At 73.5% G+C, this 56,365-nt stretch carries 50 protein-coding genes and 1 pseudogene (1 of these 51 cut by a window edge); 26 read left to right on the forward strand and 25 right to left on the reverse strand.

Annotation, left to right across the window (positions count from 1 at the left end; all coding sequences use genetic code 11):
* Positions 1 to 171: 171 nt before the first annotated feature.
* Both ACFZA0_RS23995 and ACFZA0_RS24000 read right to left on the reverse strand, forming a co-directional pair.
* Positions 172 to 1,287 (reverse strand): hypothetical protein, encoded by a 1,116-nt coding sequence (locus ACFZA0_RS23995; RefSeq protein WP_391020487.1) that lies wholly within the window; start codon positions 1,285 to 1,287, stop codon positions 172 to 174.
* Entirely contained in the window at positions 1,284 to 2,087 is an 804-nt protein-coding gene (locus ACFZA0_RS24000; protein ID WP_391020489.1) for a phosphatase PAP2 family protein, read from the reverse strand. The genes ACFZA0_RS23995 and ACFZA0_RS24000 overlap by 4 nt, the downstream gene beginning before the upstream one ends.
* A gap of 190 nt (positions 2,088 to 2,277) precedes the next feature.
* Between ACFZA0_RS24000 and ACFZA0_RS24005 the strand changes: the two genes are divergently transcribed.
* On the forward strand, positions 2,278 to 2,892 hold the full coding sequence (locus tag ACFZA0_RS24005) for a TetR/AcrR family transcriptional regulator C-terminal ligand-binding domain-containing protein (RefSeq protein ID WP_391020491.1): 615 nt from the start codon (positions 2,278 to 2,280) through the stop codon (positions 2,890 to 2,892).
* A gap of 195 nt (positions 2,893 to 3,087) precedes the next feature.
* Here the strand turns inward: ACFZA0_RS24005 and ACFZA0_RS24010 are convergent, their stop codons facing one another.
* Positions 3,088 to 4,125: a DUF2510 domain-containing protein gene (locus ACFZA0_RS24010; RefSeq protein WP_391020493.1), complete on the reverse strand. Its 1,038-nt coding sequence runs from the start codon at positions 4,123 to 4,125 to the stop codon at positions 3,088 to 3,090.
* Positions 4,126 to 4,353: 228 nt separating this feature from the next.
* Here ACFZA0_RS24010 and ACFZA0_RS24015 point away from each other — a divergent pair, with 228 nt between their 5' ends.
* On the forward strand, positions 4,354 to 7,035 hold the full coding sequence (locus ACFZA0_RS24015) for an AAA family ATPase (RefSeq protein ID WP_391020495.1): 2,682 nt from the start codon (positions 4,354 to 4,356) through the stop codon (positions 7,033 to 7,035).
* A gap of 857 nt (positions 7,036 to 7,892) precedes the next feature.
* Here ACFZA0_RS24015 and pcaD read toward each other — a convergent pair.
* From pcaD to ACFZA0_RS24050, 7 genes are all read right to left on the reverse strand, one after another.
* A complete protein-coding gene (gene pcaD / locus ACFZA0_RS24020; protein WP_391020497.1) occupies positions 7,893 to 9,083 on the reverse strand; it encodes a 3-oxoadipate enol-lactonase in 1,191 nt (396 codons plus the stop codon).
* Positions 9,080 to 10,396, reverse strand: coding sequence for a 3-carboxy-cis,cis-muconate cycloisomerase (gene pcaB, locus ACFZA0_RS24025; protein WP_391020835.1), 1,317 nt, complete (start codon positions 10,394 to 10,396; stop codon positions 9,080 to 9,082). The genes pcaD and pcaB overlap by 4 nt, the downstream gene beginning before the upstream one ends.
* 125 nt (positions 10,397 to 10,521) lie before the next feature.
* Positions 10,522 to 11,166 (reverse strand): protocatechuate 3,4-dioxygenase subunit alpha, encoded by a 645-nt coding sequence (gene pcaG, locus ACFZA0_RS24030; RefSeq protein ID WP_391020499.1) that lies wholly within the window; start codon positions 11,164 to 11,166, stop codon positions 10,522 to 10,524.
* A 5-nt stretch (positions 11,167 to 11,171) separates the two neighbouring features.
* A complete protein-coding gene (gene pcaH, locus ACFZA0_RS24035) occupies positions 11,172 to 11,945 on the reverse strand; it encodes a protocatechuate 3,4-dioxygenase subunit beta (protein ID WP_391020501.1) in 774 nt (257 codons plus the stop codon).
* 72 nt (positions 11,946 to 12,017) lie between these two features.
* The gene (locus tag ACFZA0_RS24040) at positions 12,018 to 13,229 is read right to left on the reverse strand and encodes an acetyl-CoA C-acyltransferase (protein ID WP_391020503.1); all 1,212 of its coding nucleotides are present in this window, start codon (positions 13,227 to 13,229) and stop codon (positions 12,018 to 12,020) included.
* The gene (locus ACFZA0_RS24045) at positions 13,226 to 13,873 is read right to left on the reverse strand and encodes a 3-oxoacid CoA-transferase subunit B (protein ID WP_391020505.1); all 648 of its coding nucleotides are present in this window, start codon (positions 13,871 to 13,873) and stop codon (positions 13,226 to 13,228) included. Before ACFZA0_RS24045 ends, ACFZA0_RS24040 begins: the two co-directional genes overlap by 4 nt.
* A gap of 2 nt (positions 13,874 to 13,875) precedes the next feature.
* On the reverse strand, positions 13,876 to 14,628 hold the full coding sequence (locus ACFZA0_RS24050; RefSeq protein ID WP_391020507.1) for a 3-oxoacid CoA-transferase subunit A: 753 nt from the start codon (positions 14,626 to 14,628) through the stop codon (positions 13,876 to 13,878).
* A gap of 188 nt (positions 14,629 to 14,816) precedes the next feature.
* On the opposite strand from ACFZA0_RS24050, the gene ACFZA0_RS24055 reads away from it, so the two are divergent.
* The gene (locus ACFZA0_RS24055) at positions 14,817 to 15,281 is read left to right on the forward strand and encodes a MarR family transcriptional regulator (RefSeq protein ID WP_391020509.1); all 465 of its coding nucleotides are present in this window, start codon (positions 14,817 to 14,819) and stop codon (positions 15,279 to 15,281) included.
* Positions 15,282 to 15,309: 28 nt separating this feature from the next.
* Here ACFZA0_RS24055 and ACFZA0_RS24060 read toward each other — a convergent pair whose 3' ends face one another.
* Both ACFZA0_RS24060 and ACFZA0_RS24065 read right to left on the reverse strand, forming a co-directional pair.
* Complete coding sequence (locus ACFZA0_RS24060) at positions 15,310 to 16,317, reverse strand: DUF3048 domain-containing protein (protein WP_391020510.1); 1,008 nt, start codon at positions 16,315 to 16,317, stop codon at positions 15,310 to 15,312.
* Between the two features lie 195 nt (positions 16,318 to 16,512).
* Positions 16,513 to 17,586 carry an ATP-dependent DNA ligase gene (locus ACFZA0_RS24065; protein WP_391020512.1) on the reverse strand — a complete coding sequence of 358 codons (1,074 nt, stop codon included), beginning with the start codon at positions 17,584 to 17,586 and terminating at the stop codon, positions 16,513 to 16,515.
* A gap of 163 nt (positions 17,587 to 17,749) precedes the next feature.
* Between ACFZA0_RS24065 and ligD the strand changes: the two genes are divergently transcribed.
* The gene (ligD, locus tag ACFZA0_RS24070) at positions 17,750 to 18,790 is read left to right on the forward strand and encodes a non-homologous end-joining DNA ligase (RefSeq protein WP_391020514.1); all 1,041 of its coding nucleotides are present in this window, start codon (positions 17,750 to 17,752) and stop codon (positions 18,788 to 18,790) included.
* Between the two features lie 367 nt (positions 18,791 to 19,157).
* Positions 19,158 to 20,195, forward strand: a complete 1,038-nt coding sequence (locus ACFZA0_RS24075; protein ID WP_391020516.1) for a substrate-binding domain-containing protein — start codon at positions 19,158 to 19,160, stop codon at positions 20,193 to 20,195.
* 70 nt (positions 20,196 to 20,265) lie between these two features.
* Here the strand turns inward: ACFZA0_RS24075 and ACFZA0_RS24080 are convergent, their stop codons facing one another.
* On the reverse strand, positions 20,266 to 21,054 hold the full coding sequence (locus ACFZA0_RS24080; RefSeq protein ID WP_391020517.1) for a VOC family protein: 789 nt from the start codon (positions 21,052 to 21,054) through the stop codon (positions 20,266 to 20,268).
* Between the two features lie 153 nt (positions 21,055 to 21,207).
* Here ACFZA0_RS24080 and ACFZA0_RS24085 point away from each other — a divergent pair, with 153 nt between their 5' ends.
* Positions 21,208 to 21,456, forward strand: a complete 249-nt coding sequence (locus tag ACFZA0_RS24085) for a WhiB family transcriptional regulator (protein ID WP_391020519.1) — start codon at positions 21,208 to 21,210, stop codon at positions 21,454 to 21,456.
* A gap of 48 nt (positions 21,457 to 21,504) precedes the next feature.
* On the opposite strand, the gene ddaH is transcribed toward ACFZA0_RS24085, so the two are convergent.
* Entirely contained in the window at positions 21,505 to 22,281 is a 777-nt protein-coding gene (gene ddaH / locus ACFZA0_RS24090; RefSeq protein WP_391020521.1) for a dimethylargininase, read from the reverse strand.
* A gap of 157 nt (positions 22,282 to 22,438) precedes the next feature.
* Positions 22,439 to 24,094, reverse strand: a complete 1,656-nt coding sequence (locus tag ACFZA0_RS24095; protein ID WP_391020523.1) for an ATP-binding cassette domain-containing protein — start codon at positions 24,092 to 24,094, stop codon at positions 22,439 to 22,441.
* 327 nt (positions 24,095 to 24,421) lie between these two features.
* On the opposite strand from ACFZA0_RS24095, the gene ACFZA0_RS24100 reads away from it, so the two are divergent.
* Positions 24,422 to 25,099: a GPP34 family phosphoprotein gene (locus ACFZA0_RS24100; protein ID WP_391020524.1), complete on the forward strand. Its 678-nt coding sequence runs from the start codon at positions 24,422 to 24,424 to the stop codon at positions 25,097 to 25,099.
* Between the two features lie 152 nt (positions 25,100 to 25,251).
* Here ACFZA0_RS24100 and ACFZA0_RS24105 read toward each other — a convergent pair whose 3' ends face one another.
* Positions 25,252 to 25,662, reverse strand: a complete 411-nt coding sequence (locus tag ACFZA0_RS24105) for an SsgA family sporulation/cell division regulator (RefSeq protein ID WP_391020526.1) — start codon at positions 25,660 to 25,662, stop codon at positions 25,252 to 25,254.
* Between the two features lie 266 nt (positions 25,663 to 25,928).
* Between ACFZA0_RS24105 and ACFZA0_RS24110 the strand changes: the two genes are divergently transcribed.
* On the forward strand, positions 25,929 to 26,639 hold the full coding sequence (locus ACFZA0_RS24110) for an endonuclease V (protein WP_391020528.1): 711 nt from the start codon (positions 25,929 to 25,931) through the stop codon (positions 26,637 to 26,639).
* 63 nt (positions 26,640 to 26,702) lie between these two features.
* Here the strand turns inward: ACFZA0_RS24110 and ACFZA0_RS24115 are convergent, their stop codons facing one another.
* On the reverse strand, positions 26,703 to 27,902 hold the full coding sequence (locus ACFZA0_RS24115) for a saccharopine dehydrogenase NADP-binding domain-containing protein (protein WP_391020530.1): 1,200 nt from the start codon (positions 27,900 to 27,902) through the stop codon (positions 26,703 to 26,705).
* Between the two features lie 238 nt (positions 27,903 to 28,140).
* Between ACFZA0_RS24115 and ACFZA0_RS24120 the strand changes: the two genes are divergently transcribed.
* The 3 genes from ACFZA0_RS24120 (at position 28,141) to ACFZA0_RS24130 (ending at position 32,861) form a co-directional block, all read left to right on the forward strand.
* A complete protein-coding gene (locus tag ACFZA0_RS24120; protein ID WP_391020532.1) occupies positions 28,141 to 29,289 on the forward strand; it encodes a CoA transferase in 1,149 nt (382 codons plus the stop codon).
* A gap of 139 nt (positions 29,290 to 29,428) precedes the next feature.
* Positions 29,429 to 30,643 (forward strand): acetyl-CoA C-acetyltransferase, encoded by a 1,215-nt coding sequence (locus ACFZA0_RS24125; RefSeq protein WP_391020533.1) that lies wholly within the window; start codon positions 29,429 to 29,431, stop codon positions 30,641 to 30,643.
* A 43-nt stretch (positions 30,644 to 30,686) separates the two neighbouring features.
* Positions 30,687 to 32,861 carry a 3-hydroxyacyl-CoA dehydrogenase NAD-binding domain-containing protein gene (locus ACFZA0_RS24130; RefSeq protein WP_391020535.1) on the forward strand — a complete coding sequence of 725 codons (2,175 nt, stop codon included), beginning with the start codon at positions 30,687 to 30,689 and terminating at the stop codon, positions 32,859 to 32,861.
* A gap of 97 nt (positions 32,862 to 32,958) precedes the next feature.
* Here the strand turns inward: ACFZA0_RS24130 and ACFZA0_RS24135 are convergent.
* Positions 32,959 to 33,159: pseudogene (locus ACFZA0_RS24135) on the reverse strand (hypothetical protein); the annotation flags it as partial.
* A gap of 178 nt (positions 33,160 to 33,337) precedes the next feature.
* The gene (locus ACFZA0_RS24140) at positions 33,338 to 34,060 is read right to left on the reverse strand and encodes a MerR family transcriptional regulator (protein WP_391020537.1); all 723 of its coding nucleotides are present in this window, start codon (positions 34,058 to 34,060) and stop codon (positions 33,338 to 33,340) included.
* Between the two features lie 278 nt (positions 34,061 to 34,338).
* Here ACFZA0_RS24140 and ACFZA0_RS24145 point away from each other — a divergent pair, with 278 nt between their 5' ends.
* A complete protein-coding gene (locus tag ACFZA0_RS24145; RefSeq protein WP_391020539.1) occupies positions 34,339 to 35,814 on the forward strand; it encodes an amino acid permease in 1,476 nt (491 codons plus the stop codon).
* Positions 35,815 to 36,064: 250 nt separating this feature from the next.
* Here ACFZA0_RS24145 and ACFZA0_RS24150 read toward each other — a convergent pair whose 3' ends face one another.
* From ACFZA0_RS24150 to ACFZA0_RS24165, 4 genes are all read right to left on the reverse strand, one after another.
* The gene (locus ACFZA0_RS24150; protein WP_391020540.1) at positions 36,065 to 38,482 is read right to left on the reverse strand and encodes a Tex-like N-terminal domain-containing protein; all 2,418 of its coding nucleotides are present in this window, start codon (positions 38,480 to 38,482) and stop codon (positions 36,065 to 36,067) included.
* 108 nt (positions 38,483 to 38,590) lie between these two features.
* Positions 38,591 to 38,719, reverse strand: coding sequence for an LPFR motif small protein (locus tag ACFZA0_RS24155; protein ID WP_391020542.1), 129 nt, complete (start codon positions 38,717 to 38,719; stop codon positions 38,591 to 38,593).
* Between the two features lie 680 nt (positions 38,720 to 39,399).
* Complete coding sequence (locus ACFZA0_RS24160) at positions 39,400 to 40,269, reverse strand: hypothetical protein (RefSeq protein WP_391020544.1); 870 nt, start codon at positions 40,267 to 40,269, stop codon at positions 39,400 to 39,402.
* A 9-nt stretch (positions 40,270 to 40,278) separates the two neighbouring features.
* Positions 40,279 to 41,100 (reverse strand): enoyl-CoA hydratase-related protein, encoded by an 822-nt coding sequence (locus ACFZA0_RS24165; RefSeq protein WP_391020546.1) that lies wholly within the window; start codon positions 41,098 to 41,100, stop codon positions 40,279 to 40,281.
* A 263-nt stretch (positions 41,101 to 41,363) separates the two neighbouring features.
* Between ACFZA0_RS24165 and ACFZA0_RS24170 the strand changes: the two genes are divergently transcribed.
* On the forward strand, positions 41,364 to 41,867 hold the full coding sequence (locus ACFZA0_RS24170; protein WP_391020837.1) for an ATP-binding protein: 504 nt from the start codon (positions 41,364 to 41,366) through the stop codon (positions 41,865 to 41,867).
* Between the two features lie 57 nt (positions 41,868 to 41,924).
* Here ACFZA0_RS24170 and idi read toward each other — a convergent pair whose 3' ends face one another.
* Complete coding sequence (gene idi, locus ACFZA0_RS24175) at positions 41,925 to 42,518, reverse strand: isopentenyl-diphosphate Delta-isomerase (RefSeq protein WP_391020548.1); 594 nt, start codon at positions 42,516 to 42,518, stop codon at positions 41,925 to 41,927.
* A gap of 318 nt (positions 42,519 to 42,836) precedes the next feature.
* Positions 42,837 to 43,793 carry a cation diffusion facilitator family transporter gene (locus tag ACFZA0_RS24180; RefSeq protein WP_391020550.1) on the reverse strand — a complete coding sequence of 319 codons (957 nt, stop codon included), beginning with the start codon at positions 43,791 to 43,793 and terminating at the stop codon, positions 42,837 to 42,839.
* 451 nt (positions 43,794 to 44,244) lie between these two features.
* Between ACFZA0_RS24180 and ACFZA0_RS24185 the strand changes: the two genes are divergently transcribed.
* The 13 genes from ACFZA0_RS24185 to shc all read left to right on the forward strand — a co-directional run.
* Positions 44,245 to 46,074 (forward strand): DUF5941 domain-containing protein, encoded by a 1,830-nt coding sequence (locus tag ACFZA0_RS24185; RefSeq protein WP_391020551.1) that lies wholly within the window; start codon positions 44,245 to 44,247, stop codon positions 46,072 to 46,074.
* The gene (locus tag ACFZA0_RS24190) at positions 46,071 to 46,823 is read left to right on the forward strand and encodes a sugar phosphate nucleotidyltransferase (protein ID WP_391020553.1); all 753 of its coding nucleotides are present in this window, start codon (positions 46,071 to 46,073) and stop codon (positions 46,821 to 46,823) included. Before ACFZA0_RS24185 ends, ACFZA0_RS24190 begins: the two co-directional genes overlap by 4 nt.
* Positions 46,811 to 47,872: an iron-containing alcohol dehydrogenase gene (locus ACFZA0_RS24195; RefSeq protein ID WP_391020555.1), complete on the forward strand. Its 1,062-nt coding sequence runs from the start codon at positions 46,811 to 46,813 to the stop codon at positions 47,870 to 47,872. Before ACFZA0_RS24190 ends, ACFZA0_RS24195 begins: the two co-directional genes overlap by 13 nt.
* Positions 47,850 to 48,632 (forward strand): CDP-alcohol phosphatidyltransferase family protein, encoded by a 783-nt coding sequence (locus ACFZA0_RS24200; protein ID WP_391020557.1) that lies wholly within the window; start codon positions 47,850 to 47,852, stop codon positions 48,630 to 48,632. Before ACFZA0_RS24195 ends, ACFZA0_RS24200 begins: the two co-directional genes overlap by 23 nt.
* A gap of 8 nt (positions 48,633 to 48,640) precedes the next feature.
* Entirely contained in the window at positions 48,641 to 49,513 is an 873-nt protein-coding gene (locus ACFZA0_RS24205) for a glycosyltransferase (protein WP_391020838.1), read from the forward strand.
* 94 nt (positions 49,514 to 49,607) lie between these two features.
* Positions 49,608 to 50,537 (forward strand): ABC transporter permease, encoded by a 930-nt coding sequence (locus ACFZA0_RS24210; protein WP_391020559.1) that lies wholly within the window; start codon positions 49,608 to 49,610, stop codon positions 50,535 to 50,537.
* A complete protein-coding gene (locus ACFZA0_RS24215) occupies positions 50,530 to 51,318 on the forward strand; it encodes an ATP-binding cassette domain-containing protein (RefSeq protein ID WP_391020561.1) in 789 nt (262 codons plus the stop codon). The genes ACFZA0_RS24210 and ACFZA0_RS24215 overlap by 8 nt, the downstream gene beginning before the upstream one ends.
* 375 nt (positions 51,319 to 51,693) lie before the next feature.
* Positions 51,694 to 52,581, forward strand: a complete 888-nt coding sequence (gene hpnC / locus ACFZA0_RS24220) for a squalene synthase HpnC (RefSeq protein ID WP_391020563.1) — start codon at positions 51,694 to 51,696, stop codon at positions 52,579 to 52,581.
* Positions 52,578 to 53,528 (forward strand): presqualene diphosphate synthase HpnD, encoded by a 951-nt coding sequence (hpnD, locus tag ACFZA0_RS24225; protein WP_391020565.1) that lies wholly within the window; start codon positions 52,578 to 52,580, stop codon positions 53,526 to 53,528. Before hpnC ends, hpnD begins: the two co-directional genes overlap by 4 nt.
* A 35-nt stretch (positions 53,529 to 53,563) precedes the next feature.
* Positions 53,564 to 53,668, forward strand: coding sequence for a DUF6380 family protein (locus tag ACFZA0_RS24230; protein WP_391020839.1), 105 nt, complete (start codon positions 53,564 to 53,566; stop codon positions 53,666 to 53,668).
* A complete protein-coding gene (gene hpnE, locus ACFZA0_RS24235; RefSeq protein WP_391020567.1) occupies positions 53,665 to 55,107 on the forward strand; it encodes a hydroxysqualene dehydroxylase HpnE in 1,443 nt (480 codons plus the stop codon). Before ACFZA0_RS24230 ends, hpnE begins: the two co-directional genes overlap by 4 nt.
* Positions 55,107 to 56,234, forward strand: a complete 1,128-nt coding sequence (locus ACFZA0_RS24240) for a polyprenyl synthetase family protein (RefSeq protein WP_391020569.1) — start codon at positions 55,107 to 55,109, stop codon at positions 56,232 to 56,234. Before hpnE ends, ACFZA0_RS24240 begins: the two co-directional genes overlap by 1 nt.
* Before the next feature lie 102 nt (positions 56,235 to 56,336).
* A protein-coding gene (shc, locus tag ACFZA0_RS24245; protein ID WP_391020571.1) for a squalene--hopene cyclase crosses the window boundary here: on the forward strand, positions 56,337 to 56,365 show its 5' end (the start). Its footprint extends 1,960 nt past the window's final position; 29 of the gene's 1,989 nt are visible here — the first part of the coding sequence; it begins with the start codon at positions 56,337 to 56,339; its stop codon lies beyond the right edge, outside the window.

Raw genomic sequence — 56,365 nt, forward strand, 5'->3', positions numbered from 1 at the left:
GGCGGGGGCTGCCCCGCCGGCGCCCGGGCCCGGGGCCCCGGGGCCCGGCCCCCCCCCCCCCCCCCGCGCCGCCCCGGGGGCCGGGGGCCCGGGTTAAACGCGGGGCCCCCCGGCCGCCGTTCGCGTCCCGGGCGGGGCCGGGGCTCCGACTCCCGTGTGCCGGAAGGGGGTTCAGGACGTCGTGACGTGGTCCTGCGACGGCCGGCGCAGCAGCGGGCGCGGCACGGTGGCGCCCGGCACGGCGGCGGTGTTCGCGGCGCGCTCGGTCGGCGCGGCACCAGCCTCGAGCGCCAGCACGGCGGCGACCGGGTGCTCGGCGTCCTCCAGCGGACCGGGGGCCTCCTCGGCCGCGGGGGAGCCGTGGCCGGGGGAGGGCACCGTTGCCGTTGCCGTTGCCGTTGCCGTTGCCGTTGCCGTTGCGGGGAGCGGGGCGGTCACCGGCGCGGTGCCGGACGCCAGTTGGACCGCGGCCGGCGTCACCCGGGTGAGCAGGACCACGCCCCACGACGCGAGCCCCGCGCCCACCAGCGCCAGCAGCACACCGGCCGCCCCGCCCCGCAGCCGCTCGTCCAGCAGGCAGATGCCGATCGCGGCGGCGGCCACCGGGTTGGCCAGCGTCACCACGGCGAGCGGTGCGCCGAGACCGCCCCGGTAGGCGACCTGCGACAGGAGCAGACCGCCCGCCGCGAACAGCGCGACGAGCACCGCGACCCCGACCACCTGCCAGCTCAGCAGGGACTGCGAACGGTCGGTCGCCGCGACCGTCACCGTCTGGGTCAGCGCGGAGGCGACACCCGACGCGAAGCCCGACGCGGACGCGTGCCGCAGTCCCGGGCGTGCGCCCGGCCGGCACAGCAGGCCGATCAACGCGGCCGTCGTCCCCGCGACGGTCAGCGCCTCGGGCACGCCCAGCACCCTGTCCGGCGCCGAACCCGACGCCGAGACCAGCAGCGCGGACAGTCCGGCGAGGGTGAGCGCGGTGCCCCGCCACTCGGCGGCGAGCACCGGCCGGCCCGCCACGCGGGCACCCATCGGCACGGCGGCGACCAGGGTCAGCGCGCCCAGCGGCTGGACGACCGTGAGCGTCCCGTACTTGAGGGCCACGACGTGCAGCAGCGCGGCGGAGGCGTTGAGCGCCACCGACCACCACCAGGCGGCCGCGCCCAGCAGCCGGCCCACGCCCGCGCCCGGCGAGCGGGACGCCAGGCGTTCCTGGGCGACGGCCGCGGCGGCGTAGGCGACGGCGGAGAAGAGCGACAGGACCACGGCGACGAGGGTGGCGTTCACCGGCCGACCCCCACGAGGTCACGGCCGACGGCCTCGGCGGGCAGCCGCTCGTTCCCGGGCGGCCGGGCGGACCCGCTCGGGCGGTGCGGCGGGTGCACCACCGCGAGCGCGATCCCGAGCAGGGCGGTCACCACGATCGTGTCGGCCCAGTAGTGGTTGGCCGTGCCGATTATCACGACGAGCGTGACCAGCGGATGCAGCAGCCACAGCCAGCGCCACCGCGAGCGCGTCGCGGCGATCAGGCCGATCGCCACCATCAGCGCCCACCCGAAGTGCAGCGACGGCATCGCCGCGAACTGGTTGGAGAGGTGGTCGGTCTGCGGCGGCCCGTACACCGACGGCCCGTACACGTGCCCGGTGTCCACCAGGCCCGCGGCGGCCAGCATCCTCGGCGGCGCGAGCGGGAACGTGAGGTGCAGCACCAGCGCGGCCGCGGTCAGCGCCGCCAGCACCCGGCGCGCCCAGACGTAGTGCCCGGGGCGCCGCAGGTAGAGCCACACCAGGAAGGCCAGGGTCGCCGGGAAGTGCACGGTCGCGTAGTAGGTGTCGGCGACGCGTACGAGGGTGTGGCTGTGCAGCAGCAGCGACTGCACCGACCCCTCGCCGGGCAGCCGGAGCGTGCGTTCCAGGTCCCAGACGTGGTGGGCGTTGCGGAAGGCCTCGGTGGTGTGGCCGGCCACCAGCTGGCGGCCGAGCTTGTACACGAGGAGAAGTCCGGTGACGAGCAGAAGCTCCCGGACGAGCGGCGGCCTGGCCGTGGCATCGTGCAGTGCCCCTGCAGGCTCGGATCGGGATGTCATCCCCCGCCCCTTTGCTGACGGTCGTGCGTGGGTGGAACTGGACCGCCGCGGAGCGGACGAACCATCGATACGAGGACGTACCGATACGCCAGTGTACCGATACGATTGTGTACCGGTACACTGGCGTATCGATACAGGCACACTTGAGTTTGGAGCTCGCGGGACGGGCCCCGGACAAGGAGATGAGTCGATGACGTCGCAGGCCGCGGAGGAACCGGAATCGGTTGTCGCCACGCGCCGCTCGAAGCTGACGCGGGAGCGTGAGCAGGAGTTCTTCGACGCCGTTCTCGACCAGATCCGCGAATGCGGCTACGAAGCCGTCACCATGGAGGGCGTCGCGTCCACCACGCGGTGCAGCAAGTCCACGCTCTACCGGCAGTGGCAGACGAAACCGCAGTTCGTGGCGGCCGCCCTGCGGTCGGGACGGCAGGTCCGTTTCGACGGCATCGACACCGGCTCGCTCGCCGACGACCTGCGGCTCGCGGCACGCGCCGCGGGCGACTGGTCGGTGAAGGACACCAAGCTCCTCCAGGCGCTCGGGCACGCGGTCATGCAGGACAAGGAGCTGGCGCTCGCCCTGCGCGAGGCGGTCGTCGAACCGGAGATCGCCGCGCTCCAGGAGATCGTCCGGCGCGGTGTCGCCCGCGGCGAGATCGCGGCGGACCAGCCGGCGCTGGAGTACGTGCCCGCGCAGATGTTCGGCGTGCTGCGCGTGCGGCCCGTGCTGGAAGGGAAGTACGCGGACTCGGAGTACCTGCTCCGGTTCGTGGAGGCCGCCGTGCTGCCGGCACTCGGCCTCACCTAGGACTCAGGCCGCCGAACCCGGGATGACCGGTCGGCGGCCTGCCCGCGCCGCACCGTGGGGACGGGGGCGGCGCGCACCCCCGGCCGGGCCGGGTTCCTCTGGAGCGGAGAGGAACCCGGCCCGGCCGAACGGAAGCGGGGCCCGGCTTGCCGCCGGGCCCCGCTTCTCGTCCGTCCGCTTCCGTGCCGGCGGCCGTCAGACCTTCTGGCCGTCGCCGCCGCCCGTCGACGCCTGCTTGATGCCGTTGGTGATGGTGTCGATCACCGACTGCTCCTCACCGACGTCCACGCCGAAGCGGACGACGACCATCTCGCCGGACACCGAGGGCGACGGGAACGCGAGCGACTCGACGTAGCCGTCCGATCCCTTGCTGGTGACCGCCTTCCAGCGCACGAGGTAGCCCTTCTGCCCCGCGACCGTCACGGCCTTGGAGTCCAGCACCTGGTGCGAGCTGATCCTGCCGTAGGTCGTGCCGCCGTACGACTCCTTCGCGTTGGCCGCGATGTCGGCCTTGGCGACCGCCTCGGCCGTGCTGCCGGACGTGCCGAGAACCTGCGCGGGCGCCGAGTACGCGCCGCCCTTGGTGCAGGACTTCGACGTGTCCCCGGGGCACTTGTACGAGCTGTTCGACGTGACCTGGGCACCCACGCTGAGCTGCTGGCCGTACCAGTCGTCCGGGATGGGGAGGCTGATCCCGGAGACCGGGTCGGTCACCGAACCGCTCTCGATCTTCGGTGCCTCGGAGCCCTCCGGGGCGGGCGACTCGCCCGTGCCGCCGGACCCGTCGGAACCGCCCGTGCCGCCCGTGCCGCCCTGGCCGTCGGTACCGCCCTGGCCGCCGAAGGGCCCGCCCTGCCCGCCGGAACCCTCCTGCCCGCCCGCCCCGTTCTGGCCGCCCGGCACCTGCTGCGAGCTGCCGGCCCGGTCGCTGTTCCCGCTGTCCTTGCCGAGCGCGTACACCGAGACACCGACGGCCGCGAGCACCACGACGGCCGCCACGACGGCGATGCCGGTCCGCAGGCCCCTGCGGGAGGCCGGGGGCTTGGCGGGATACGCCAGGTAGTCCGGATACGCCCCGGGGGCCGGGGGTGCGGGAGGGCCCCAGGCACCGGCCGCGTCCGCGGTCCGGGTCCGGTCCGTCCACGTGTTGCCGTCCCACCAGCGCTCGGCTGCGGGACCGTCACTTGTCTGCCCGGGGTCGGGGTACCAGCCGGGGGGAGTCGCCTGCGTCATGACACCACCGTATGAGGCGTCGGTGAAAGGCGGATGAGAGGACCCCGTTCCCCGCGCGGTTCCCCGCGCGGCGGGTCCTCGCGGCAGCCCGTCCCGTCCGCGGATCCGGCCCCCATACCGCGTCGTCACCCATTACGGCAAGAGGTCCGGGGACCCGCCCCAGGACCGGTGGCCAAGGACTACTCTCAAGGTCGATACGTCGTTTCGGGCGACTCGGGAGGGGACGGGATGACCCAGGCACGGCCGGCCGCGACCGCCTCGGCTCCCCTGCTGGAGCGTGAGCGCGAACTGGGCGCCGTCGTGGCGGCAGTTGAGGCTCTGTGCGCCGACGAGGCCGCATCCGGCGGGGTGTTGGTGGTTCGCGGCGAGGCGGGACTCGGCAAGACGGCCCTCCTGTCGGAGGCGCGCCGCATCGCCGAGGCCCGCGGCTGCAAGGTCTGGACGGCACGCGGCGCGGAGACCCTGCGGTCCGTACCGTTCCACGTCGTACGGCAGTTGCTCCAGCCCGCGCTGGTCTCGCTCACGGAGGACGAGGCCCGCCAGTACCTCGACGACTGGTACGACATCGCCGGCCCCGCCCTCGGCATAGCGGAACCCGGCGGCTCGCACGCCGACCCGCAGGCGGTGTGCGACGGCATGGTCGAGGCGGTGCGCCGGCTTGCGACGGCCGAGTGGCCCCTGGTGCTGCTGATCGACGACGCCCACTGGGCCGACCAGGAGACCCTGCACTGGCTCGCCGACTTCGCCGAACGCCTGGAAGACCTCGCCGTGTTGGTGATCGTGGCCCGCAGGCCGGGCGACGTCGGCGGGGCGAGCGCGGGGCACCTCGACCGGATCACCGCCGTGGGCCGGCCCGTCGGCACCCTCAGCAGACTGACCCCCGACGCAGCCGCCGACCTCACCCGCGCCCGGCTCGGCCGCCGCGCGGACGACGCGTTCTGCCGCGAGGTGTGGGCGGTCACCAACGGCAACCCCTACGAGGCCGTGGAACTCCTCGCCAAGGTCAAGGAGAGCGGGATCGAGCCCGTCGAGGCCGAGGCCGCCGAACTGCGCGAACTGAACCGCGCGGCCCGCGGCGGCGGCCTGGTCGCCCGGCTGGAGGAACTGGGCATCGACGCCACCCGGTTCGCCTGGGCGGCCGCGATCCTCGGCACCGGCATCTCCGTCGACCTCGCGGCCCAACTCGCCACCATGCAGCGCCGGGACGCCCTGCGCTGCGCCGAACTCCTGCGCTCCGCCCGCATCCTGACCTCACCGGACGCGTCGGACGGCAGCGCGGCGGACGGCGACCTGGAGTTCATGCACCCGCTGATCGCCACCGACGTCTACAACTCGATACCGCCCGGGATGTGCACCGCGATGCACGGCATCGCCGCACAGATCGTCACCGACTCCGGACGCGGCGCGGCCGCCGCCTCCCGCCACCTGCTCCAGGTCCACCCGGACGACGACCAGGAAGTCGTCGCCCAACTGCGCGACGCCGCCCGCGAACACCTCGCCGTCGGTGCGCCCGACGCGGCCCGCCGCTGCCTGGAACGCGCCCTCAAGGAACCGCCGCACCCCCGCGCCCACGCCCAGGTCCTCTACGAACTCGGCTGCGCCACCCTGCTGACCGCCCCCGCGACCACCATCGGCCATCTGCGCGCCGCCCTCTCCATGAGCGGACTCGACGAGAACACCCGCGTCGACGCGGTCTGCCGGTTGTCCCAGGCGCTCATGCACAACGACCAGTTGGAGGACGCGGTCCGCACCGTCGAGGACGAGGCGGCCCGGCAGGAACCCGGCCCGGCACGCATGCGCCTCCAGGCCGTGCAGTACATGTGGGAGGGCATCCACGCCGGCCAGTCCTCCTCTCCCGGACGCTCCGAACGGCTCGCCCGGCTCGCTCGCGGCTGCACCGGCCGCGACAACTCCGAGCGCGCCCTGCTGATCCTGCGCGGCTTCGACGCCATGACCCACGGCGAGAACGCCGAGGAGGTCGTCGAACTGTGCGACCGGGCCCTCGTCAACGGCCGCCTCGCGCCCGGACTCGGCTGGACCGACACCGAGTGGGGCATCGAACCGCTGATGATGCTGGCGAGTTCGTACGCCTACACCGACCGGCTCGACCGCGCGGAGAGCCTGTTCAACGAGGCCCTGCGCGCCTACGAGGGCGCCGGCTGGAGCGGCGGCCACCTCTCCCTGGCCCACGCCTACCTCGGGCTCGGCCACCGCAGGCGCGGCCGGCTGCGCGAGGCGGAGAAGTCGCTGCGCGAATCCCTGCGGCACGCCGAACGCGTCGGCCGCGGGCTGCCGTTGTACTGGTCCGCCACCTGCAACCTGGTCGACACCCTGCTCGCCCGCGGCCACGTCGACGAGGCGTGGGCGGTGTCCGTGCAGTACGGGTTCGGACCGCCCTACCCGTCCACCATCGTGCTGCCCGACCCGCACTCCGTGCGCGGACGGCTGCTGCTCGCGGTCGGCCGCACCAAGGACGCGATCAACGAGCTGGAGGCCGCCGAGAAGGAGGCGTCCGTCCGCGGCCACCACAATCCGGTGATGGTGCCGTGGGCGGTGGACCTGGCCGGAGCCCTCGCCACCGAGGACCCGTCCCGCGCCGCCGGACTCGTCGCCGACCTGCGCCGCCGCGCCGAGCGGTTCGGCACCGACACGGCCATAGGCGAGTCCCTGCGCTGCGCGGCCTCCCTGGAGACCGGCCGCCGGGCGGTCGAACTCGCCCGGCAGGCCGTCGCGTACCTGGAGGCCTCGCCCTGCCAGTACGAACACGCCGCGGCCCGCGTCGAGTACGGCATCGCCGCCCGCTCGGTCTCCGAACTCAAGCGGGGTTTGGCACTGGCCCGCTCGTGCGGCGCGGACGGCCTGGCGGAGCAGGCGCTGACGGCACTGAAGGCGGAGAACGGCCAGGGGTGAGGGCGTGCGTGCGCGAGGCGGTGCTCGCGTGGGCGGACGGTTCGCTCGCGCGCGCCGAGGCCGGGGAGGTTCGCTCGCGCGCTGAGGGCGGGCAGGGTTCGTTCGCGCGCGCTGAGGGCGGGCAGGGTTCGTTCGCGCGCGCTGAGGGCGGGCAGGGTTCGTTCGCGCGCGCTGATGAGGGCGGGGCTCTGGGGCGTTGGTCGGTGAGCGGTGCTCGCGGAGGGGGCGGCTGCTCGCTGGGGCGAGCGGTGCTCACGGAGTGGGGCGGGGCTCGCGTGCGCTGAGGGGTGCTCGCGTTGGAGAGCGGTGCTCACAGGGCGGGCCGGTGCTCGCTGGGTGGGGCGGCGCTCGCGGTTCGGAGCGGTGCTCGCTAGGTGGGGCGGTGCTCCCGGTTCGGAGCGGTGCTCTCGTTGTGGACTGGTGCTCGCTGAGTGTGGCACCGCTCGCCCCGGAGAGCGCTGTTCACCCTTCGGAGCGCCGCTCACGCTTTGGAGCGCTGCTGGCGAATCGGAGCGGTGCTCTCGTTGTGGACCAGTGTTCACGCTGGAGGGCGCTGCTCACAGGGTGGGGCACCGCTCACCTTGGAGAGCGGTGCTCACGGTTTGGAGCGTCGATCGCGATGCGGACCGCTGCTCGCGACAGGGAGCGCCGCTCACAGCCCGGAGCGGGGATCACGTCCGTGAGCGCTGCTCACCTCGGAGAGCACCGCTCGCGCCCCGCCCGACCTCGCGCGTCACCCCTGGCCCTGCGCGTCATCCCGGGTCCCGCGCAGCCTCGGGCCGCGCGCCGCGCCCCGCGTCACCTCGCGCGGCCCCACACAGCGCACCCCAGCCCGCCCTCACGCCCCCCCCGCGCCCTCACGCCCCCGCGTCGTTCTCCTCCTCCGCCAGCACCCGCTGTGCCGCCGCGAACGCGGAGTTCGCCGCCGGGACGCCGCAGTACACGGCGCTCTGGAGCAGGACGGCGCCGATCTCCTCCGGGGTCAGACCGTTGCGCCGGGCCGCTCGTACGTGCATGGCGAGTTCGTCGTGGTGGCCGTGGGCGACCAGCGCCGTCATCGTGATCATGCTGCGTTCGCGCCGGGTGAGCGTCGGGTCGGTCCAGATCTCGCCCCAGGCGTAGCGCGAGATGAAGTCCTGGAAGCGGGCCGTGAACGCGGTCTGCCGTGACTGCGCCCGGTCGACGTGCGCGTCCCCGAGGACCTCGCGCCGCACCCGCATCCCGGACCGCATCCCTGACCCCGTCCCGGACTGGGCGGCCCCGGGCCGCGTCCCGGACTCCGGGTCGGCCGGGGCACCGGCGAAGTGTGCGCGCAGCGCGGCCAGTACCGCCTCCGGACGTTCGGCCGGCGCCAGGTGGGAGGCGCCCGGAATCTCGACGAGGGCGGCGCCCGGCACCCCGTCCGCGATCCGCCGCAGGTGCGCGGGAGGCGTCGCGGGGTCCTCGCGGCCCGCGATGGCCAGCACGGGCACGGTGATGTCGCCCAGCCGGTCGGTCAGGTCGAAGGCGGCCAGCGCGTCGCAGCACGCGGCGTACCCCGCGGGGTCGGCGTCCCGGTGGTCGCGGACCAGTTCCGGCACGGTGAACCCCGGGGTGAACCAGCGCGAGTCGGCGCTCTCGGCCAGCCCGGCGAGCCCTTCCGCGCGGACGAGGCGGGCCCGTTCGCGCCACGGCTCGGCACCGTTGAAGTCGGCCGAGGAGCAGACGACGGCCAGCGACGAGACCCGCTCCGGGTGGTGCAGGGCGAGGTGCAGGCCGACCGCGCCGCCCAACGAGACGCCCGCATAGGCGAACCGGCCGATGCCGAGGGAGTCGGCGAGCGTGAGGACGAGCCCGGCGAGGTCGGCGACCGTGGCGCCGGGCCCGATCAGACCGGCGGCCGAACCGCCGTGCCCGGGGAGGTCCCAGCGCACCACCCGGTGGCTGATGGACAGCTCGGGTGCGACCTGGTCCCACAGGGCGTACGAGGTGCCCAGGGAGGGTCCCAGCAGCAGCGGGGGTGCGGAAGTCGGCCCCTCGACGCGGTGGTTGAGCAGGTTCTCGGTCAACGTCGCTCCAAGGCGCGGTCGGTGAGGGTGCCCGCCGAACCGGTGTAGCGGGCGGGGTCGGTGAGCGCGGCCGGGTCGAGGTCCGCCGGGACGTCCTCCCCGGCGAGGCTCTCGGCGAGCAGCCCGGCGAGGTCGCGCCCCTCGGCGTGGGCGCGGCGGGCCAGTTCGGTGAGCAGTTCCTTGGCGCGGGCCCGGCCCAGCACGGGTGCCAGCTCCGCCGACAGCCGTTCCGAGACGATCAACCCGTGTGTGCTGTCGAGGTGTTGGCGCATCGTGTCCGGGAACACCCGCAGTCCCGCCGCGAGTTCGGCGGCGTCGCGTGCGGCTCCGCCCGTCAGGCGCAGCAGGTCGCGCAGGGGTTCCCACTCCGCGTGCCAGGCGCCGGCCGGTCGCTCGTCCCCGGCGACCAGCGACCCGTGCAGCGTGGCTGCGAGCTGCGGTGCGCGCCGGGCCGCCGCCGCGATCAGCGTGGACCGCACCGGGTTCGCCTTGTGCGGCATCGCGGACGAACCGCCGCCGCCCGCCTCGGCGACCTCGGCGATCTCGGTGCGCGAGAGGGTCAGGACGTCCTCCGCGAACTTGCCCAGCGCGCCGGCCGTCAGGGCGAGGCACCCGGCCAGGTCCGCCAGCGGGGTGCGCAGCGTGTGCCAGGGCAACAGGGGTGCGGCGAGGCCCAGTTCGCGGGCGTACGCGGCGGGCAGCGCGGTCGCGTCGGTGGCGCCGTACGCGGTGAAGGCGGCCAGTGTGCCGGCCGCGCCGCCCAGTTGGGCGGGCAGTGAGTCCCGTACGGCGGTGACGCGGTCGCGGGCGTCGAGGACGAGCGAGCGCCAGCCGGCCGCCTTGAGGCCGAACGTGGTGGGGACCGCGTGCTGGGTGAGCGTGCGGCCCGGCATGGGGGTGTCGCGGTGCGCGGCGGCGAGGACGGCCAGTGCGTCGGCGGTGCGGCCGAGGTCCGCGAGCAGGGGTTCCAGGGTCCGCACGGCCACCAGTACGGTCGCGGTGTCCATGATGTCCTGGCTGGTCGCGCCCCGGTGGACGTACGGGCCGTACTGCTCGCCGGTCGCCTTCGTCAGGTCGGCGACCAGCGGGATGACGGGGTTGCCGCCCGCCCGCGCCCGGACGGCGAGGGAGTGCGCGTCGAAGTGCCCGGCGTGTGCGGCGGCCGTGACCGCCCGTGCGGCCGCGGCGGGCGCGAGTCCGAGTGCGGCCTGGGCGCGCGTGAGTGCGGCCTCCGCATCCAGCAGCGCGCGCAGGAAGGCGCTGTCGCTCGTCGTCGTCGCGGCACGGGACCCGGTCCACCCGGGGGCCAGCAGCCCGGCGTCGGCGTTGCCAACGGGGTCGGCGTTGCCAACGGGGTCGGCGTTGCCAACGGTGTCGGTGTCGGCCTCCGGGGCGGCTTCGGTGTCGGCGCCGTGCGGGGTGGCCGGGTCGGCAGATGTCACTGGTACTCCAGGAAGACCGTCTCGCCCTCGCCCTGAAGGCGGATGTCGAAACGGTACGTCCGACGGCCCTCGTCGGCGGCGACCAGCGTGGCGCGCCGATCGGGGGCCAGGCCCGACAGCAGCGGGTCGGCGGCGAGCGCCGCGTCATCGCCCGGCAGGTAGATCCGTGTGAACAGGTGCACGAGCAGCCCGCGCGCGTGCACGCAGACGCTCAGGTACTGGGCGTTGCGCCCGCGTGCGCCCGGCCGCAGCGTTCTGGCGTACCAGTGGCCGTCGGCGTCCGTCTGCACGCGTCCCCAGCCGGTGAACTCCACGCCGTTGCGCCCGAGGAAGCCGCCGCTCGCGGGGTCGCGGCGCATGGAGCCGTCGGTGGCGGGCAGCTTGCCGTCCGGGTCGGGGCCCCACAGCTCGACGAGGGCGTCCGGCAGCGGGTCGCCCGCGCCGTCGAGGACGTAGCCGCGCACCGTGACGCTGTCCGGGTGGCCGAGCGGTGCGATGTCGCCGCCGCCGGGGAAGGGCAGTGCGTAGCCGTAGAAGGGGCCCACGGTGTGCGAGGGGGTGGGCAGCGGCACGCCGTCCGGGCTGCCGGTGCCGGTGTTGGTGCCGCTGCTGGTGCCGGTACTGCTGTCGGTCTTCGTCATGGTGGTCAGCGACCTTCCTCGATCCAGGTGGCGGCGGGGCCGTCCAGCACGATGTCCCAGCGGTAGCCGAGCGAGAACTCGGGCACCGACAGGTCGTGGTCGTACGTCGCGACCAGCCGCTGCCGTGCCGCGTCGTCGGTGACGGACTGGAGGATCGGGTCGTACGGGAACAACGGGTCGTTCGGGAAGTACATCTGCGTGACCAGGCGTTGGGTGAACACCGGGCCGAACAGCGAGAAGTGGATGTGCGCGGGGCGCCACGCGTTGACGTGGTTGCGCCACGGATACGGGCCCGGCTGGACGCTGGTGAAGCGGTAGCGCCCCTCGGAGTCCGTCAACGTCCGCCCGGAGCCGGTGAAGTTGGGGTCCAGCGGAGCGTCATGCTGCTCCCGCCGGTGCGCGTACCGGCCGGCCGAGTTGGCCTGCCAGATCTCCACCAACTGCCCCCGCAGCGGGCGCCCTTCACGGTCGAGCAGTCGTCCCGAGACGGTGATCCGCTCGCCGATCGGCTCACCGGTGTGCTGCCGGGTGAGGTCGTTGTCGATCTCGGTGATGTCCCGTTCGCCGAACGCGGGGGAGGCCAGCTCCACCAGTTCGGGGTCCTTGGTCACGTCGATGGATATCGGCGGCTGCTCGGGGTGGCGCAGCAGGGACGAGCGGTAGGGCGGGTAGTCGCGGCGCGGGTGGTGCTCGACCGGCGCGCCGCCCGCGACACCCTTCTCGTACGCGTCGTGCCGCTCGGAGATCTCGCGGTCTATGTCGTGCTGGGTGAGGGGCATGGTCCTGAACTCCTTTGTCGCGAGGGCCTGTTGGCTCGGCGGGCGCGGCTGCTGCGCGCTGGCCCGTGCCGGTCAGCGTTCGAGGACGAGGGCGAGGCCCTGGCCGACACCGATGCAGAGGGTCGCGACGCCGGTGCCGCCGCCGCGCCGGGCGAGCTGGTGGGCGACGGTTCCGGCGAGCCGGGCGCCCGACGCGCCGAGCGGGTGGCCGAGGGCGATCGCGCCGCCCTGCGGGTTGAGCACCGCCGGGTCGAACTCGGGCCATTCCGCGACGCATCCGAGGACCTGGGCGGCGAACGCCTCGTTCAGTTCCAGGACGTCGAGGTCGGCGAAGCTCCTGCCCGCCCTGGCGAGCGCGCGGTTGACGGCCTCGACGGGGGCGAGTCCGAAGTACTGCGGCTCGGTCGCGGCCACCCCGGTCGCCGAGATCCGGGCGAGCGGTTCGCGGCCGGTCGCGCGCAGGCCGTCCTCGTCGACCAGCAGCAGCGCGGCGGCGCCGTCGTTGAGGGGCGAGGCGTTGCCCGCGGTGACGGTGCCGTCCTCGGTGCGGAAGGACGGCTTCAGCCGGGCCATGGCCTCCTGGGAGGCGTCCTCGCGCACGCACTCGTCCGCGTCGACGACGAGCGGATCGCCCTTGCGGCGCGGGACGTTCACCGGCACCAGTTCGCCGTCGAACGCGCCTGCCGCCCGCGCCCGCGCGGCCCTGCGGTGGCTCTCCAGCGCGTACGCGTCCTGCTGTTCGCGCCCGATCCCGTGCTTGTCGGCGATGAGTTCGGCCGACTCGCCCAGCGGCACGGTCCACTGCGGGTCCATCCGCGGGTTCACCATCCGCCAGCCCAGTGTGGTCGAGTACAGCTCGGTGTTGCCCGCCGGGAACGGCCGGTCGCTCTTGGGCAGGACGTAGGGCGCGCGTGTCATCGACTCGACGCCGCCGGCCACGGCGACGGACGCGTCGCCGAGCGCGATCGCGCGGGCGGCCTGGACGACGGCCTCCAGCCCGGAGGCGCAGAGCCGGTTGACGGTCACGCCGGGCACGGAGGTCGGCAGCCCGGCGAGCAGGGCGGCCATCCGGCCGACGTTGCGGTTCTCCTCGCCGGCGCCGTTCGCGTTGCCGAAGTACACGTCGTCGATCCGCGCCGGGTCCAACCCGGGGGTACGGGCGAGCAGTTCGCGGATGACGTGGGCTCCCAGGTCGTCCGGCCGCACACTCGCGAGGGCGCCGTTGTAGCGGCCGAACGGGGTGCGGACGGCGTCGACGACGTACACGTCCTTGACGGCTGTCATGCCTGGATCTCCTCGGGAACACGCAGTTCGGCATCGGTCTTGGCGGTGATCTCGGCGACGCTCACGCCGGGCGCGGTCTCCACCAGCACCAGGCCCTCGCCGGTGACGTCGACGACGCCGAGGTCGGTGATGATCCGGTTCACGCAGGCGCGCCCGGTGAGCGGCAGCGCGCACTCGCGCAGGATCTTCGGGGAGCCGTCCTTGGCGGTGTGCGTCATCACCACGATGACGGTGCGGGCGCCGTGGACGAGGTCCATGGCGCCGCCGATCCCCGTGACGAGCTTGCCCGGCACGGCCCAGTTGGCGAGGTCGCCGCCCTGCGAGACCTGCATCGCGCCGAGCACGGCGACGTCGATGTGGCCGCCGCGGATCATGGCGAAGGAGAGGGCGGAGTCGAAGAAGGACGCGCCGGGCAGGACGGTGACGGTCTCCTTGCCGGCGTTGATCAGGTCCGGGTCGACCTCGTCGTCCGCGGGGTAGGGGCCGGTGCCGAGGATGCCGTTCTCGGATTCGAGGGTGACCTCGACGCCCGGCGGGAGGTGGCCGGGGATGAGGGTGGGCAGGCCGATGCCGAGGTTGACGTACTGGCCGTCCCGGAGCTCGCGGGCGGCGCGGGCCGCCATCTCGTCGCGTGTCCACGCCATGGTCAGCGCACCGTCCTTTTCTCGATGCCCTTGTCGGCGGCCTGGGCGGGCGTGAGGGCGACCACGCGCTGCACGAAGATTCCCGGCAGATGCACCGCGTCCGGGTCCAACTCGCCCGGCTCCACGAGCTGTTCGACCTCGGCGACGGTGATCCGTCCGGCGGTCGCGGCCAGCGGGTTGAAGTTGCGGGAGGACTTGTTGAAGACGAGGTTGCCGTGCCGGTCGCCCCGGGCCGCGCGCACCAGCGCGAAGTCGGTGCGGATGCCGCGCTCCAGGACGTACTCGGTGCCGTCGAACTCCCGGACCTCCTTCGGCGGCGAGGCGAGGGCGACGCCGCCGGAGCCGTCGTAGCGCCAGGGCAGTCCGCCGTCGGCGACCTGGGTGCCCACGCCGGCCGGTGTGTAGAAGGCGGGGATGCCGGCCCCGCCCGCGCGCAGCCGCTCGGCGAGGGTGCCCTGGGGGATCAGCTCGACCTCCAGCTCACCGGCCAGGTACTGGCGTGCGAACTCCTTGTTGGCGCCGATGTACGAACCGGTGACCCGGGCGATCCGCCCGGCGGCGAGCAGTACCGCGAGGCCGGACTCCATGGCCCCGCAGTTGTTGGAGACCACCGACAGACCGCTGACGCCGCGCTCGTGCAGGGCCTGGATCAGTACGTTCGGCACACCGCTCAGGCCGAATCCGCCCACCGCGAGCGACGCCCCGTCCGCGACGTCGGCCACCGCCTCCGCGGCCGTGGCCACCACCTTGTCCATCGAGAAGCCTCATCTCTTCGCTTTTAGTCAGGGCACTGACTATTTCTGCGAGGTGCCCCTCACGCTGCCATCGGACGCCGGAGTCGTCAAGAGTCCTGAAAGCGACTGTCGGAGACTCCTCGCGGAGGGGTGGCAGGAAGGAGGGCGGACGGTATCGTTCAGTGCACCAACGAAATTCGGGAGCACACATGGCCGCGGTGGACCTCTCCATGCACCCCGGGCACCTGGCCCGTCGCCTCCAGCAGGCGCACTACCTGCTGTGGAACACGATGGTCTCCGAGGAGATCACCTCGCCGCAGTTCGCGGTCCTGAACGCGCTCGTCGCGGAACCCGGCCTGGACCAGCGCACGGTGGGGGAGCGGGTCGGCCTCGACCGCTCCACGATCGCCGAGGTCATCAGCAGGCTCGGCCGCCGGGGCCTCCTCGACAAGGTGCGCGACCCGGACGACGGCCGCCGGTTCCTGCTGCGGCCGACCGACGAGGGTTCCCGCGCCCACCGCAGGCTGAGCGTGCGCACCGCCCGGATGAACCAGGTCTTCCTGGCCCCGCTCTCCGCGGCGGAGCAGTCCCAGTTCCTCGACCTGCTCCGCCGCGTGTCCGACGCGGCGGAGGGCCTGCGCAATCCCACGGAGCCGGTGGCCGCGCCCCGTTGAGGCCGGGCACCGGACAACGGGGCCCCGCTCACCGGGCCTTCGTGAACACCACCCACACCTGGCCCTTCGCGAAGTCCATCGGGGTGCCGTCCGGGTTGGTGAACTCCGTTCCGCTGTCGGGGGTTTCGCGCTTCCAGCGGGCGTCGTACGCCTTCCCGTCCCGCAGCACCTCGGCGGTCCCCGACCCGACGGTCTCCGTGTACGGCGTGTTGTTGCCGAGGACGTCGTGGAAGCCGGACCTGCGGATCGTGACGTGCTGCACGACGACCGTCGCGGGCGCCACCCGCTTCCCGTCGGTCGTCACCGTGTCCGTGCCGTCCGTCGAGACCAGCCACCGGTGCTTGTCCGCGGACCAGCGGAAGGCGAAGGAGGCCGCCGGATAGCGCACGGTCACGGAGCTTCGGGGCCGGCCGCCCTCGGGAGCGGGGCCGAACCGGAATCCGGTGGTCAGCCCGCCCTGGTCCGGTGCCGAGGAGCGCAGTCGCGCGGGGCGCAGATAGAGGTTGTGCGGGGACTGCTTGTCGGTGCCGCGGAAGAACGCCCCGGGGTCGTCGTCCGGTCTGACCGCGGTCAGCGGGGCCTTGCCGATCAGCGGCAGCAGCTTGGCCTGGGCCCCGGAGAAGGCCAGCGTCGGCCGGTCGAACTGGCGCAGCAGTTCCAGGTCCGACTCGCGGGCGCTGCGCACGGGGCCGACCACCTTCGGCAGGTCACCGGCGAATACCGCCATCAGCCGGCTGAGGCCGCCCTCGACCTGCTCCGCGTAGACGACGTCCGCGGCGTCCAGACCGGTCTGCGGTCGGGCGGCCCGCACGTTGTCGATCTTGACCGCGAGCACCGGGCCCGCGGCGACGCCGTCGTCCGACGCCGAGGCGGACGGCGAACGGGTGTCCGCGCTCGCCCGCGGGGTCTCGCCCCGCCCGTCGTCCGACCCGCCGGACCGCGACGTGCAGCCCGTCGTCAGGGCGAACGCCGCCACGGCCAGCAGCGCCGTCGTCCGCGCCGCGCGCGGTGACCGCGCCCCTCGTCCCGTGCTCACCCTGGTCACCCGTGTCCCCTGTCGCCGTCGCCTGCTGCCGGTGCCTGTCGGCCGGTGCCGTCACTGTTCGTGTGCTGATCGGTTGATCGGCTCATCGCCGTCATCGCCGGTCATACCCGCTCAGTTGCGAACAGAGGCGGAGGCCGGGCCGACAACTCCGGGAGAGGGGCCCGACTGGGGCAGGAGGTGCGGGCGTCAGGCCGACGGGGGCCCGAGGATCTCCGCGAGGTCGTAGCCGACCGGCTCCTCCAACTGCTCGTACGTGCAGCTCTCCGGAATACGGTCCGGGCGCCAGCGGCGGAAGCGGGCCGTGTGCCGGAAGCGGGCCCCGTTCTCCATGTGGTCGTAGGCGACCTCGGCGACCCGGTCGGGCCGCAGCGGGACCCAGGACAGGTCCTTCTTGCCCGACCAGCGGCTGGGCGCGCCGGGCAGCCGGGCCGTCTCGTGCGCGCTCTCGTCGGACCAGGCTGCCCACGGGTGCTCGGAGGCGTCCGCCAGGCGCAGCGGCTCCAGCTCCTCGACGAGCTCCGCGCGCCGCGCCATCGTGAACGCCGCGGACACCCCGACGTGCTGGAGGACGCCCCGGCCGTCGTAGAGGCCGAGCAGCAGGGACCCGACGACCGGGCCGCTCTTGTGCAGACGGTAGCCCGCGACCACCACGTCCGCCGTCCGCTCGTGCTTGATCTTGAACATGGCCCGCTGGTCCTGCTGGTAGGCCAGGTCGAGCGGCTTGGCGACGACACCGTCGAGGCCCGCGCCCTCGTACTGGTCGAACCACCGCCGGGCCACGTCCCGGTCCGTCGTCGCGGGCGCCAGGTGCACCGGGGCGTCCACTCCGTCGAGGGCGCGCGCGAGCAGGGCGCGGCGGTCGGTGAGGGGCGTGCCGAGCAGCGACTCGTCGGCCAGGGCCAGCAGGTCGAAGGCGACGAACGACGCCGGGGTCCGCTCGGCGAGCGTCCGCACCCGGGACTCGGCGGGATGGATGCGCTCGCTCAGCGCGTCGAAGTCGAGCCGCCCGTCGAGCGCGATCACGATCTCGCCGTCCACGACGCAGCGATCGGGCAACCGCTCCCGCAGGGCGTCCACCAGCTCGGGGAAGTACCTGGTCAGCGGCTTTCCGGTACGGCTGCCCAGCTCCACGTCGGGCCCGTCGCGGAAGACGATCGCGCGGAACCCGTCCCACTTCGCCTCGTACTGCATGCCCGGCGGGATCGCCTTCACGGATTTCGCGAGCATCGGCTTCACGGGCGGCATCACCGGCAGGTCCATGCTCCGATTCTGGGCCCGTCCGGCCCCGCGCGCCCGGCGTGTGCGCCGCCCGGAACCGGTGCGCGCCGTTCCGCACGCCGTCCCAAGGCGCCGGGGCGGTCGTCCGCACGCGGTGCGCTCCGCGCGGGTGCGGCGGGTACGGGGTGCGCCTACGGTGGCTGGCATGGGCGAAGCGGTGGAACTGGAGGCGGCCGGCCGGACGGTACGGCTGTCGAGTCCCGGCAAGCTGTTCTTTCCGGAGCCGGGGTACACCAAGCTGGACCTCGCCCGGTACTACGTCGCCGTCGGCCCCGGCATCCTGCGCGCCCTGCGCGACCGCCCCACCACCCTGCAGCGCTACCCCGACGGGGTGACCGGCGAGTCCTTCTTCCAGAAGCGCGCCCCGCGCAACATGCCCGACTGGATCCCGACCGCCCACATCACCTTCCCGAGCGGCCGCAGCGCCGACGAGATGTGCCCCACGGAGGAGGCCGCCGTGCTGTGGGCCGCCCAGTACGGCACGCTCACCTTCCACCCCTGGCCGGTGCGCCGCGGTGACGTCGACCGGCCCGACGAACTGCGCCTCGACCTCGACCCGCAGCCCGGGACCGACTACACGGACGCGGTCGTCGTCGCGCACGAACTGCGGTCCGTGCTGGAGGAGTTCGGCGGTCTGCGGGGCTGGCCCAAGACGTCCGGCGGACGCGGCCTGCACGTGTTCGTGCCGATCGAACCGCGCTGGACGTTCACCCAGGTCCGCCGCGCCGCGATCGCCGTGGGGCGCGAACTCGCCCGGCGGATGCCGGACCGGGTGACCGTCAAGTGGTGGAAGGAGGAGCGCGGCGAGCGCATCTTCCTCGACTACAACCAGACGGCCCGGGACCGGACGATCGCCTCCGCCTACTCGGTGCGTCCGCACCCGCACGCCCCGGTCTCCGCGCCGCTGCGCTGGGACGAGGTCCAGGACGCCAGGCCCCGCGACTTCGACCTCGGGACCATGCCGGCCCGGTTCGCCGAACTCGGCGACGTGCACGCGGACATGGACGACCACCGGTTCTCCCTGGAGTCCCTGCTCGAACTCGCGCGCCGCGACGAGCACGATCACGGACTCGGCGATCTGCCCTACCCGCCGGAGTACCCCAAGATGCCGGGCGAGCCCACCCGCGTGCAGCCCAGCAGGGCCAAGGGGGAGACCCACGACGGCACGGGCCCCGGCGGGGACTGACCGCCGGGCCGGGGCCGGGCGAGGCCCACATGGTGAAGGTGAGCACCAAGTCGCCGGTGCGCGGCCCGGGTTGCCGGCCCGGCCTGTCGGACGCCCGGTCGCGCACGCCCCGCCGGGCCTCGCGGACACGCTGCCCGGACAACACGCCCGCCTCCTCGAAGCGGCGTTCCTCGCCGTGGGCGACCGCGAACCCGCGCTCTTCCCAGGTGCGTTGGGCTCGGCCGGGCCCAACCCACCCGGCTGCCGACGCGACGGTGCGGCGCGAGACACATGGCGGCCTTCCTGTCCGGACGTTCCCGGCGCGCTGACCTGACGTTCCCGCCGCGGCGCTATTCTGATCCGCAGCCCCGGACGAGGAGTTCACCACGTGAGCGAGACAGTGCCGCGCCCCACCCTGGAGGCCGTGGCCGCCCTTGCGGGTGTGTCCCGGGCCACCGTCTCCCGCGTCGTCAACGGCGGTTCGGGCGTGCGGGATCCCCTCGTCGAGCGGGTCCGGCAGGCCGTCGACGAACTCGGCTACGTCCCCAACCAGGCGGCCCGCAGCCTGGTCACCAAACGCCACGACGCCGTCGCCGTCGTCGTCGCCGAACCCGAGACGCGCGTCTTCGCGGACCCCTTCTTCGCCCTGCAACTACGCGGCATCAGCAAGGAGTTGACCGCGCACGACGCCCAACTCGTCCTGCTGCTCACCGAGGGGCGCGCGGACCACGCCCGCGTCGGGCGCTATCTGGCCGGGGGACACGTCGACGGCGCGCTGGTGTTCTCCCTGCACCTCGACGACCCGCTGCCCGGACTGATCCGCAACGCGGGCGTGCCGACGGTGTTCGGCGGCCGCCCCGGCTGGAGCGACGGCACCGGGGGCGCGGCGTACGTCGACAGCGACAACCGGGGCGGTGCCCGGGACGCGGTGCGGCATCTCGTCGGGCTGGGGCGCACCCGCGTCGCGCACATCACCGGCGCCCTCGACCAGACGTCCGCCGTGGACCGTTACGAGGGCTACCGGGACGTCATGGGCGAGGCCGACCCGGGGCTCGTCGAGGAGAGCGACTTCACCCCGGCGGGCGGCGAGCGGGCCATGCGCGCGCTGCTGGACCGGCGCCCCGGCCTGGACGCGGTGTTCGCCGCCAACGACCTCGCCGCGTCCGGCGCGCTGCGGGTGCTGCGCGAACGCGGACTGCGGGTGCCGGACGACGTCGCCGTGGTCGGCTTCGACGACATGCTGCCGGTCGCCGAGCAGACCGACCCGCCGCTGACCACGATCCGGCAGGACATCGAGGAGATGGGCCGGCTGATGGCGCGCATGCTGCTGAGCGGGCCCGAGCGGCGGGGCGGCGACCGTGCGGGGGCGGGCTCGCCGGCCGGCGTCGTCCTGCCGACCACCCTCGTGCGGCGCGCCTCCGCGTGACGCCGGGCGCCGGGCCGTCGCCCACCGCCCGGCGGTGCCGCACCCGCCCCCGCACCCGCCCCCCGTCCCGCTACGCGGGCGGCGAGGGGGTGAGCACCGCGAACCGCGCGCCGTACGGGTCGCCCAGCCTGGCGATGCGTCCCACGCCCGGCACGTCCGTCGCCGGAAGCCGGACGGTGCCGCCGAGTTCCTCCGCCCGCGCGGTGACCGCGTCCGCGTCGGCGACCGCCACGTACGGCAGCCAGTACGCGCCGTCCTTGGACTCCAGCGGGTCGTCCCCGAGCGCCACGACACCGCCGAACATGGCGTCCTCGTCCTCGCCGGCGGGACCTACACCGGTGTAGGTCCCGCCGGGGAACGACACCGCGGAGGTCTCCAGGCCGAGCACCGAGTGGTAGAAGGCGGCCGCCGCCGCGACGTCCGGCGTGTACAGCTCGGCCCAGCAGAGCGAGCCCGTCGCGCCCGCGAGGTCCAGCCCCTCGACGCGGCCCGGCTGCCGGACGCCGAACGGCACGCCCGCGCGGTCCGCGAGAACGGCCACCTGCCCCGGGCCCGCGACGTCCGCGGGCGGCACGAGCACGCTGCCATGCGCCTTCCGCGCCGCCTCGGCGGCGGCCCCGGCGTCCGGGGTGCGGAAGTAGACGGTCCACGCGGGCGGCCCCTGCTCGGGCCGGATCCGCACCGCGCCGGCCACGGTCCGGCCGTCGAGCCGGAACAGGCCGTGGCTCCCGGAACCGGGCCCGGCCGGCCGGAACTCCCAGCCGAAGAGGCCGCCGTAGAAGGAGGCGGCGCCCTCGACGTCGGGGGTGTCGACATCCAGCCAGTTCGGAGCGCCGTTGACGAAACGGGTGGTGAGCATGAACGCCCTCCTCGACAGTTTCCCGTTGTCTGCACCGCCGAGTCTCGCACCGGGTGCCGCCGGCCGCCGTGAGGACGGCACCGAAACGGGCGGCGGCCGGTCGTTGAGCGCGCGTTGATCGGACGTTTTTCGCCGCCCGGCACGATCACGCCCATGTCCAGCGACACGATCACCCCGGCCGACAGCGACTGGCAGACAGAGGCGCTGTGCGCGCAGACCGGGGCCGACTTCTTCTTCCCCGAACCCGGCAGCTCGGTGCGCGAGGCCAAACGCATCTGCGGCCTATGCGCGATCCGTACCGCGTGCCTGTCGTACGCCATGGAGAAGGACGAACGCTTCGGCGTCTGGGGCGGCCTGTCGGAGAAGGAGCGCCTGGCACTGCGGCGCGGGGCGCGCCGCTGACGGCTCGTCCGCCGGTGACGGGCGGAGGGCCGGGGCGCCGCGCACGGCTCAGGCGTACAGGTCCCTGAGCCGCACCGACAGGCAGGTGACGCAGCCCTCCAGCTTCTCGAACTCGCCGATGTCGACCACGACCGGCTCGTGGCCGAGGTCGGCGAGCAGTTCCGCCGTCTTCGGCGCGCTCGCCGCCATCAGCAGCCGGTCCCCGCCGAGCAGGACGACATGAGCGCCGGACTCCTCGGGCACCGGCAGGAAGCGCGGGAACAGCGACGGGGTGTCGACCTTCGGGATGTGCCCGATCACCGTGCCGTCGGGCAGCGCGCTCACCGCGGACTTCAGGTGCAGCACCTTGCTGACCGGCACGGCCACCACACGCGCGCCGAGCGGTTCGAAGGCGGCCCGCAACTGCTGCACCCCGGCCGCGTTGGTCCGCCCGCCGCGGCCGACGTAGACGGTGTCGCCGACCTTGAGGACGTCGCCGCCGTCGAGGGTGCCCGGCGCCCAGATCCAGTTCACCGAGCAGCCGAGGCGGGCCACGGCCTGTTCCACGCCGGCGGTCTCCGCGCGCCGCGACCGGGCGCCGGGGCGCGCGATCAGCGCGACGTTCCTGTAGACGACGACGGCGTCCTCGACGAACACGGCGTCGGGGCAGTCGTCGGCGGGCTCCACCTCGACGGTCTCCCAGCCATGGGTGTGCAGCGCCGTCACGTACGCCTCCCACTGGCGGACGGCGAGGTCGACGTCGATCTCCGCCCGCTCCAGGTGCGTCACGAGACCGTCGGCGAGCAGCGGTCCGGGGTGACGGATGAGGGCCTTCTTGCTGGGCACGTCCGGGTCTCCGTATCGGGGGCGACCGCCCTCCGCGGGACGGCACCGGCCCCCCGTACGGGTGCCGGTGCCCCATCATGCAGTGCGCACGCGCGCCCGGAGAACCCCCGTTGTCAGGCTGTGTCCCACCTGACACGGGACGTGCCCCGCCCGCCCCTCACCCGGGGAATCCCTCCTCGCCCGGCACCACCTCCCGCACGTCCCCGTCCAGCAGGAGCCACCGGGTGACACCGATCGACTCCAGGAACGGGATGTCGTGGCCCGCCACCAGCAGGGCGCCCCGGTAGGAGTCCAGGGCGGCGGTCAGGCGCTGCACGCTCGGGATGTCGAGGCTGTTGGTCGGCTCGTCCAGCATCAGCAACTGCGGGGGCGGCTCCGCGAGGAGCAGGGCCGCCAGCGACGCCCGGAAACGCTCGCCGCCCGACAGGGTGGCCGCCAGGCGGTCGGAGTCGGCCCCGCGGAACAGGAACCGGGCCAGCCGTGCCCGGATCGCGTTGTCCGTCGCACCGGGCGCGTGCCGTGCCACGTTCTCGGCCACCGTCAGGCCGCCGTCGAGGACGTCGAGCCGCTGGGGCAGGAACCGCAACGGCACGTGCGCCGTCACCTCGCCCGATTCCGGGGCGAGTTGGCCCGCGATCGTGCGCAGCAGCGTCGTCTTGCCCGCACCGTTGCGCCCGACCAGGGCGACCCGTTCCGGGCCGTGCAGCTCGAAGGTGCCCGCGAACCGGGCGCCGTGGGCCGGCCGCAGGTCGCGGACGGTCAGGACCGTGCGGCCGCGCGGGACCGCGGTGCCCGGCAGGTCGACGCGGATCTCGTCCTCGTCCCGCACGGCCTCCACCGCGTCGTCGAGCCGTTCCCGCGCGTCGGTGAGCCGCTTCTCGTGCAGGATGCGGTGCTTTCCCGCCGAGACCTGCGCGGCACGCTTGCGCGCCCCCATGACGATCTTCGGCTCGCGCTTCTCGGCCGCCATCTTCTGCCCGTAGCTCTTGCGCTTCGCCAACTTGCTCTGCGCCTCGTCGAGTTCGCGCTTCTGCCGGCGCACGTCGGTCTCGGCGGCGCGCACCATGCGTTCGGCGGCCTCCTGCTGGGTCTCCAACGCCTCTTGGTAGTCCGCGTAGTTGCCGCCGTACCAGGCGATCTCGCAGGTACCGGGGTGCTGTTGGCCCGCGCTGCCGGTCCGGCGCAGGTCGGCGACCCGGTCGACGAGGTCGAGCAGCCCGCGGTCGTGGCTGACGATCACCAGCGCCCCCGGCCAGGACCGCACGGCCGCGTAGAGGCGCTGCCGGGCGTACACGTCGAGGTTGTTGGTGGGTTCGTCGAGGAGCAGGACGTCCGGGCGGGCGAGCAGCAGGGACGCCAGCCGCAGCAGCACGGCCTCGCCGCCGGACACCTCGCCGACGGTGCGGTCCAACCCCACTGCCTCCAGGCCGAGTTCGCCGAGCACGGCGAGGGCGCGGTCCTCGACGTCCCAGTCGTCGCCGAGGGTCTCGAAGTGCTCCGGGGCCGGGTCGCCCGACTCGATCGCGTGCAGGGCGGCGCGGCGCTCGGCCACGCCGAGCACCTCGTCGACGCGCAGGGCCGTGTCCAGCGTGACGTTCTGCGGCAGGTACCCGACCTCGCCCGCGACCCGGACGGTGCCGCGGGTGGGTGTCAGCTCACCGGTGATGAGCTTCAACAGGGTTGATTTTCCTGTCCCGTTGACGCCGACCAGGCCGGTCCTGCCGGGGCCGAAGGCGACGTCGAGGCCGTCGAGGACGGGGGTGCCGTCGGGCCAGGTGAAGGAGAGGGACGTACACGTGACGAATGCGGTCATGCGGGCCTCGGCTTGTTCGATGCGGTCGGGGGAAGACGCGTATCGAGACACCGCGGGGCGAGGGGCCGGACGAACGGAAGACCGGAGCGGGGAGCAGGAGGAAGGAATCCTGTCACCGGGACCGGGGGACCGCAGGACGGCTCGTACGCCGAGGTCGCACACGACGGACACACACTCCACGAGTGTGTGCGCGGTGTCTCAAGACCTCAGACGAGCAACGTCCCTCTCCCATCGACGGCAACAGAACCACCGGCAACGCTACGAAAATGCCGGACCCGCTGTCAAAGGATTAACTTGAGCCCGACCTCACCGCACGAAGGAGGCCCCGTGCCAGACGGCTCGTTCTCGCTGCCGGCCAGGCTGTACCTGCTGGCCTGGGACACCGACCGGCTCAGGATCACCGGGGCCGCCCATCTGCACCACCTGGTACGGGCCGGCGCCCTCACCGAACTGGCCCAGCGCGGCCTGCTGGTCGACGACGACGGCATCGCCACGCCCGTCGACCTGGACGCCCGCACCGGCGACATCGTCCTGGACGGTCTGCTCGACCTGGTCCGCGAGTCGATGCCGCGCCGCTGGAAGACCTGGGTGAACCTGCGGGCGCGCCACACCCTGGACGCCGTGCGGGAGCAGCTCGCGGCCGGGGGCCAGCTGCGGGTCGACAAGAAGCGGGTCCTCGGGATCTTCCCGTCCCTCGACTACGGCCTGGCCGCTCCGGCCGTCGCCGACGCGGTGCGCGAGCAGGCGCGCCGGGCGCTCGACGAGGACGTGCCGGTCTCCGCCGTCTCCGCCACGGACGCGGCGGTCGTGGCACTCGCGGCGGCGGCCGAGCTGCGCACCCTGCTGGCGCCGAAGGACCGCAGACGGCACCGGGCGCGCATCGAGGAGCTGACCGAACGCAGCGGTGCCCCCGCGCCGGCGCTGCGGAAGGTGGTCCGCGAGGTGCGCACCGCGATGGTGGCGGCGACGGCGGCGGCCACGGCCTCCGCGACGGCGTCGGCCTGACGGACACACCACCGCCCCCGGGACCCGCGGGTCCCGGGGGCGAGCCGTGCCCCGCGGCCCGCAACGGGCGGCGCCCGGCACGGACGCGTCCCGCCCGGGACGTCCCGCCTCACGCGCCGCGCACTACGCGCCGCGCAGTACGCCTCCCGGCGCTACGCGTCCCGCATCAGTTCCGCGAGGCCGTGGTCCAGGTCGAGGTTCTGGCGCTCGCGGCCGACGGGCACCGCGGCCCGCGTGGCCCGCAGGAAGCGGCGCAGCTCCCCGGTCATGACGTGCACGACGGCGGTGCCCTCCGGGGCGCGGAACTCCAGCACGGTGCGGTCGTAGCCGAACGGCCGCACCCGGACGTCGCCGTCCCCCTCCGGCCGGTGCAGGCCGCTCGCGAGCAGCTCGCGGGAGAAGGACCAGCGGACCTCCTCGCCCTCGAGGGTGGCCGCCGCGGGAAAGGCCATGTGGACGGCGAACGGGTCGTGGCGGTCGTAGTGCAGCGTCGCGGGGATGCTCTGCATCCGCGGGGCGGCGGCGACAAGACGGGCCTGTACGGGCTGCTCGATGGTGGACAACGCCTTGCTCCCTCGTGACGGCTGACGGACGTCGGTGGATGAGGCCGGTCACTGGGAGAGACGACGGAACGAGCCCATCCGTGCACACGTATCGCTAGTGACCTCGGTCACCGTCTTCAATCCCGCCTGTGAGCAGGATCTCCGTCCTGCCCGGCGTCAGCGAAGCACGGGGTCCTCGAACCGGTACGGGCGTCCGGCTCGACCGGGTGCGCGCGCACCGGTCGAGGACGGCTCGGGCCGCCGCGCCCCGTACCCTCGTGCCCACCATGACGACGACCGAGCGCACCCCCGACGACTGGCCCGCCACGGAGGAGCACGCGCGCGCCGTGCAGGACGAGTTGAGGCGCCGTGTCGTCCTCGACGAGACCGGTCCGGCGCCGGGCACCGGGCGGGTGACCGGCGTCGACGTGGCCTACGACGACGAACGGGGCGTCGTGGCCGCCGCCGCGGTGGTCCTGGACGCGGCGACCCTCGACGTCGTCGCCGAGGCCACCGCCGTCGGCCCGGTCTCCTTCCCGTACGTGCCGGGGCTGCTCGCCTTCCGCGAACTGCCCGCCGTCCTGGCCGCGTTGGAGCAACTGCCCGGCGACCCCGGTCTGGTGGTGTGCGACGGCTACGGCCTCGCGCACCCTCGCCGCTTCGGCCTCGCCTCCCACCTGGGCGTCCTGACGGGTCTGCCGACCGTGGGCGTCGCCAAGAACCCCTTCGTCCTCACCCACGCCGGCCCCGACGCCCCGCGCGACCCCGACGCCCCGCGCGGCTCCTGGGCGCCGCTGCTCGCGGGCACCGAGGAGGTCGGCCGGGCGCTGCGGACGCGCGACGGCGTCAAGCCGGTGTACGTCTCGGTCGGCCACCGCACGAGCCTCGACTCCGCCTGCGCGCACACCCTCGCGCTCACCCCGCGCTTCCGGCTGCCCGAGACCACCCGCCGCGCCGACGCCCTGTGCCGCCGCGCGCTGCGCGAGGCCACCGCCTGACACGTACGGGGGCAACGGGCTTGCGGGGAGGGGCAGTTCGGCGTCCGCGCGGAGGGCGGCCGGTCAGCGGTCCTGGCTCGCGGCCACCCGGAAGCCGATGCCGGCCGCACGCAGCCGGTCCGTCAGCGCGTCGCCCATCGCGACCGCGGGCGTGACCTGCCCGGACGTCGGCGGGAGGTCGTCGAAGGCCAGGGCGAGCGCCGCCTCGGCGAAGATCTTCGCCGTCTCGTCGTAGCCGGGGTCGCCGCCCGTCACCTCGGTGAACACCCGGCGGCCGCCGCCCTCGCCCACGAAGCGCACCGAGAACCAGCTCCGCGCCCGGCGTTCGGCGCTCGGCCCGTCGCCGGAGGCCAGCCGCCCGGACAACCAGTGCCGCACGGGCGGGACTTGGGCCGCCGCGACCAGTGCGGCCGTACCCGCGACCGAGGCGAGAGCCACGGGCAGCCGGCGCACGGCCGCGTAGTGGCGGTAGCGGAAGTCGGGGCCGTAGCGGTCCAGTGCCCGCGCGGACCGGCACACCACCTGCGGGTCCACGGTCGGCAGCGGCAGCGCCCAGGCACCGACCTCCGGTGCGAAGCGGGGCGCGGCGAGCGGCGCGGACGTGCGCCGCGCCGTCGGCCGAGGCTCGCGGCGGCGCCGGTCGCGCGCGGCGGCGAGCATCCGCGGTCCGCGCGCGACCTGGGTCAGCGCGGACGCGAGCGTCCCGCCGGAGGGGGCGCCGCTCACGCGCACGTACCCGTCCACGGTCAGCGGCACCCCCTCGGGCAACTGCCGCACGGTGAACAGCACGCCCAGGTCGTGCGGCACGGAGTCGAAGCCGCACGAGTGCACCAGGCGGGCGCCGGTCTCCCGCGCGCGTGCGTGGTGCCGCAGGTACATCAGGTCCACGAACTCCGGCTCGCCGGTGAGGTCGAGGCAGTCGGTGCCGCTCTCCGCGCACGCCGCGACGACCGCCTCGCCGTACGTCAGGTACGGGCCGACCGTGGTCGCCAGTACGCGTGTGCGGGCGGCGAGGTCGCGCAGCGAGGCCGGGTCGGTGACGTCGGCGCGCACCACGTCGGGGCGTTCGCCGCCCGGCAGCGAGTCGCGCAGCGCGTCCAGCTTCCCGGTGTTCCGGCCGGCGAGGGCCCAGCGCAGTCCGGCCGGGGCGTGGTCCGCGAGGTACGCGGCGGTGAGGGCGCCGACGAAGCCCGTGGCGCCGAGGAGCACCACGTCGTACGGCCGGTCCGGGTGGGGGAGTTCGGAGGTGCTCAGGCTGTTCATGACGCCTCTCGGTTCGGTGGTCCGTGTGCCGGCGCGCGGACGGGGCTAGCGTGATACCAAGCGCTTGCTCGCCCGGACCTTGTGCCCGGTCGGGCGGCTTCGTAGCATCATCGGTGTTACAGCGGTTGTGTCACAGTGCGCCGCGTGCGAGCGGGCCGCGTTCACACGGGGCGTGCCCGTGCGGGTGTGCCCGCGCGGGTTCGTGTCCAAGCATGTCGTGTCGAACACTGGGGGCCGGATGACAGGGACGACGGCGCCGGGCCGCGGCCCGCTCGCGGGCGTGCGCGTGGTCGAGCTGGCCGGCATCGGGCCCGGTCCCTTCGCCGCCATGCTCCTGGCCGACCTGGGCGCCGACGTCGTCCGCGTGGACCGCCCCGGCGACCCGGTGATCGCGGTCCCGGCCCGGTACGACGTGACCAACCGCAACAAGCGCTCGGTGGTCGTCGACCTGAAGACGCCCGAGGGGGCCGCGCGGGTCCGCGAACTGGCCGCGCGCGCCGACGTGCTGATCGAGGGACTGCGTCCCGGCGTCGCGGAGCGCCTGGGCGTCGGGCCCGCCGACTGCCACGCGCTCCGTCCCGCGCTCGTCTACGGGCGGATGACCGGCTGGGGCCAGGAGGGGCCGCTCGCCCCCACCGCCGGCCACGACATCGGCTTCGTCGCCGTCACCGGCGCGCTCGGCATGATCGGCGCCGGGGACGGTCCGCCCGCCGTACCCGCCAACCTCCTCGGCGACTACGCGGGCGGTTCGCTCTACCTGGTCGTCGGGATCCTCGCCGCCCTGCACCACGCCCGTGCCACCGGCACCGGCCAGGTGGTGGACGCCGCGATCGTGGACGGCACCGCCCACCTCACCGCGATCATGCACGGCATGCTGGCCGCGGGTGCCTGGCAGGACCGCCGCGGCGTCAACCTCCTCGACGGCGGCTGCCCCTACTACGGCACGTACGAGACGGCCGACGGGCGGTACATGACGGTCGGCGCTCTCGAACCGCGCTTCTACGCCGAGTTCGCCCGCCTGCTGGACCTCGGGGACGAGAGCGCCGCCCAACGCGACGACCCCGCCCGCTGGGACGACCTGCGCGCCGCGGTCGGCGCCCGTTTCCTGACCCGCACCCGGGACGAGTGGACCGCCGTCTTCGACGGCTCCGACGCCTGCGTCGCCCCCGTCCTGTCGCTCCTGGAGGCCCCCGACCACCCGCACTTGGCGGCCCGGGGCACGTTCGTCGAGCACGACGGGATCACCCAGCCCGCCCCCGCGCCCCGCTTCTCCGCCACCCCGGCAGCGGTCCGCAGCGGTCCGGTGCTGCCCGGCGCCGACACGGCCGCCGTGGCGCGCGACTGGGACGTGCCGGGGCTCGTCGCGGACGGGGCGCCCGCCCGGTGAGCGCGGTCCGGGCCGCAGGTCACCCTCAACGCCCTTTCCCCCGGGGCGCGTTCGCGCCCCTCCCCACCGTCACGGCGCCCCGGACCCTCCCGGCCGCCACCGCCGTCCGGCACCGCACCCCTCGTCGAAAGGCTTGTCAGTGAGCACCGAAGCGTACGTGTACGACGCGATCCGCACCCCGCGCGGGCGCGGCAAGGCCAACGGCGCGCTGCACGGCACGAAGCCCGTCGACCTGGTCGTCGGGCTCCTCCACGAGATCCGCGCGCGCTTCCCCGGCCTCGACCCGGCGGCCGTCGACGACGTCGTGCTCGGTGTCGTCGGCCCGGTCGGCGACCAGGGCTCCGACATCGCCCGCATCGCCGCCATCGCGGCCGGACTGCCCGACACCGTGGCCGGGGTGCAGGAGAACCGCTTCTGTGCGTCCGGCCTCGAAGCCGTCAACATGGCCGCCGCGAAGGTCCGTTCGGGCTGGGAGGACCTGGTGCTGGCCGGCGGCGTCGAGTCGATGTCCCGGGTGCCGATGGCCTCCGACGGCGGCGCCTGGTTCAACGACCCGATGACCAACCTGGCGACCAACTTCGTGCCGCAGGGCATCGGCGCCGACCTGATCGCCACGATCGAGGGCTTCGGCCGCCGCGACGTCGACGAGTACGCGGCCCTCTCCCAGGAACGCGCCGCCGCGGCCTGGAAGGACGGCCGCTTCGAGCGGTCCGTCGTCCCGGTGCGGGACCGCAACGGCTTCGTCGTCCTCGACCACGACGAGCACGGACGCCCCGGCACCACCGCCGAGTCGCTGGGCCGGCTCAAGCCGTCGTTCGCCGACATCGGCGAGCTGGGAGGCTTCGACGCGGTGGCCCTGCAGAAGTACCACTGGGTGGAGAAGATCGACCACGTCCACCACGCGGGCAACTCCTCCGGCATCGTCGACGGCGCCGCCCTCGTCGCCGTCGGCTCGCGCGAGGTGGGGGAGAGGTACGGCCTCACCCCGCGCGCCCGCATCGTGTCCGCCGCGGTGTCCGGCTCCGAACCCACCATCATGCTCACCGGCCCGGCCCCCGCCACCCGCAAGGCGCTCGCCAAGGCCGGCCTGACCATCGACGACATCGACCTCGTCGAGATCAACGAGGCGTTCGCGGCGGTCGTGCTGCGCTTCGCGAAGGACATGGGCCTGTCCCTCGACAAGATCAACGTCAACGGCGGCGCCATCGCGCTCGGCCATCCGCTCGGCGCCACCGGCGCGATGATCCTCGGCACCCTCGTCGACGAACTGGAGCGCCAGGACAAGCGGTACGGCCTCGCCACCCTCTGCGTCGGCGGCGGCATGGGCATCGCCACGATCGTCGAACGCGTCTGACCCGGCGGATCACGAGACTCACGAGACTCAACGGAGAGCAGTCATGACCGAGAGCACCACCATCCGCTGGGAACAGGACGACACCGGTGTCGTCACCCTCGTCCTCGACGACCCGAACCAGTCGGCGAACACGATGAACCGGGCGTTCACCACGTCCCTCACCGCCGTCGCCGACCGCCTGGAGGCCGAACGCGACAGCATCCGCGGCGTGATCGTCACCTCCGCGAAGAAGACCTTCTTCGCCGGCGGCGACCTGCGCGACCTGATCCGGGTCACCCCGGAGACCGCCGAGGAACTCTTCGAGGGCACCCTCGCGATCAAGCGGAACCTGCGCCGCATCGAGACCCTCGGCAAGCCCGTCGTCGCCGCCCTCAACGGCGCGGCCCTCGGCGGCGGTTACGAGATCGCGCTGGCCTGCCACCACCGGATCGCCCTCGACGCGCCCGGCTCCAAGATCGGCTGCCCCGAGGTCACCCTCGGCCTGCTCCCCGGCGGGGGCGGCGTGGTGCGCACCGTGCGGCTGCTCGGCATCACCGACGCCCTGCTCAAGGTGCTGCTCCAGGGCACCCAGTACAGCCCGGCGCGCGCCCTGGAGAACGGCCTCGTCGACGAAGTCGCCGCCACTCCCGAGGAGTTGACCGCCAAGGCCCGCGCGTTCGTCGACGCCCACCCCGAGTCCCAGCAGCCGTGGGACCGGCCCGGCTACCGCATCCCCGGCGGCACCCCCGCCAACCCGAGGTTCGCGGCCAACCTGCCCGCCTTCCCGGCGAACCTGCGCAAGCAGACGAACGGCGCGCCCTACCCGGCCCCGCGCAACATCATGGCCGCCGCCGTCGAGGGCGCCCAGGTCGACTTCGAGACCGCCCAGGTCATCGAGGCGCGCTACTTCGCGGAACTCGCCGCGGGCCAGACCTCGAAGAACATGATCCAGGCGTTCTTCTTCGACCTCCAGGCCGTCAACTCCGGCGCCAACCGCCCGAAGGGCGTCGAGCCCCGCGAGGTCCGCCGGGTCGCGGTCCTCGGCGCGGGCATGATGGGCGCCGGCATCGCGTACTCCTGCGCCCGCGCCGGCATCGACGTCGTCCTCAAGGACGTCACCCCGGAGGCCGCCGCCAAGGGGAAGGCGTACTCGGAGAAGCTGTGCGCGAAGGCCGTCGGACGCGGACGCACCAGCCAGGAGAAGGCGGACGCCCTGCTCGCCCGCATCACCCCCACCGCCGAGGCGGCGGACCTGGCCGGCTGCGACGCCGTCATCGAGGCGGTGTTCGAGGACCCGGCGCTCAAGCACAAGGTCTTCCAGGAGATCCAGCACGTCGTGGACGCCGACGCGCTGCTCTGCTCGAACACCTCGACGCTCCCGATCACCGCGTTGGCCGAAGGCGTCGAACGCCAGGCCGACTTCGTCGGGCTGCACTTCTTCTCGCCGGTCGACAAGATGCCCCTGGTCGAGATCATCAAGGGCGAGCGCACCGGCGACGCGGCGCTCGCCCGCGCGTTCGACCTGGTGCGGCAGATCCGCAAGACGCCGATCGTCGTCAACGACTCGCGCGGCTTCTTCACCTCCCGCGTCATCGGCCACTTCATCAACGAGGGCGTCGCGATGGTCGGCGAGGGCATCGAGCCCGCCTCCGTCGAGCAGGCGGCGGCCCAGGCCGGCTACCCCGCCAAGGTGCTCTCGCTGATGGACGAGCTGACCCTGACCCTGCCGCGCAAGATCCGCAACGAGTCGCGGCGGGCCGTCGAGGAGGCCGGCGGCACCTGGGCCGGTCACCCCGCCGAGGCCGTCGTCGACCGCATGGTGGACGAGTTCGGCCGCACCGGCCGCAGCGGCGGCGCCGGTTTCTACGAGTACGCGGACGGCCGCCGTGCCGGGCTCTGGCCGGGCCTGCGCGAGCACTTCACCAAGCCGGGCCACGAGATCCCGTTCGAGGACATGCGCGAACGCATGCTGTTCGCGGAGGCCCTCGACACGGTCCGCCTCCTGGAGGAGGGCGTCCTCACCTCCGTGGCGGACGCCAACATCGGCTCGATCCTCGGCATCGGCTTCCCCGGCTGGACCGGCGGCGTGCTCCAGTACGTCAACGGCTACGCGGGCGGCCTGCCCGGCTTCGTGGCCCGCGCACGGGAACTGGCGGAGCGCTACGGCGAGCGGTTCACGCCGCCCGCGCTGCTGGTGGCGAAGGCCGAGAAGGGCGACACGTTCACGGACGGCCGCTGACGGCCGCTGACGGCCGGACCGGCCGCCCCGCGACCCGACGGCCGGGCCGTACGCGCGCGCGTACGGCCCGGCCGTCGGGTCGCCACCGGTACGGGTGCTGTTCCGCCTCCGCGTGCCACCAGCGGGGCGGCGACGGACCACGGGCCGCCGACAACGGCTGGTCGGGGTGCAGCCCCAGCCGCCGCAGCGCGTCCGCCCGCACGCGTACGTCGAAGAAGCCGCGCCAGTGCCCGTCGGCGCCGATGCCGCAGGCCAGGTTCCCGCACACCTCGTCCGGCGCGAAGGGCGCCCAGTCGATCCCGCGTTCGCGCAGTCAGGCGCGCAGCGCGGCCTGCGGCGAGAGGCGGCCGGGCAGGTTCTCGTAGCCGAGCGCGGTGATCCAGGTGTCGTCCGGTGCGTCCATGCGCCGATGGTGCCCCGAGGCACCGTCCCGCCGCACGCGTTTTCCGCCCCGTGGACCCAGCCGCCCCGCGAACTCAGCCGCCCGCGGCCTCCGCCCCCGGCTGCTCCCCGAGCCACTCCCGCAGCTCCTCCTTGAGCGAGCGCTGGAACGCGGTCAGCAGCGCCTGCACGACCAGTGGCTGCATGTGCGCGGACAGGGACTTCACGTCCTCGGCGGCGCGCTCGGCGACCGCGTCCCGCAGGAGCCCCGACATCGCCTGCGCGGCGGCACGGGAGTGGTCGATCAGAACGCCGCGGGCGGCGAGGATCGTCTCCTGGGACAGCGGCACGTCGAGCAGCCGCACGCCGAGGCGCAGCAGCCCCGAGTCGACGCGGAAGACGCCGTCGCCGTCCGGCGCGACGACGCTCATCGCCGTGAGCCGCCGCACGTCCTCGTCGGACAGCTTCCGTCCTGCACGCCGGTCCAGCTCGGCCCGGTCGAGCCGCTCCACGGCCTCGGGCCCCCAGGAGGCCACGACGGCGCGGTGGATCGCGAGGTCCTGGGGGCTCAGGTCCGCCGGCAGCTGCCCGAGGTAGCGCTCGATGGCCGCGAGGGTCATCCCCTGCTGCTGCAACTCCTCGATCAGCGCCAGCCGCGACAGATGACCACGTCCGTAGTGCCCGACCCGGCGCGGCCCGATGACCGGGGGCGGCAGCAGCCCCCGCGTGCTGTAGAAGCGGACGGTGCGCACCGTGACTCCCGCACGGGAGGCCAGTTCGTCGATGGTGAGGACCGGCTCCCCGGTGTCGGTGGTCATGCGCAGCAGTATCGCTGTCCCACCACTGCCGCGACACCTCCGGCGACGGGGGCGGGAGGCGGACGGCCGGCGGCGCCGACGGAGATCCCGTGAGCGTCCCGGGGTCGTCCGGGGAGGGGGCGTGGTGGCTGTGCGGAGATCGGGCGGTGTGACGTTCCGCACCGTGTAACCGCAGGTGGGGTGGGCAGGCGGCGCGGAGGTCGGGGCCGGACGGGCGCCGGCCGTACGCAAGGACCCGGGCCGCGGCCCGGGCGCACCGGACAGCAAGTGGAGCCTCCGTGAGCAAGCAAGCCGTGGACACGGCACAGGCCGCCGTCGGCCGCGACGCGGCCACAGCGCCCGCGGACGCGGGCGACGCCGGCTACAGCAAGGACCTCAAGCACCGGCACGTCAACATGATCGCCATCGGCGGCGCGATCGGCACCGGCCTGTTCCTCGGCGCGGGCGGCCGCCTGAACACCGCCGGACCGGCCCTCGCGCTCGCCTACCTCGTCTGCGGGATCTTCGCCTTCTTCGTCGTGCGGGCCCTGGGCGAGCTGGTGCTCTACCGGCCCTCGTCCGGGTCCTTCGTGTCGTACGCGCGCGAGTTCCTCGGCGAGAAGGGCGCCTACGTCGCCGGCTGGATGTACTTCCTGAACTGGTCCACGACCGGGATCGCGGACATCACCGCCATCGCGCTCTACGCCCACTACTGGAGCCTGTTCACGAGCGTGCCGCAATGGCTGCTGGCGCTGGTCGCCCTGGGGGTGGTGCTGGCGGTGAACCTGATCTCCGTGAAGATCTTCGGCGAGATGGAGTTCTGGTTCTCCATCGTCAAGGTCACCACCCTCGTCGCGTTCATGCTCATCAGCATCTGGCTGCTCGCCACCCGGCACCCCGTGGGCGGCACCATCCCCGGCACCGGCGTCCTCGCCGACCACGGCGGTGTCCTTCCGCACGGCGTGATGCCCGTCGTCCTGGTGATGCAGGGCGTGATCTTCGCGTACGCGGCGCTCGAACTGGTCGGTGTCGCCGCGGGCGAGACCTCCGAGCCCGAGAAGGTCGTGCCCCGCGCCGTGAACTCGATCATGTGGCGGGTCGCGGTGTTCTACGTCGGCTCGGTCGTCCTGCTCGCGCTGCTGCTGCCGGGGTCGGCGTACTCGGCGGGGGAGAGCCCCTTCGTCACCGTCCTGTCGAAGATCGGCGTCCCGGCGGCCGGTGACGTCATGAACCTGGTGGTGCTCACGGCCGCCATGTCGTCCCTCAACTCCGGCCTCTACTCGACGGGCCGCATCCTCCGCTCCATGTCGACGGCGGGCTCCGCGCCCCGCTTCACCGGCCGGATGAACCGCAGCCAGGTCCCGTACGGCGGCATCCTGCTGACCTGCGGGGTCTGCGTGCTCGGCGTGGGGCTCAACTACCTCGTCCCCGCCGACGCGTTCGAGATCGTGCTCAACGTGGCGTCCCTCGGCGTCGTCAGCACCTGGGTGATCATCATGGTCTGCCACCTGGCCTTCGTCCGGCGCGCCAAGGAGGGTCTGGTCACGCGCCCCTCCTTCCGGCTCCCGGGCAGTCCGGTCACCGAGGTGGTGACGATCCTGTTCCTGCTGGCCGTGCTCGGCCTGATGTGGAACGACCCGGAGGTGGGCCGCAAGACCCTGCTGCTCGTCCCGCTCATCGCGCTCCTGCTGGTCGGCGGCTGGTTCCGGGTCCGCGGCCGGGTCGCGCGGAACGCGGACGACGCCCGAGGCGAACTGCCCGACACCGCGCGGTAGTCGGGGCGGCGGCCGGGAGCCGGGACCGGGGCGTCCCGCTCGTCGTAAACCGGACCGAACTGGACCGGACCGGACCGAACTGGACCGGACCGGACTGGATCGGATCGGACCGTCCGTGCGCCGGGGGCCGACGGTGACCGGTGACGGCCTCCCAGGAGGCCGTCACCGGGTGCGAAGGCAGAACTGGCCGGGCCCCGGCCCCCGTCGTCAACGGGGGCCGGGGCCCGGCCGGTTCAGCGCCCGGCGCTGCTCAGCGCTTGCCGCCCTGCTTCGGGTCGACCAGTCCGGCGCGGCGCAACGCGTCGGCCATCGCACTGTTGGAGGGCGCGGGGGCCTGACGCGCGTTGCCGCCGCCGCCACCGCCGCCCCCGCCGGTGCTGCCGCCGCCGCGGCCCTGACGCTGCTGCGGCGGGCGGCCGGTGCGCTGCCGGCGACCGTCGCCACCGCCCTGGCGCTGCGGCTGCTGCCCGGGTTCCGCCGGGGCCGCCGCCTGGTCGTCGAGGCGCAGCGTGAGCGATACCCGCTTGCGCGGGATGTCGACGTCGAGCACCTTGACCTTGACGATGTCACCGGGCTTCACGACGTCGCGCGGGTCCTTCACGAACGTCCTCGACATGGCCGACACGTGCACCAGGCCGTCCTGGTGCACACCGATGTCGACGAACGCGCCGAACGCGGCGACGTTGGTGACCACGCCCTCCAGCACCATGCCGGACTCCAGGTCGGAGAGCTTCTCCACGCCGTCCTTGAAGGTGGCGGTCTTGAAGGCGGGGCGCGGGTCGCGGCCGGGCTTCTCCAGCTCCTTCAGGATGTCCGTCACCGTCGGCAGCCCGAAGGTGTCGTCGACGAAGTCGTCCGCCCGCAGCGACCGCAGCACGGCGGTGTTGCCGACGAGCGAGGCCACCGTCTGGCCCGACGTCTTCACCATGCGGCGCACGACCGGGTACGACTCGGGGTGCACGCTGGAGGAGTCCAGCGGGTCGTCACCGCCGCGGATGCGCAGGAAGCCGGCGCACTGTTCGTACGCCTTGGGGCCGAGCCGGGCCACGCCCTTGAGCGAACTCCGCGACGTGAACGGGCCGTTGGCGTCGCGGTGCGCCACGATGTTCTCCGCGAGGCCGGAGGAGATGCCCGACACCCGGGCCAGCAGCGGCACCGACGCGGTGTTGACGTCGACACCGACTCCGTTCACACAGTCCTCGACCACCGCGTCCAGCGACCGCGACAACTTCACCTCGGACAGGTCGTGCTGGTACTGGCCGACACCGATCGACTTCGGGTCGATCTTCACCAGCTCGGCCAACGGGTCCTGAAGACGCCGCGCGATGGAGACCGCGCCGCGCAACGAGACGTCCATGTCGGGCAGTTCGCGCGACGCGTACGCGGACGCCGAGTACACCGACGCGCCCGCCTCCGACACCATCACCTTGGTGAGCTTCAACTCCGGGTGCTTGGTGATCAGTTCGCCGGCGAGCTTGTCGGTCTCCCGGGACGCCGTGCCGTTGCCGATCGCGATCAGGTCGACCGCGTGCTCCTTCGACAGCCGCGCCAGCTTCGCGATCGCCTCGTCCCACCGGTTGGCGGGGACGTGCGGGTGGATGACGTCCGTCGCGAGCACCTTGCCGGTCGCGTCGACCACCGCGACCTTCACACCGGTACGGAAGCCGGGGTCCAGGCCGAGCGTCGAGCGGGTGCCGGCCGGGGCCGCGAGCAGCAGGTCGCGCAGGTTCGCGGCGAAGACACCCACCGCGTCGTCCTCGGCGGCGGTGCGCAGCCGCAGCCGCAGGTCGATGCCGAGGTGCACCAGGATGCGGGTCCGCCAGGCCCAACGGACCGTGTCCTGGAGCCACTTGTCGCCGGGACGGCCGCGGTCGGCGATCCCGAAGCGGTGCGCCACGATGCCCTCGTACGAGGACGGGCCCTCCGTCGGCTCCTCCGGCTCCAGGACCAGGTCGAGGACCTCCTCCTTCTCGCCGCGCAGCAGCGCCAGCACCCGGTGCGAGGGCAGCGCGGTGAACGGCTCCGTGAAGTCGAAGTAGTCGGCGAACTTGGCGCCCGCCTCCTCCTTGCCCTCCCGCACCTTGGCGGCCACCCGGCCGCGCCGCCACATGCGTTCGCGGACCTCGCCGATCAGGTCGGCGTCCTCCGAGAACCGCTCCGTGAGGATCGCGCGGGCCCCGTCGAGGGCGGCCTGCGGTTCGGCGACCCCCTTGTCGGCGTCGACGAACGCGGCGGCCGCGGCGAGCGGTTCCACCGACGGATCGGTCAACAGGCCCTCCGCGAGCGGTTCGAGCCCCGCCTCACGGGCGATCTGCGCCTTGGTGCGCCGCTTCGGCTTGAACGGCAGGTAGATGTCCTCCAGGCGTGCCTTCGTCTCGGCACCCCGGATCTGCGTCTCCAGCTCCTCGGTGAGCTTGCCCTGCTCACGCACCGAGTCGAGGATCGCGGTGCGCCGCTCCTCCAGCTCGCGCAGATAGCGCAGCCGCTCCTCCAGCGTCCGCAGCTGCGCGTCGTCGAGCGACTCGGTCGCCTCCTTGCGGTAGCGGGCGACGAAGGGCACCGTCGAACCGCCGTCGAGCAGCTCCACGGCGGCCCGCACCTGCCGCTCCCGTACGCCGAGTTCGTCGGCGATCCTGCTTTCGATGGACCCTACGAGGGGTGTCGTCACGTTCCCGTACCGCCTTCTCCACTTCGGGTTGCGCCGCAATTGTGGCAGGTGACGACGGCGCCGTGGGATCTGGGCGGTTCCGCGCGATTCGCGCGGGGGACCTCGCGGTCAGGCCTTGCCGTGCGTCGAGGAGGACGCCCCGCCGAACAGCCGGGCGAGCGCGCGGAACGGAAGCGTGACGACGGTGGCGATGGCGCCGCCGATCTGGCGGAGCACGTCGGCGATGGCACGGAACACGGTTGCCTCCCTGTGCTGTCCCCGGTCCGGACGACCGGGAGGGCACCGTACGAGTACCGCGCGAGCCCCGGCTCATGCGTGCCGGGGGCGGGGTGACCTGCGCCGCCCGGCGCCGGCCCGCGCGGGACGCCCGGCGCCGGCCGGCGTCGGCCGACGCGGGATGCCCTGCGCCACCCGTTCACGCGGGGCTCGCGCGTGCCGGGGGCGCACGGGGCCGCCGCCGCTCCCCTCGGGCGGTGATCGCCGTCGGCTGGGAGATCCGTGCGGCTGGCTCGTCCGGGGTCGATGCGTGCCGAGGTCCGGATTGCCGTGCCTACGACTGGGAGCCCGGTGCCGCCCGCCCTTCCGGGCGGTGATCGCCGTCGGCTGGGAGATCCGTGCGGCTCGCTCGTCCGGGGTCGGTACTTGCCGAGGTCCGGAGGACCCGTGCCGACGACCGGGGGCGGGTGCCGTCGGCTGGTCCCGAGCTCGTGCGTGCCGCCGGCTTCGTGGCCTGTGCCGTCCGCTCGTGCCGGGCTCGTACGTGCCGCGTGGCCCGTGCCGCCGGCTCGTCCCCGGCCCGTGCCTGCCGACGGCCGCGTGACCGGTGCCGCCCGCTCGCCCCGGCCCCGTGCGTGCCGGCGGCCGGCGGCCGGCGGGTCCCTGCCGTCCGGTCGCCGGCCGCGTCCCCGGCGGCCGGCTCAGGCCTTGCCGACCAGGTCCGCCGGGAAGGCGCCGGCCGCTGCCGCCGCGCGGGCGAAGGCCGTGCCCAGCTCCGTCAGACGGGCGACGCCCTCCGTGCCCAGGTGGGCGTACGGCGCCCGGTCGAGGCGGTCGGTCTCCGCCTCGATCTCCGCGCGCAACGCGACGCCCCGCTCGGTGAGTTCCCCCGAGGTGTCGAGCAGTCCGCGGTCCCGCAGCCGTGCGGCGGCCGCGTCCCAGTCCTCGCGGGTCCAGCCGCGCGTGGCGGACACCCAGGCGGGGGTCATGCCGCGGCCGGTCGCGGTGTGCGTGACGACGGCTTCGAGTCCGTCCAGTTCCGCCGACATCAGCGCGGCGAGGTGGCCGTCCCCGCGGTGCTCGCGCAGCAGGGTCGTCCCGTGCCAGTAGGCCAGGTGCGGTTCCTCGGGCACGGGCAGGTCGGCGTGCGCGGAGTACAGGGGGCGGGCGGTCCGGGAGCAGGCCTCGGCGGCGCGCAGCGCGAGGGCCGCCGCCTCGGCCATCTCGTCCGACGCCACCGCGTCCGCGCCCAGCAGGCGCCGCACGGACGCGTCGACGGCCCGCAGGCGCGCGGCCAGCACCTGCTCGGGTGCGGCGGTCCGCCACACGGCGGGCACGTGCCGGGCGACCAGCTCGTACTTGTAGTTGTAGAACGTGGCCGTCACCGTCCCGGCCCCGACCGCGCCGAGGGCGGCGGAGCGTACCGCGAAGTTGACGGCACGCGGGCTGGTGATGCCGACGGCGCCCAGTTCGGCGCCCAGTTCGGGCGCGAAGTAGTGCGTGGCGTGCAGGGAGTTGAGCACGTTGTGACAGCGGCGTCCCGCACGGTGATCGGTGGCGGCAGTAGTCATGCCCGCACGTTACCGACTGGTCGGTTTCTTCTCCATGGGTGGGCGTGTCTTCGTTGCGCTCGGCTCCCGGGAACCGTCCGCGGCGGGTGTGCGCCACGTGAAGCGGGGCCGCCGGCGCTCCAGGAAGGCGTCGACGCCCTCGGCGGTGTCGGCGTTCCCGTCCGCCAGCCGCGCCCAGTGGTCGTCCCGGTCCGTGCGGCCGTTCGCGAACTCCTTGGCCGCGGCCTGGGTGAGCTGGGAGCGCGAGGCCAGCACCGCGGTGAACTCGGCCACCCGTGCATCGAGTTCGGCGCCGCCCGGCAGCACTTCGTCGACCAGTCCGGTGCGTAGGGCGCGTTCGGCGTCGATCAACTCGCCCGAGAACAGCAGGTACTTGGCGGCAGCGGGACCCACCAGCGACACCAACCTCCTTGTGGAGGAGGCCGGGTAGACGATGCCGAGCTTCGCCGGGGTCACGCCGAACAGGGCGTCGCCCGCGGCGAACCGCAGGTCGCAGGCGGCCGCGAGCTGGGCGCCGCCGCCCACGCAGTGTCCGCGCACGGCGGCGAGCGTCGGCCGGGGGAAGGCGGCCAATGCCTCCTCCGCCGCCACCGCGAGCCGCTGGGCCTCGGCGGGGGAGCCGCGCAGGGTGGAGATGTCGGCGCCGGCGCAGAACGTGTCGCCCTCGCCGGTGAGCACGAGGGCCCGCACGCCGGGGTCGGCGGCCAGGGTGTCGAGGAGCGGCGGCAGGGCGCGCCACATCGCGGCGGTCATGGCGTTGCGCTTGTCGGGGCGGTGGACGACGACGGTGGCGACCGAGTCGGCGACCCGGTGCAGCAACTGCGGCTCCATGGGCCGGATGCTATCCGCCGTGCCGCGCGGACGATCGAGGAGGGCGCGGCCGGCCGGACCGTGCCGTCCTCCCGCCCCTCGCCCCAACACGTCCGAAATCGGCACCGCAGCGACAGACGCGATCATGTGCGCGGTCGAAGCGTCCCGGAACGGTCGGGAACGCTCGATATCGGCTGACTTCTGTTCAGTCCTGCGGAGCGGAGCGGTCCGTTACCAACACTCGACGTGTGGTGACAATCGAGCGCAAGGGTGGCGACCGGACGATGGAGAACCATGAGCGTGGGCCCGGTCCACGCTCAGCAGGCGAGGCGGACGCGCTCCCGGGACCGGAACGGCCGACGGGGCCCCTGCCGTACGAGGGCGTCTGGCGGTTCACGGCCCCCTCCGTCGAGGCGTCGGTCCCGCAGGCCAGACGCGCGGTGCGCGACCTGCTGCTGCGGCAGGGGGTGCCCGCGTCCGAGGACACGGTCCACGGGCTGCTGCTGATCGTCTCGGAGCTGGTGACGAACGTGGTGCGGCACGCCGCCCTGCTGTCGCCCACCCTCGCGGTGGAGATCGCGGTCGGCGCGCAGTGGGTGCGGGTGTGCGTGGAGGACAACCACCCCTACCGCCCGACCGCCCTGGAGACCGATCACGGCGAAGGAGGGCGCGGGCTGCTCCTGGTCCGTGAGATCACCCGGGAGGCGGGCGGGATGTGCGACGTCGAGCACACGGCGAGCGGGGGAAAGGTGATCTGGGCGGTCCTGCCGCTCACGAGCGAGCCGTGACGGCCGCCGCCGGGCGGGGGCCCGTCCCGGCGGACACGCACTCGGACCGACGGGTGCTCACCAGCCGGTGGCGGGGTCCGTCAGCTCGCGCACCGCGGGACGGGCGGCGTCCAGCACCGTCATGAACCACGCGGAGAAGGGGTCGCGCGCGTGCCGCTCCGCCAGCTCCTGCGGGGTCACGAAGGCGGTCGCGCCGACCTCCTCCTCGTCCGGGTGCACGGCGGACTGCACCAGCCCGACGAAGAGGTGGTTGAACTCCTGCTCCACCAGGCCCGAGTCGGGGTCCGGGTGGTTGTAGCGCACGGTGCCCGCCTCGGCCATCAGCGACGGCGAGACACCCAGCTCCTCGTACGTACGCCGGGCCGCCGCCGCGAACGGCGCCTCGCCCGGGTAGGGGTGGCCGCAGCAGGTGTTGGACCAGACGCCGGGGGAGTGGTACTTGCCCTGGGCGCGCTGCTGGAGAAGCAGCCGGCCCTGCTCGTCGAAGAGGAAAACGGAGAACGCGCGGTGCAGCTGCCCGGGCGCCTGGTGGGCGGCCAGCTTCTCGGCGGTGCCGATCGTCGCACCGTTCTCGTCGACCAGTTCCAGCAAAATCGCGTCTGCGGCGCCGTTCGACGGACTGTGCGTCGCGGTGGCAGGTGTGATCGGCATACCCATCCTTCACGTCGGTCTTCGGACCCCAGTCTGCCGTACAGAACCGGCACTCCCGGCGCTTCGGGCGCGCCCGCATGTCCCGCGCGACGGGGCGCGGGGCGTGGGCGGGGCCGCGGGGACGCCGGGAGCGGGGCCCGGTGACTGATCGTGCCCGGAGCGCCGGGCGGAGAACCGGGCGGGGTACCCGTACCCGTGTTCTAACGGTCCTCGGGTGCGCGGCGCGCGGTCCGGCCGGTCCCGCGCCGCCCCTCCGACGCGAGACGTACGGGCCCGTCCGGGCCGGCCGCCGCGAGGCAGGTCAGTGGCAGAGGCGGGTCAGTGGCAGAGGCGGGCCTCGTGCTCGGCGTGCCCGCTCGGCTCCAGCTGGAAGGTGCAGTGCTCCACGTCGAAGTGGACGCCGAGGCACTGCTGGAGTTCGTGCAGCATCTTCTCGTGCCCGACCGCGCTCAGTACGTCGGAACGTACCACCACGTGCGCGGACAGCACCGGCAGGCCCGAGGTGATGGTCCAGGCGTGCAGGTCGTGGATGTCCTCCACGCCGTCCAGCGCCAGCATGTGCTGGCGGACCTCGGCCATGTCGACGCCCCGGGGCGCCGCTTCGAGCAGGACGTCCAGCGTCTCGCGCAGCAGGCCCCAGGCGCGCGGCACGATCAGCAGGCCGATGGCCAGCGAGGCGACCGGGTCGGCCGCCTGCCAGCCGGTGGTCAGGATGACCGTCGCGGACACCACCACCGCGAGCGAGCCCAGCGCGTCCGCCGCCACCTCCAGGAAGGCGCCGCGGACGTTGAGGCTGTCCTGGCGCCCGCGCATCAGCAGCGCCAGCGAGACGGAGTTCGCGACCAGACCGACCACGCCCAGTACGACCATCAGGCCGCCCGAGGTGTCGGCGGGGGTGAAGAAGCGGCTGACCGCCTCGTAGAGGACGTATCCGCCGACGCCGAACAGGAGCAGGCAGTTGGCGAGCGCGGCCAGGATCTCGGCGCGGGCGAAGCCGAAGGTGCGGTTCTCGCTCGGCGGACGGTTCGCGAAGTGGATGGCCAGCAGCGCCATGCCGAGCCCGAGGGCGTCGGTGGCCATGTGCGCCGCGTCCGCCAGCAGGGCCAGGGAGTTCGCGAGCAGACCGCCCGCGAACTCCAGCACCATCACGCCGAGCGTGATCGCCAGGGCGGTCCGCAGCCGTCCGCGGTACGCCGCCGCGGCCGTGCCGGTGGTCGGGGCGCCCTGCGCGTGACCGTGGTCGTGGCCGTGACCGTGGCTGTGTCCTGCCCCCATGTCGCACCCCTCCTCTCGCCGTCCGGGATCACAGTCAACTACGGGCCGGGGGTATCCGGCAATGCGGCACTGAACACCGTTGTCGTCTGCCCTGACCTGCGCAAACGAAGCGCAGGTCAGGGTGGTCCGGACCCGTCGCCGCGGCCGCCGGGAGCGGTCGCGGCGACGGGGGCGCGACGGGCGGAGCGTCCCCGCTCGCCGCTGTCGCGCCCTTTGCCGCGTATGCCTGGGTCTGGGGGTGTGGTTTGTGGCGCGGGCCCCGGATCGCCGATGATGATCTCGGCAAAGGCCCTGGCAGAGCCCGTTGATCGGGCAGTGAACGGGCGGTGAACGCGGGGCGGCCCGCATCCGATAGCCTCTGCCGACATGCCGTCCGGACGCCGCAGGCCGTGGGCGTCGCACCATGCACACGACCGGCGCGTACGCGTCGGCACCCAGGGAGTGAGTTCGGTTGTCGACCGCAATCCTCACCGGTCAGCCGGCCCCCGGATCGTCGATCGAGGGCGATCTGCGCACGCTCGGCTTCGACGTCCGGACCGCGGCCGACGCCGCCGAGGCGGAGACGCTCCTGGCGCGGGTCCCGGCCGCCGAACGCGTCGCCGTCGTGGACAGCCGCTTCGTCGGCCACGTGCACGCGCTGCGCCTCGGCCTCACCGACCCCCGGTTCCCGCTCGCCGCGGTGCCCGGCGCCGTGACGGCCCGGCCCGAGGGCCGCCAGGCGCTCACCCGCGCGATGGCCCGCGAGACCTCCGGCGCGGTACGCGCCGCCGCCCCCGCCGAGCAGGGCGGCGCCCCCGCCCTCGCGGTGGACAGCCTCGCCGACCGCGTGGTCACCTCCCTGGAGACCGACGGCACCGACGTGTACCGCCCCGAGCTGGGCAGTCTCGTCGCCGCCACCCCCTCGCTCCCGCAGGACCGCGAGGAGACGCGCCGCGCGGTCGCCGCCGTCGACGACGAGGCCATACGCCTGAAGTCGGCGGTCAAGGCCCGCGACGGCTTCTTCACCACGCACTGCATCAGCCCGTACTCCCGTTACATCGCCCGCTGGTGCGCCCGCCGCGGGCTGACCCCGAACCAGGTCACCACCGCCTCGCTGATCACCGCGCTGATCGCGGCCGGCTGCGCCGCCACCGGCACCCGCGCCGGGTACGTGGCGGCCGGCGTCCTGCTCCTCGCCTCCTTCGTACTGGACTGCACGGACGGCCAGCTCGCCCGCTACTCCCTCCAGTACTCCACGCTCGGCGCCTGGCTCGACGCGACCTTCGACCGCGCCAAGGAGTACGCCTACTACGCGGGGCTCGCGCTCGGCGCGGCCCGCGGCGGCGACGACGTGTGGGCGCTCGCCCTGGGCGCGATGGTCCTCCAGACCTGCCGGCACGTCGTCGACTTCTCCTTCAACGAGGCGAACCACGACGCCACCGCCAACACCAGCCCCACCGCCGCCCTCTCCGACCGCCTCGACAGCGTCGGCTGGACCGTGTGGCTGCGCCGCATGATCGTGCTGCCCATCGGCGAGCGCTGGGCGCTGATCGCCGTGCTCACCGCGGTCACCACGCCCCGCATCACCTTCTACGTCCTGCTGATCGGCTGCGCCTTCGCCGCGACGTACACCACCGGCGGGCGGCTGCTGCGGTCGGTGACCCGCAAGGCCCGCCGCACCGAGCGCGCCGCGCAGGCGCTCAAGGACCTGACCGACAGCGGTCCCCTCGCCGGGGCGGTGGCACGCGTCACCCGCGCGGTGCGCCTCCCGGCGCCCGTCCTCGCCCTGGTGGGCGGCCTGCTCGTGGTGATCGCCGCCGCCGTGTGGGGCGCCTCGTGGGCCACCGCCGGATGCGCCGCCGGTTACGCCGTGCTCTCCGGCGCGGCCGTCGCCCGCCCCCTCAAGGGCGCCCTCGACTGGCTGGTCCCGCCCTTCTTCCGGGCGGCCGAGTACGGCACCGTGCTGATCCTGGCCGCCAAGGCGGACATGAACGGAGTGCTTCCGGCGGCTTTCGGGCTGGTGTCCGCGGTCGCCTACCATCACTACGACACGGTCTACCGCATCCGCGGCAACGCGGGCGCCCCGCCGCGTTGGCTGGTGCGGGCGGTCGGCGGTCACGAGGGCCGCACCCTGGCCGTCGCGGTCCTGGCCGCGCTGCTCACCGCCGAACAGTTCAAGGTCGCGCTCACGGTTCTCGCCGTGGCCGTCGCCCTGGTGGTGCTCGCCGAGAGCGTCACCTACTGGGTGTCCGCCCACAAGGGCGGGGCGCCCGCAGTACACGACGAAGGAGAACCCGCATGATCGGCCTCGTGCTGGCGGCCGGCGCCGGACGGCGTCTGCGCCCCTACACCGACAGCCTGCCCAAGGCGCTGGTGCCGGTGGGGCCCGCGGGGATAGAGGGAGAGCCCACGGTCCTGGACCTGACCCTCGGCAACTTCGCCGAGATCGGTCTCACCGAGGTCGCGGTCATCGTCGGCTACCGCAAGGAGGCCGTCTACGAGCGCAAGGCCGCGCTGGAGGCGAAGTACGGCCTCAAGCTCACCCTCATCGACAACGACAAGGCCGAGGAGTGGAACAACGCCTACTCCCTGTGGTGCGGACGTGACGCCCTCAAGGACGGCGTGATCCTCGCCAACGGCGACACCGTGCACCCCGTCTCCGTCGAGCACACGCTGCTCGCCGCCCGCGGCGAGGGCCGGAAGATCATCCTCGCCCTCGACACGGTGAAGAACCTCGCCGACGAGGAGATGAAGGTCGTCGTGGACCCCGTCAAGGGCGTCCGGAGGATCACCAAGCTGATGGACCCGGCCGAGGCGACCGGCGAGTACATCGGGGTGACCCTCATCGAGGGCGACGCGGCCCCGGAACTCGTCGACGCGCTGAAGACCGTCTGGGAGACCGACCCCCAGCAGTTCTACGAGCACGGCTACCAGGAACTGGTCAACCGCGGCTTCCGGATCGACGTGGCGCCCATCGGCGACCTCGACTGGGTCGAGATCGACAACCACGACGACCTCGCCCGTGGACGGGAGATCGCGTGCCGGTACTGACCAGGCTGATCCCCTCACCGGTCGTCGTCGACATCCGCCCGGGTGCCCTCGACGACCTCGGCTGCGTCCTCGCCGACGAGCGCATCTCGCACTCCGGCCGGCTCGCCGTCGCCGTCAGCGGCGGCTCCGGCGCCCGGCTGCGCGAGCGGATCGCGCCGACCCTGCCCGGCGCGACCTGGTACGAGGTCGGCGGCGGCACCCTGGACGACGCGATCCGGCTGGCCGGCGAGATGAAGGGCGGCCACTACGACGCGGTCGTCGGCCTCGGCGGCGGCAAGATCATCGACTGCGCCAAGTTCGCGGCGGCCCGGGTCGGGCTGCCGCTGGTCGCCGTCCCCACCAACCTCGCGCACGACGGGCTGTGCTCGCCGGTCGCGACGCTCGACAACGACGCGGGCCGCGGTTCGTACGGCGTGCCCAACCCGATCGCCGTCGTCATCGACCTGGACGTCATCCGCGAGGCCCCGGCCCGCTACGTGCGCTCCGGCATCGGCGACGCCGTCTCGAACATCTCGGCCATCGCGGACTGGGAACTCGCCCACCGCGTCAAGGGCGAGAAGATCGACGGCCTCGCGGCGGCCATGGCCCGGCAGGCGGGCGAGGCGGTGCTGCGCCACCCCGGCGGCATCGGCGACAACGGCTTCCTCCAGGTGCTCGCCGAGGCGCTCGTCCTCAGCGGCATCGCGATGTCGGTGTCCGGCGACTCGCGGCCCTCCTCCGGCGCGTGCCACGAGATCAACCACGCCTTCGACCTGCTGTTCCCCCAGCGCGCTGCCAGCCACGGCGAGCAGTGCGGCCTGGGCGCGGCCTTCGCGATGTACCTGCGGGGGGCGCACGAGGAGTCGGCCTACATGGCCCAGGTGCTGCGCCGCCACGGGCTGCCCGTGCTCCCCGAGGAGATCGGCTTCACGGTGGACGAGTTCGTCCGCGCCGTGGAGTTCGCCCCGGAGACCCGGCCCGGCCGCTTCACGATCCTCGAACACCTCGACCTGAAAACCGACCAGATCAAGGACACCTACGCCGACTATGTCAAGGCCATCGGTAGCTGAACTCCGGCCGGTCGTGCACCCCGAAGGGGTGAAGGACCGCCGCAGCGGTGAGCACTGGGCGGGACGCCTGTACATGCGGGAGGTGTCGCTGCGCGTCGACCCCTTCCTGGCCAACACCCGCATCACGCCCAACCAGCTCACGTACCTGATGGTCGTGGCGGGCGTCCTGGCGGGCGCCGCGCTGCTGATCCCCGGTCTGGGCGGGGCGGTGCTCGGCGCCGTCCTCATCCAGGTGTACCTGCTGCTCGACTGCGTCGACGGGGAGATCGCGCGCTGGCGCCGGCAGACGTCGATCACCGGCGTCTACCTCGACCGCGTCGGCCACTACCTCTCCGAGGCGGCCCTGCTCGTCGGCTTCGGCCTGCGCGGCGCCGACCTCTGGGACGGCGCCGAGGGCCCCGAGTGGCTCTGGGCGTTCCTCGGCACGGTGGCCGCGCTCGGCGCGATCCTCATCAAGGCCGAGACGGACCTCGTCGACGTCGCCCGCGCCCGCAGCGGCCTGCCCGCCGTCCGGGACGAGGCCGCGGCGCCGCGTTCCTCCGGGCTGGCACTGGCCCGGCGGGCGGCGGCCGCGCTCAAGTTCCACCGCCTGGTCGGCGGCGTCGAGGCCAGCCTGTTCATCCTGCTGGTCGCCGTCCTCGACCTGATCGGCGGCGACCTCTTCTGGACCCGCCTCGGCATCGCGGTCCTGGCCGGCATCGCCGTACTCCAGACGCTGCTGCACCTGGTGTCCATCCTGGCTTCGAGCAGGCTCCGGTGAGCGCGGGCATGAAGGTCGGCGCCGTCGTCATCACGATGGGCAACCGCCCCGAGGAGCTGCGCGCGCTGCTCGACTCGGTGGCCAAGCAGGACGGCGACCACGTCCAGGTCGTCGTCGTCGGCAACGGCTCCCCGGTGCCGGACGTCCCCGAGGGCGTCCGCACGGTCGAGCTGCCCGAGAACCTCGGCATCCCCGGCGGCCGCAACGTCGGCATCGAGGCGTTCGGCCCCGGCGGCCGGGACGTCGACATCCTGCTGTTCCTGGACGACGACGGCCTGCTGGCCCGCACCGACACCGCCGAGCTGTGCCGCGAGGCCTTCGCGGCCGACCCGGAGCTGGGCATCATCAGCTTCCGCATCGCCGACCCGGAGACCGGTGTCACCCAGCGCCGGCACGTCCCCCGGCTGCGCGCCTCCGACCCGATGCGCTCGTCGCGGGTGACGACCTTCCTGGGCGGCGCCAACGCCGTGCGTACGGAGGTTCTCGTACAGGTCGGCGGACTGCCCGACGAGTTCTTCTACGCCCACGAGGAGACCGACCTGGCCTGGCGGGCGCTCGACGCGGGCTGGATGATCGACTACCGGTCCGACATGGTCCTGTACCACCCGACGACCGCCCCGTCCCGGCACGCCGTCTACCACCGCATGGTCGCCCGCAACCGCGTGTGGCTCGCCCGCCGCAACCTGCCCGCGCTGCTCGTGCCCGTCTACCTGGGCGTGTGGGCGCTGCTCACCCTGGCGCGCCGCCCCTCGAAGCCGGCGCTGAAGGCGTGGCTGGGCGGTTTCCGGGAAGGCTGGTCCACTCCGTGCGGTCCGCGCCGGCCCATGAAGTGGCGCACGGTGTGGCGGCTGACCCGACTGGGCCGCCCCCCGGTCATCTGACAGGCTCGCAGCCGAGGGACCGGACGCGCACCCCGCGTCCGGTCCGCGCCGCCCCACCGGCCGGGCATTCCGAAGACGACGAAGGTTTCCACTAGTGACTGACACAACGCAGGACGGGACCGTCGGTCTGAACACCGGCCCGTCCTCCGACGCCGGCCTGACGGCGGCACAGCTCGCGGACAAGTACGGGCTCGCCGTGAGCGGCGCGCGCCCCTCGCTCGGCGAGTACGTCCGCCGCCTCTGGGGCCGCCGTCACTTCATCCTCGCCTTCTCCCAGGCGAAGCTGACCGCGCAGTACAGCCAGGCCAAGCTGGGCCAGCTCTGGCAGGTGGCCACACCGCTGCTGAACGCGGCCGTGTACTACTTCATCTTCGGCATCATCCTCAACGCCAGCCGCGGCATGCCGCACGACGTGTACATCCCGTTCCTGGTGACCGGGGTCTTCACGTTCACCTTCACGCAGAGTTCCGTGATGGCGGGCGTGCGGGCGATCTCGGGGAACCTCGGGCTGGTGCGCGCCCTGCACTTCCCCCGGGCGGCGCTGCCGGTGTCCTTCGCCCTCCAGCAGCTCCAGCAGCTGCTGTTCTCGATGGTCGTGCTGTTCGTGGTGGCCTGCGCGTTCGGCAGCTACCCGAGCATGTCGTGGCTGCTGATCGTCCCGGCGCTGTTCCTCCAGTTCCTGTTCAACACCGGGCTCGCGATGATCATGGCCAGGGCCGGCGCGCGCACCCCGGACCTGGCGCAGCTCATGCCGTTCGTGATGCGGACGTGGATGTACGCCTCCGGCGTGATGTTCTCCATCCCGATCCTGCTGGCCGACAAGCCGCAGTGGCTCGCGAACGTCCTCCAGTGGAACCCGGCCGCGATCTACATGGACCTGATGCGCTTCGCGCTCATCGACGGTTACGGCGGCGAGAACCTGCCCAGCCACGTCTGGGCGGTGGCGGGCGGCTGGGCCCTGCTCTTCGTGCTGGGCGGCTTCGTCTACTTCTGGAAGGCCGAGGAGAGGTACGGCCGTGGCTGAGACCGGACAGGCGCCGCAGGACCCGCGGCCCACCGTCATCGCGGACGACCTGCACATCGTCTACCGCGTCAACGGCTCGAAGACCGGCAAGGGCAGCGCCACGGCGGCCCTCAGCCGCATCGTGAAGCGCGGCGGCGAGGAGCGCGGGGTGCGCAAGGTGCACGCCGTGCGGGGCGTCTCCTTCGTGGCCCGCCGGGGCGAGGCCGTCGGCCTGATCGGCTCCAACGGCTCGGGCAAGTCGACCCTGCTGCGTGCCGTCGCCGGACTGCTGCCCGCCGAGAGCGGCCGGGTCTACACCGAGGGCCAGCCCTCGCTGCTCGGCGTCAACGCGGCCCTGATGAACGACCTGACGGGGGAGCGGAACATCATCCTGGGCGGCCTCGCCATGGGCATGTCCCGCGAGGAGATCCGCGAGCGCTACCAGGACATCGTCGACTTCTCGGGCATCAACGAGAAGGGCGACTTCGTGACCCTGCCGATGCGGACGTACTCGTCCGGCATGGCGGCGCGGCTGCGGTTCTCCATCGCGGCGGCCAAGGACCACGACGTCCTGATGATCGACGAGGCGCTGGCCACCGGCGACCGCAAGTTCCAGAAGCGCTCGGAGCAGCGCATCCGGGAACTGCGCAAGGAGGCCGGAACGGTGTTTCTGGTCAGTCACAACAACAAGTCGATCCGGGACACCTGCAATCGGGTTCTGTGGCTGGAGCGCGGCGAGTTGCGGATGGACGGTCCGACCGAAGAGGTTCTCAAGGAATACGAGAAATTCACGGGCAGGTGACTTGTCCGTTTCAGGGCCCCGCCGGAACTGCTCCGGCGGGGCCCTGCGTCTGTAAAGGAAGGGTCAACTCGCGCCCGTCCAGGGAATCTTGAAGCCAATCGGTGTGTTGTTGTGATGCGCGGGACACCCCCGCCGAAGGTGCCTGCGTTGTACAACGTAAGCTGTAACGGTGCTGACGCCCGGCAGGATGGGCGATAATGCGCGGCACCCTCGACCGGGTTTCCGCGCGGACAGCCGGGCGGCGTGTCCGAAATAGTGTGTATTGCGTCGGCAGTGTAGAACGGGAGATGTGACGGCAATGGCTACGGAAACTCCCCAGCTCCGCGCAGAATGTGCCGTCCCCGCGCCGGGCAGCGCACGGTGACGGGAACTGGCATGGCACGCACCGACGAACCCGGGCGCGGCACCCTCGACAAGGCGGCGGACGAGAACTTCCCCGTGGCCCCCTTCTTCCTGCCCCGCCCCTGGCGCGACGACCTCATGGCGGTCTACGGATTCGCCCGGCTGGTCGACGACATCGGTGACGGCGACCTGGCCCCCGGTGGTGACGACGCCCGGCTGCTCGGCGTCTCCCCCGCGGAGGCCGACGACCGCCTCGTCCTCCTCGACGCGTTCGAGGCCGACCTGCGCCGCGTCTACGACTCCACCCCGAACCACCCGCTGCTGCGCCGGCTCCAGCCGACGGTGCGCCGGCGCGCGCTGCCCGTCGAGCCGTTCCTCGGCCTGATCGCCGCGAACCGCCAGGACCAGCTCGTCAAGCGCTACGAGACCTACGACGACCTGCTCGCGTACTGCGAGCTGTCCGCCAATCCCGTGGGCCGGCTCGTCCTCGCCGTCACCGGCACCTCGACCCCCGAGCGGATCCGTCACTCCGACGCGGTGTGCACCGCACTGCAGATCGTCGAGCACCTCCAGGACGTCAAGGAAGACCTGGAGCGTGACCGCGTCTATCTGCCCCGTACGGACCTGAAACGCTTTCACGTCCAGGAAACGGATCTCCAGGCGGCCACGGCGGGCGCATCGTTGCGCGCGCTGGTCGCATACGAAGCGGAACGCGCCCGCGCTCTGCTGAATGAAGGCATCCCCCTCGTGGGTAGCGTCCACGGCAGGTTGAAGCTGCTGCTCGCGGGATTCGTGGCGGGGGGAAGGGCGGCGGTCCGAGCGATCGCCGCCGCCGAATACGACGTGCTTCCCGGCCCGCCCAAGCCCGGCAAGATCCAGTTGCTGCGTGAGGTGGGCCTGACTCTGCGAGGAGAGGGGTGATCCGGACCGTGGAGTCGGAACAACACGTGTCCCCGCCGGTACTCGCCGCCTACAGCTACTGCGAGGCCGTGACCGGACAGCAGGCACGTAACTTCGCGTACGGCATCAGGCTGCTGCCGGCACCGAAGCGACGGGCCATGTCCGCGCTCTACGCGTTCTCGCGCCGTGTCGACGACATCGGCGACGGAACGCTGAGCGACGACGTCAAGACCAAGCGCCTGGAGGACACCCGCGCGCTGCTCGGGCGGGTGCGCGAGGGCGCGGTCGACGAGGACGACACCGACCCGGTCGCGGTCGCGCTGCGGCACGCCGCCGACGTCTTCCCGATCCCGCTCGGCGGGCTCGACGAACTCATCGACGGCGTCCTCATGGACGTCCGCGGCGAGACGTACGAGACCTGGGACGACCTGAAGGTCTACTGCCGCTGCGTGGCCGGCGCCATCGGGCGGCTGTCGCTCGGCATCTTCGGCCCCCAGAAGGGCGCCCCGGGAGCCGAGCACGCCGCCGAGTACGCCGACACCCTCGGCCTCGCGCTCCAGCTCACCAACATCCTGCGCGACGTCCGCGAGGACGCCGAGGGCGGCCGCACCTACCTGCCCGCCGACGACCTGGCCAAGTTCGGCTGCTCGGCCGGGTTCAACGGGCCGCTGCCGCCCGCCGGTTCGGACTTCGCGGGACTCGTGCACTTCGAGGTGCGCCGCGCCCGCGCCCTGTTCGCCGAGGGCTACCGGCTGCTCCCGCTGCTCGACCGCCGCAGCGGCGCCTGCGTCGCGGCGATGGCCGGCATCTACCGCCGGCTGCTCGACCGCATCGAGCGCGAGCCCGAGGCGGTCCTGCGCGGCCGCGTCTCGCTGCCCGGACGGGAGAAGGCGTACGTCGCCGTACGCGGACTGTCCGGCCTGGACACCCGCAACGTCACCCGCCGCACCGTCAGGAGGCGCGCCTGATGGTGCACGTGGGCCACGACGGCCCGGTCGCGGACATGCGGCACGCAACCCTCCGCCGTGGAGCGGCGTCCCTGTGTGGGACGACCCGGCGTGCGGAGATCCTTCCGCGCGACGGGCACGCGGGGGAGGACGTGCGATGACCGACGGCACGCGGCCCACAGGGCTGCGGGGCGACACGACGGAACGGTCCGGCAGGCCGGGCGGTCCCGCCAAGGAGGCGGTCGTGATCGGCGGCGGGCTCGCCGGCGTGACCGCCGCGCTCTCGCTCGCCGACGCGGGAGTGCGCGTGACCCTGCTGGAGGGCCGGCCGCGCCTCGGCGGGCTCGCGTTCTCCTTCCACCGCGGCGGGCTCACCGTCGACAACGGGCAGCACGTCTACCTGCGGTGCTGCACCGCGTACCGCTGGTTCCTCGACCGGATCGACGCCGCCGCGCTCGCCCCGCTCCAGGATCGCCTCGACGTGCCCGTCGTCGACGTGGACAAACCCGAGGGCAGACGGCTCGGCAGACTGCGCCGCGACGCGCTTCCCGTCCCGCTGCACCTGGGCCGCAGCCTCGCGACCTACCCGCACCTCTCGCTCGCCGAACGCGCGTCCGTGGGACGCGCCGCACTCGCGCTGGGCAGGCTCGACCTCGCCGATCCCGCCCTGGACGACACGGACTTCGCCACCTGGCTGGCCGCGCACGGCCAGTCGCCCCGCGCCATCGAGGCGCTCTGGGACCTCGTCGGGGTCGCCACCCTCAACGCCTTCGCCCCGCAGGCCTCGCTGGGCCTCGCGGCGACGGTGTTCAAAACAGGTCTGCTGTCCGACCCGGGAGCGGCCGACATCGGCTGGGCCCGCGTCCCGCTGGGCGAACTGCACGACCGGCTCGCCCGCAAGGCGCTCGACTCCGCGGGCGTGCGCACCGAGGTCCGTACACGCGTCACCTCCGTCTCCTGTCTGCCGAACGGACGGTGGGCCGTCGAGGTTCCCGGCGAGACGCTGCACGCCGACACCGTCGTCCTCGCCGTGCCGCAGCGCGAGGCGCACGACCTGCTGCCGGAGGGCGCGCTCGACGCCCCCGGGAACCTGCTGGAGATCGGCACCGCGCCGATCCTCAACGTCCACGTCGTGTACGACCGCAAGGTCCTCGACCGGCCCTTCGTCGCCGCGCTCGGCACCCCGGTGCAGTGGGTCTTCGACCGCACCGAGGCGTCCGGACTGCGCGAGGGCCAGTACCTCGCGCTGTCCCAGTCCGCGGTGCAGGACGAGATCGACGAACCCGTCGCCGTGCTGCGCGAGCGGTATCTGCCCGAGCTGGAACGGCTGTTGCCGCTGGCGCGCGGCGCGGAGGTACGGGACTTCTTCGTGACCCGCGAGCGCACCGCGACGTTCGCCCCCACGCCCGGCGTCGGACGGCTCCGGCCCGGCGCCCGCACCAATGCCCCCGGCCTCTACCTGGCCGGCGCGTGGACCGCCACCGGGTGGCCCGCGACCATGGAGAGCGCGGTCCGCAGCGGAATCGGTGCGGCGGACGCCGCGCTGAGCACCCTGGGCCGTCCCCGCGACCACCTCTTCCGGTTCGAGGAGGCGGCCTGATGCTCCATCAGAACGCGGCACACCCCCGCACCACCGGTACCGCAACAAGAGGAGAGACTGTGCCCACTGTGCCCCCGGCATCGAAGGCTGCCGACGCGGTGGACGTGACCGCGCTCCTGGAGCGCGGCCGGACGCTGGCCGCACCGGTCCTGCGAGACGCCGTCGACCGCCTGGCCCCTCCCATGGACACGGTCGCCGCCTACCACTTCGGGTGGATCGACGCCGACGGCAACCCCGCCGCGGCCGACGGCGGCAAGGCCGTGCGCCCCGCCCTCGCCGTGCTGTCCGCCGAGGTCACCGGCGCGAAGCCGGAGACCGGCGTGCCCGGCGCCGTGGCGGTCGAACTCGTCCACAACTTCTCGCTGCTGCACGACGACCTCATGGACGGCGACGAGCAGCGCCGCCACCGGGACACCGTCTGGAAGGTGCACGGCCCCGCGCAGGCCATCCTCGTCGGCGACGCCCTGTTCGCGCTGGCCAACGAGGTCATCCTGGAACTGGGCTCGGTCGAGGCCGGCCGCGCCACCCGGCGCCTGACCAGTGCCACCCGCGCCCTCATCGACGGGCAGGCCCAGGACATCTCCTACGAGCACCGCGACCGCGTCAGCGTCGCGGAGTGCCTGGAGATGGAGGGCAACAAGACCGGCGCCCTGCTCGCCTGCGCGAGCTCCATCGGCGCCGTGCTCGGCGGGGCGGACGACCGCACCGCCGACACGCTGGAGAAGTACGGCTACCACCTCGGCCTGGCCTTCCAGGCCGTCGACGACCTCCTCGGGATCTGGGGCGACCCGGACTCCACCGGCAAGCAGACCTGGAGCGACCTGCGCCAGCGCAAGAAGTCCCTGCCCGTCGTCGCCGCCCTCGCGGCCGGCGGACCGGCCTCCGAGCGGCTCGGCGAGATGCTCGCCGCCGACGCCAAGAGCACCGACTTCGACAGCTTCTCGGAGGAGGAGTTCGCCGCCCGCGCCGCCCTCATCGAGGAGGCCGGCGGCCGGGAATGGACCGCCGAGGAGGCGCGCCGCCAGCACATCACCGCCATCGAGGCCCTCGACGCCATCGACATGCCGGACCACGTCCGGGCCGGCTTCACGGCGCTCGCCGACTTCGTCGTCGTACGAAAGAGATGATCATTATCGGTCGATTAACCCTCGCGTAGTCGCCGGTCGGTGCGGGAGCACCGGCCGACGGCGGACCCAAGCAGAGAGACACAACTGCAAGAAGGGGAAGCCATGACAGCGACGACCGACGGAAGCACCGG

Origin of the sequence: Streptomyces sp. NPDC008150 (genome assembly GCF_042956945.1) — a bacterium.
Classification (GTDB): Bacteria; Actinomycetota; Actinomycetes; order Streptomycetales; family Streptomycetaceae; genus Streptomyces.

Excerpts from the sequence above, each read along its gene's own strand:
- ACFZA0_RS24000 (WP_391020489.1), bottom strand. The coding sequence starts at position 2,087 with ATGACATCCCGATCCGAGCCTGCAGGGGCACTGCACGATGCCACGGCC.
- ACFZA0_RS24005 (WP_391020491.1), top strand. The coding sequence starts at position 2,278 with ATGACGTCGCAGGCCGCGGAGGAACCGGAATCGGTTGTCGCCACGCGC.
- ACFZA0_RS24010 (WP_391020493.1), bottom strand. The coding sequence starts at position 4,125 with ATGACGCAGGCGACTCCCCCCGGCTGGTACCCCGACCCCGGGCAGACA.
- ACFZA0_RS24015 (WP_391020495.1), top strand. The coding sequence starts at position 4,354 with ATGACCCAGGCACGGCCGGCCGCGACCGCCTCGGCTCCCCTGCTGGAG.
- pcaG (WP_391020499.1), bottom strand. The coding sequence starts at position 11,166 with ATGACGAAGACCGACAGCAGTACCGGCACCAGCAGCGGCACCAACACC.
- pcaH (WP_391020501.1), bottom strand. The coding sequence starts at position 11,945 with ATGCCCCTCACCCAGCACGACATAGACCGCGAGATCTCCGAGCGGCAC.
- ACFZA0_RS24040 (WP_391020503.1), bottom strand. The coding sequence starts at position 13,229 with ATGACAGCCGTCAAGGACGTGTACGTCGTCGACGCCGTCCGCACCCCG.
- ACFZA0_RS24045 (WP_391020505.1), bottom strand. The coding sequence starts at position 13,873 with ATGGCGTGGACACGCGACGAGATGGCGGCCCGCGCCGCCCGCGAGCTC.
- ACFZA0_RS24050 (WP_391020507.1), bottom strand. The coding sequence starts at position 14,628 with ATGGACAAGGTGGTGGCCACGGCCGCGGAGGCGGTGGCCGACGTCGCG.
- ACFZA0_RS24055 (WP_391020509.1), top strand. The coding sequence starts at position 14,817 with ATGGCCGCGGTGGACCTCTCCATGCACCCCGGGCACCTGGCCCGTCGC.
- ACFZA0_RS24065 (WP_391020512.1), bottom strand. The coding sequence starts at position 17,586 with ATGGACCTGCCGGTGATGCCGCCCGTGAAGCCGATGCTCGCGAAATCC.
- ligD (WP_391020514.1), top strand. The coding sequence starts at position 17,750 with ATGGGCGAAGCGGTGGAACTGGAGGCGGCCGGCCGGACGGTACGGCTG.
- ACFZA0_RS24080 (WP_391020517.1), bottom strand. The coding sequence starts at position 21,054 with ATGCTCACCACCCGTTTCGTCAACGGCGCTCCGAACTGGCTGGATGTC.
- ACFZA0_RS24085 (WP_391020519.1), top strand. The coding sequence starts at position 21,208 with ATGTCCAGCGACACGATCACCCCGGCCGACAGCGACTGGCAGACAGAG.
- ACFZA0_RS24095 (WP_391020523.1), bottom strand. The coding sequence starts at position 24,094 with ATGACCGCATTCGTCACGTGTACGTCCCTCTCCTTCACCTGGCCCGAC.
- ACFZA0_RS24110 (WP_391020528.1), top strand. The coding sequence starts at position 25,929 with ATGACGACGACCGAGCGCACCCCCGACGACTGGCCCGCCACGGAGGAG.
- ACFZA0_RS24115 (WP_391020530.1), bottom strand. The coding sequence starts at position 27,902 with ATGAACAGCCTGAGCACCTCCGAACTCCCCCACCCGGACCGGCCGTAC.
- ACFZA0_RS24120 (WP_391020532.1), top strand. The coding sequence starts at position 28,141 with ATGACAGGGACGACGGCGCCGGGCCGCGGCCCGCTCGCGGGCGTGCGC.
- ACFZA0_RS24130 (WP_391020535.1), top strand. The coding sequence starts at position 30,687 with ATGACCGAGAGCACCACCATCCGCTGGGAACAGGACGACACCGGTGTC.
- ACFZA0_RS24140 (WP_391020537.1), bottom strand. The coding sequence starts at position 34,060 with ATGACCACCGACACCGGGGAGCCGGTCCTCACCATCGACGAACTGGCC.
- ACFZA0_RS24160 (WP_391020544.1), bottom strand. The coding sequence starts at position 40,269 with ATGACTACTGCCGCCACCGATCACCGTGCGGGACGCCGCTGTCACAAC.
- ACFZA0_RS24165 (WP_391020546.1), bottom strand. The coding sequence starts at position 41,100 with ATGGAGCCGCAGTTGCTGCACCGGGTCGCCGACTCGGTCGCCACCGTC.
- ACFZA0_RS24170 (WP_391020837.1), top strand. The coding sequence starts at position 41,364 with ATGGAGAACCATGAGCGTGGGCCCGGTCCACGCTCAGCAGGCGAGGCG.
- idi (WP_391020548.1), bottom strand. The coding sequence starts at position 42,518 with ATGCCGATCACACCTGCCACCGCGACGCACAGTCCGTCGAACGGCGCC.
- ACFZA0_RS24180 (WP_391020550.1), bottom strand. The coding sequence starts at position 43,793 with ATGGGGGCAGGACACAGCCACGGTCACGGCCACGACCACGGTCACGCG.
- ACFZA0_RS24190 (WP_391020553.1), top strand. The coding sequence starts at position 46,071 with ATGATCGGCCTCGTGCTGGCGGCCGGCGCCGGACGGCGTCTGCGCCCC.
- ACFZA0_RS24200 (WP_391020557.1), top strand. The coding sequence starts at position 47,850 with ATGTCAAGGCCATCGGTAGCTGAACTCCGGCCGGTCGTGCACCCCGAA.
- ACFZA0_RS24205 (WP_391020838.1), top strand. The coding sequence starts at position 48,641 with ATGAAGGTCGGCGCCGTCGTCATCACGATGGGCAACCGCCCCGAGGAG.
- hpnC (WP_391020563.1), top strand. The coding sequence starts at position 51,694 with ATGGCACGCACCGACGAACCCGGGCGCGGCACCCTCGACAAGGCGGCG.
- ACFZA0_RS24230 (WP_391020839.1), top strand. The coding sequence starts at position 53,564 with ATGCGGCACGCAACCCTCCGCCGTGGAGCGGCGTCCCTGTGTGGGACG.
- hpnE (WP_391020567.1), top strand. The coding sequence starts at position 53,665 with ATGACCGACGGCACGCGGCCCACAGGGCTGCGGGGCGACACGACGGAA.
- ACFZA0_RS24240 (WP_391020569.1), top strand. The coding sequence starts at position 55,107 with ATGCTCCATCAGAACGCGGCACACCCCCGCACCACCGGTACCGCAACA.